The sequence below is a fragment of the Catenulispora pinistramenti genome (assembly GCF_018274385.1).
In the GTDB taxonomy this organism is placed as follows: Bacteria; Actinomycetota; Actinomycetes; order Streptomycetales; family Catenulisporaceae; genus Catenulispora; species Catenulispora pinistramenti.
The window spans coordinates 1-43,129 of record NZ_JAAFYZ010000070.1 but is presented as its reverse complement, the minus strand read 5'-3'; the positions used below and the strand labels follow the sequence as shown (position 1 = coordinate 43,129).

General features: G+C 70.0%; 37 protein-coding genes. 19 read left to right on the top strand and 18 right to left on the bottom strand.

Going from position 1 to position 43,129, the window contains the following annotated elements:
* The first annotated feature begins 342 nt into the window (after positions 1 to 342).
* Positions 343 to 1,209: a phosphotransferase gene (locus KGQ19_RS21190; protein ID WP_212010941.1), complete on the top strand. Its 867-nt coding sequence runs from the start codon at positions 343 to 345 to the stop codon at positions 1,207 to 1,209.
* Positions 1,210 to 1,317: 108 nt separating this feature from the next.
* Here KGQ19_RS21190 and KGQ19_RS21185 read toward each other — a convergent pair whose 3' ends face one another.
* Positions 1,318 to 1,875, bottom strand: a complete 558-nt coding sequence (locus tag KGQ19_RS21185) for a hypothetical protein (RefSeq protein WP_212010940.1) — start codon at positions 1,873 to 1,875, stop codon at positions 1,318 to 1,320.
* Between the two features lie 251 nt (positions 1,876 to 2,126).
* Between KGQ19_RS21185 and KGQ19_RS21180 the strand changes: the two genes are divergently transcribed.
* Together KGQ19_RS21180 and KGQ19_RS21175 are read left to right on the top strand one after the other, a co-directional pair.
* On the top strand, positions 2,127 to 2,846 hold the full coding sequence (locus tag KGQ19_RS21180) for a hypothetical protein (RefSeq protein ID WP_212010939.1): 720 nt from the start codon (positions 2,127 to 2,129) through the stop codon (positions 2,844 to 2,846).
* Positions 2,847 to 2,928: 82 nt separating this feature from the next.
* Entirely contained in the window at positions 2,929 to 3,609 is a 681-nt protein-coding gene (locus tag KGQ19_RS21175) for an aminoglycoside phosphotransferase family protein (protein ID WP_230419085.1), read from the top strand.
* A gap of 246 nt (positions 3,610 to 3,855) precedes the next feature.
* On the opposite strand, the gene ku is transcribed toward KGQ19_RS21175, so the two are convergent.
* A complete protein-coding gene (gene ku, locus KGQ19_RS21170) occupies positions 3,856 to 4,824 on the bottom strand; it encodes a non-homologous end joining protein Ku (protein WP_212010937.1) in 969 nt (322 codons plus the stop codon).
* Between the two features lie 64 nt (positions 4,825 to 4,888).
* Between ku and ligD (KGQ19_RS21165) the strand changes: the two genes are divergently transcribed.
* From ligD (KGQ19_RS21165) to KGQ19_RS21155, 3 genes are read left to right on the top strand one after another with little or no spacing between them, the layout of a single operon-like run.
* Positions 4,889 to 6,466 (top strand): non-homologous end-joining DNA ligase, encoded by a 1,578-nt coding sequence (gene ligD / locus KGQ19_RS21165; RefSeq protein ID WP_212010936.1) that lies wholly within the window; start codon positions 4,889 to 4,891, stop codon positions 6,464 to 6,466.
* Complete coding sequence (ligD, locus tag KGQ19_RS21160; protein ID WP_212010935.1) at positions 6,456 to 7,334, top strand: non-homologous end-joining DNA ligase; 879 nt, start codon at positions 6,456 to 6,458, stop codon at positions 7,332 to 7,334. Before ligD (KGQ19_RS21165) ends, ligD (KGQ19_RS21160) begins: the two co-directional genes overlap by 11 nt.
* 44 nt (positions 7,335 to 7,378) lie before the next feature.
* A complete protein-coding gene (locus KGQ19_RS21155; protein WP_230419079.1) occupies positions 7,379 to 8,005 on the top strand; it encodes an HAD family hydrolase in 627 nt (208 codons plus the stop codon).
* A gap of 163 nt (positions 8,006 to 8,168) precedes the next feature.
* Here KGQ19_RS21155 and KGQ19_RS21150 read toward each other — a convergent pair whose 3' ends face one another.
* Together KGQ19_RS21150 and KGQ19_RS21145 are read right to left on the bottom strand one after the other, a co-directional pair.
* Positions 8,169 to 8,630 (bottom strand): DUF2690 domain-containing protein, encoded by a 462-nt coding sequence (locus tag KGQ19_RS21150; RefSeq protein ID WP_212010933.1) that lies wholly within the window; start codon positions 8,628 to 8,630, stop codon positions 8,169 to 8,171.
* Between the two features lie 240 nt (positions 8,631 to 8,870).
* Positions 8,871 to 10,085 (bottom strand): NADH:flavin oxidoreductase, encoded by a 1,215-nt coding sequence (locus KGQ19_RS21145; RefSeq protein ID WP_230419076.1) that lies wholly within the window; start codon positions 10,083 to 10,085, stop codon positions 8,871 to 8,873.
* Positions 10,086 to 10,206: 121 nt separating this feature from the next.
* Here KGQ19_RS21145 and KGQ19_RS21140 point away from each other — a divergent pair, with 121 nt between their 5' ends.
* The 7 genes from KGQ19_RS21140 to KGQ19_RS21110 all read left to right on the top strand — a co-directional run bounded on the left by KGQ19_RS21140 (position 10,207) and on the right by KGQ19_RS21110 (position 17,289).
* Entirely contained in the window at positions 10,207 to 11,013 is an 807-nt protein-coding gene (locus tag KGQ19_RS21140) for an SDR family oxidoreductase (RefSeq protein WP_212010932.1), read from the top strand.
* 68 nt (positions 11,014 to 11,081) lie between these two features.
* The gene (locus KGQ19_RS21135) at positions 11,082 to 12,248 is read left to right on the top strand and encodes a hypothetical protein (protein ID WP_212010931.1); all 1,167 of its coding nucleotides are present in this window, start codon (positions 11,082 to 11,084) and stop codon (positions 12,246 to 12,248) included.
* A 9-nt stretch (positions 12,249 to 12,257) separates the two neighbouring features.
* Entirely contained in the window at positions 12,258 to 13,583 is a 1,326-nt protein-coding gene (locus KGQ19_RS21130; RefSeq protein WP_212010930.1) for a KamA family radical SAM protein, read from the top strand.
* Positions 13,584 to 13,639: 56 nt separating this feature from the next.
* Positions 13,640 to 14,836: an ROK family transcriptional regulator gene (locus KGQ19_RS21125; RefSeq protein WP_230419075.1), complete on the top strand. Its 1,197-nt coding sequence runs from the start codon at positions 13,640 to 13,642 to the stop codon at positions 14,834 to 14,836.
* Positions 14,837 to 14,850: 14 nt separating this feature from the next.
* Positions 14,851 to 15,549 carry a class I SAM-dependent methyltransferase gene (locus tag KGQ19_RS21120; RefSeq protein WP_212010928.1) on the top strand — a complete coding sequence of 233 codons (699 nt, stop codon included), beginning with the start codon at positions 14,851 to 14,853 and terminating at the stop codon, positions 15,547 to 15,549.
* A gap of 118 nt (positions 15,550 to 15,667) precedes the next feature.
* Positions 15,668 to 16,141: a hypothetical protein gene (locus tag KGQ19_RS21115; protein ID WP_212010927.1), complete on the top strand. Its 474-nt coding sequence runs from the start codon at positions 15,668 to 15,670 to the stop codon at positions 16,139 to 16,141.
* A gap of 26 nt (positions 16,142 to 16,167) precedes the next feature.
* Positions 16,168 to 17,289 (top strand): epoxide hydrolase family protein, encoded by a 1,122-nt coding sequence (locus KGQ19_RS21110; RefSeq protein WP_212010926.1) that lies wholly within the window; start codon positions 16,168 to 16,170, stop codon positions 17,287 to 17,289.
* 13 nt (positions 17,290 to 17,302) lie between these two features.
* Here KGQ19_RS21110 and KGQ19_RS21105 read toward each other — a convergent pair whose 3' ends face one another.
* From KGQ19_RS21105 to KGQ19_RS21045, 14 genes are all read right to left on the bottom strand, one after another.
* Positions 17,303 to 17,974 carry a DsbA family protein gene (locus KGQ19_RS21105; protein WP_212010925.1) on the bottom strand — a complete coding sequence of 224 codons (672 nt, stop codon included), beginning with the start codon at positions 17,972 to 17,974 and terminating at the stop codon, positions 17,303 to 17,305.
* A 226-nt stretch (positions 17,975 to 18,200) separates the two neighbouring features.
* Positions 18,201 to 20,354, bottom strand: coding sequence for a 3-hydroxyacyl-CoA dehydrogenase NAD-binding domain-containing protein (locus tag KGQ19_RS21100; protein WP_212010924.1), 2,154 nt, complete (start codon positions 20,352 to 20,354; stop codon positions 18,201 to 18,203).
* Between the two features lie 14 nt (positions 20,355 to 20,368).
* Positions 20,369 to 21,589: an acetyl-CoA C-acetyltransferase gene (locus KGQ19_RS21095; RefSeq protein ID WP_212010923.1), complete on the bottom strand. Its 1,221-nt coding sequence runs from the start codon at positions 21,587 to 21,589 to the stop codon at positions 20,369 to 20,371.
* 32 nt (positions 21,590 to 21,621) lie between these two features.
* On the bottom strand, positions 21,622 to 22,812 hold the full coding sequence (locus KGQ19_RS21090) for an acyl-CoA dehydrogenase family protein (RefSeq protein WP_212010922.1): 1,191 nt from the start codon (positions 22,810 to 22,812) through the stop codon (positions 21,622 to 21,624).
* 33 nt (positions 22,813 to 22,845) lie between these two features.
* Positions 22,846 to 24,480 (bottom strand): TetR family transcriptional regulator, encoded by a 1,635-nt coding sequence (locus KGQ19_RS49800; protein WP_230419074.1) that lies wholly within the window; start codon positions 24,478 to 24,480, stop codon positions 22,846 to 22,848.
* 82 nt (positions 24,481 to 24,562) lie between these two features.
* Positions 24,563 to 26,206: an APC family permease gene (locus KGQ19_RS21080; RefSeq protein WP_212010921.1), complete on the bottom strand. Its 1,644-nt coding sequence runs from the start codon at positions 26,204 to 26,206 to the stop codon at positions 24,563 to 24,565.
* Between the two features lie 102 nt (positions 26,207 to 26,308).
* A complete protein-coding gene (ptsP, locus tag KGQ19_RS21075) occupies positions 26,309 to 28,108 on the bottom strand; it encodes a phosphoenolpyruvate--protein phosphotransferase (protein WP_212010920.1) in 1,800 nt (599 codons plus the stop codon).
* Entirely contained in the window at positions 28,101 to 28,385 is a 285-nt protein-coding gene (locus tag KGQ19_RS21070) for an HPr family phosphocarrier protein (protein ID WP_212010919.1), read from the bottom strand. Before KGQ19_RS21070 ends, ptsP begins: the two co-directional genes overlap by 8 nt.
* A 45-nt stretch (positions 28,386 to 28,430) precedes the next feature.
* A complete protein-coding gene (locus KGQ19_RS21065) occupies positions 28,431 to 29,471 on the bottom strand; it encodes a zinc-dependent dehydrogenase (protein WP_212010918.1) in 1,041 nt (346 codons plus the stop codon).
* Positions 29,468 to 29,929 (bottom strand): PTS mannitol transporter subunit IIA, encoded by a 462-nt coding sequence (locus KGQ19_RS21060; protein ID WP_212010917.1) that lies wholly within the window; start codon positions 29,927 to 29,929, stop codon positions 29,468 to 29,470. The genes KGQ19_RS21065 and KGQ19_RS21060 overlap by 4 nt, the downstream gene beginning before the upstream one ends.
* Positions 29,922 to 30,230: a PTS sugar transporter subunit IIBC family protein gene (locus KGQ19_RS49795; RefSeq protein WP_230419073.1), complete on the bottom strand. Its 309-nt coding sequence runs from the start codon at positions 30,228 to 30,230 to the stop codon at positions 29,922 to 29,924. Before KGQ19_RS49795 ends, KGQ19_RS21060 begins: the two co-directional genes overlap by 8 nt.
* Positions 30,227 to 31,372, bottom strand: a complete 1,146-nt coding sequence (gene mtlA / locus KGQ19_RS21055; RefSeq protein ID WP_230419071.1) for a mannitol-specific PTS transporter subunit IIC — start codon at positions 31,370 to 31,372, stop codon at positions 30,227 to 30,229. The genes KGQ19_RS49795 and mtlA overlap by 4 nt, the downstream gene beginning before the upstream one ends.
* 94 nt (positions 31,373 to 31,466) lie before the next feature.
* The gene (locus KGQ19_RS21050; protein ID WP_212010916.1) at positions 31,467 to 32,453 is read right to left on the bottom strand and encodes a 1-phosphofructokinase family hexose kinase; all 987 of its coding nucleotides are present in this window, start codon (positions 32,451 to 32,453) and stop codon (positions 31,467 to 31,469) included.
* A complete protein-coding gene (locus KGQ19_RS21045; RefSeq protein WP_212010915.1) occupies positions 32,450 to 33,211 on the bottom strand; it encodes a DeoR/GlpR family DNA-binding transcription regulator in 762 nt (253 codons plus the stop codon). The genes KGQ19_RS21050 and KGQ19_RS21045 overlap by 4 nt, the downstream gene beginning before the upstream one ends.
* Positions 33,212 to 33,519: 308 nt before the next feature.
* Here KGQ19_RS21045 and KGQ19_RS21040 point away from each other — a divergent pair, with 308 nt between their 5' ends.
* From KGQ19_RS21040 to KGQ19_RS21015, 6 genes are all read left to right on the top strand, one after another.
* Entirely contained in the window at positions 33,520 to 36,246 is a 2,727-nt protein-coding gene (locus tag KGQ19_RS21040) for an alpha-L-rhamnosidase-related protein (RefSeq protein WP_212010914.1), read from the top strand.
* A 423-nt stretch (positions 36,247 to 36,669) separates the two neighbouring features.
* Positions 36,670 to 38,196 (top strand): sugar ABC transporter ATP-binding protein, encoded by a 1,527-nt coding sequence (locus tag KGQ19_RS21035; protein ID WP_212010913.1) that lies wholly within the window; start codon positions 36,670 to 36,672, stop codon positions 38,194 to 38,196.
* Entirely contained in the window at positions 38,193 to 39,263 is a 1,071-nt protein-coding gene (locus tag KGQ19_RS21030) for an ABC transporter permease (RefSeq protein WP_212010912.1), read from the top strand. Before KGQ19_RS21035 ends, KGQ19_RS21030 begins: the two co-directional genes overlap by 4 nt.
* A complete protein-coding gene (locus tag KGQ19_RS21025; protein ID WP_212010911.1) occupies positions 39,256 to 40,281 on the top strand; it encodes an ABC transporter permease in 1,026 nt (341 codons plus the stop codon). Before KGQ19_RS21030 ends, KGQ19_RS21025 begins: the two co-directional genes overlap by 8 nt.
* Entirely contained in the window at positions 40,278 to 41,363 is a 1,086-nt protein-coding gene (gene rhaS, locus KGQ19_RS21020; RefSeq protein ID WP_230419070.1) for a rhamnose ABC transporter substrate-binding protein, read from the top strand. The genes KGQ19_RS21025 and rhaS overlap by 4 nt, the downstream gene beginning before the upstream one ends.
* A gap of 22 nt (positions 41,364 to 41,385) precedes the next feature.
* Complete coding sequence (locus KGQ19_RS21015; RefSeq protein WP_212010910.1) at positions 41,386 to 42,465, top strand: LacI family DNA-binding transcriptional regulator; 1,080 nt, start codon at positions 41,386 to 41,388, stop codon at positions 42,463 to 42,465.
* The last annotated feature ends 664 nt before the right edge of the window (positions 42,466 to 43,129 follow it).

Below are 43,129 nucleotides of genomic sequence, written 5' to 3'. Positions count from 1 at the left end.
GGCCCCGGCCAAACCCCCGCCGACCAGCACCCGCAACCGCGCCACCACCGCCGCGCGGTCCCCGTCACCCGGCCCACCGGACGCCGCGTCCCCGTCGAACGTATGCGCGATCAGTGCCACCGGGCCATATTCGAAGTTTTGTTCGAGCGTGTCAACCGGTGAGCGCCTACACCCCGGATCGCAGTGGGTGTGACTACCAGCCGTAGCTGGCGAGTCCCAGTTTTTGGGTGGCGAGACGGTGCTGATGGTGCTGTCGCGACTGGTGTGCCGGACACGACAGTTGGTACCTGGCGGCCACAAATTCACTAGCCCGCCCTCGCTCATCGATGCCAAGGTCCGGGGATGGAGAAGTCCGACATCGCACGTGCGATCACGGCTGCGATTTCGGTCGCCGCATCGCTCGACCTGCCAACCGACGACGCAATCGTCCTGCAGAACTCGAACAAGCTGGCACTGCGGCTTACTCCATGCACCGTGTTCGCCCGGGTCGCCCCGGTAGGACAAGAGGTTGCACAGTTCGAAATCGAGCTCGCTCAGCGACTCACCGAGGCCGGCGGCCCGGTGTGTCCCTTGGAGCCTCGGGTGGACCCGCGCGTGTATACGCGCGATGGCTTCACAGTGACGCTGTGGACTTACTACGAGCCCGTGACGCCTCACGTCTCACCAGCCGACTACGCCAAGGCGCTGGAGCGGCTGCACGCCGGCATGCGCGAGGTCGACGTGCCGAGCCCGCGGTTCACGGACCGGATCGCGGAGGCGGAGCAAATCGTCGCCAACCCGGATCTCTCACCGGAGCTCGCCGACACGGACCGCGTGTTCCTCAGCGCCAGGCTGGGAAGCCTGCGCAAGGCGATCGAGGGTCGCGGCGCCGTGGAGCAACTACTTCACGGCGAGCCGTGGTCGGGCAATGTGCTCAGCACGAAGGACGGCCCGTTGTTCATCGACCTTGAGACATGCTGCCGCGGACCCGTCGAGTTCGACCTCGCCCATGCTCCCGAGGCGGTCGGCGAGCACTACCCGAACGTCGACCAAGGGCTGCTGGACGAGTGCCGACAGCTCGTCCTCGCGATGCTCGCAGCGTGGCGCTGGGAGCTTGGCGACCAGTTTCCGAACGGGAGACGATTCGGGGAGGGATTCCTGCGCTTGCTGCGCGAAGGTCCTCCTTGGCCGTCATTCGACGCGGTGACGAGACGACTGGATGGTCGGTAGAAATCGCCGAAGGTACGCCCCGACATGTTCGCCAGGTTCCCACCCTCAACCGCCGGGTCGTTGGAAGACCCGCTCCCTCCTCTTCGAGACGCGTTGTCGGGATTCGTACTATGCGACATCCGCCGAGGCGTCGTCCTCACGAGTCCCGGTCGTGATCCAGTTCACCGCCCACGTTTCGCCCCCGTCGAATGAGAACGCCTGCTCGAACCGTGTGGAGCCGGGTGCGAGGTCGAACCACTCGTAGCGGACGATCGCCGGCCGCCCGCCGATCTCCTCTTCGCAGAAGAACTGCCCGCGCCCGTTCTCGAACCGTCCCTCGACGGGAACGTCGATGCCGCCGGGGTGTCGCGAGGACATCCACCAGATCCGCCACAGCCTGGTCGCCGGATCGAACAGGCGCAGCGTCGCGCCCTCGAAACGGTCCTCTTCGGGCAGGCCGACGGGCACGAACGTGTCGAAATTGCCCAGTCCGCCCAGGATCGGCCGCATCTCGCCGACCACCTCGAACTCCACCCACTCGGTGCACTCGGGGTCGGTGGTGTCGACGAGCTTCCGGAGCTTGTTGCGCCACCGTCCGAAGGCGAAGTCGAAGTCGTGGCGACCGTCGGTGCCCGGGTCCGTCTGGGAGCCGGAGTCCGCCTGCGGTTCGGCCAGGGTGTCCGTCATGAGCGAGCCCTTCCGTGGGGAGTTGGGCCCAGCATGGTGGAGGTTCACTGACATCTAGTGTCAGGAGGCACGCGGCCAGGAGCAGGCTCGCGATCTCCGTGCCGAGCGGCGGAGTGACTATCAAGTCACGTCGCACTGCCGCTTAAGTTGGCGGCTACCAGAGTGTCCGATGGGGAAGGTTGACTGTCCCTCGATCGATCTACATACCCGGCGGCCTCGGCCGAATACCGGGGCCGCGATGGAGGTTCACGATGCAGGAAGACGTCATGGCTGCCGGGGCGGGGTTGCGGGTCTACCCCGAGCCCGCGGAGGTGTTCGTCGCCGACCAGGCCGGGCTGGCGAAGCACTTGCACCCGTTGGTCTCGATCGATCTCGCCGGGGTGGACCCGGCCTGGCGTGGGTGGATTCATCTGGTCAGTCCGTTGGAGCCGGCTGAGGGCTACCTCGGCGACCACACGGAAGCCTTCCACTCGCCGTTGCAGAAATCCAACTGGCTCGGGTTCTCGATGGAGGGCGACCGCTACCGGCTGCTCGGTGACTGGCGCTACTTCGCGCGGGCGACGACCCCCGAGGAACTGCCCGATCCCTGGCCTGAGTTCCGTGCGCAGCTCCACGAGCACTGCGAGTCCGAGGGGCGCAGTTACCTGGCGCACCGGGACGCCTTCCGGCGTGAGGGCATTCTTCTTATGCGCAGCGAGGACGGCTCTCCGCTGTTCGACGGGGCTGATGCCGTGGCCTTCCTGGAGCAGCTCGGCGGCGAGGCGGATGCGCACGGCAATTGGGTTCAGCCCGATCTGTTCGACATCGGGCACGACGACCAGATCGCGTGGCCCGTGAGCCCCGCCGGGAATCCGTTCCGATTCGTGGCCTCGGTGCCGGGCTGGCACTACCGGCGTAGCGGCGCCGACTCGATTCTGCTGTTCTTCGAGCCTGTCGAGCGGCTCGCGCTGCTGACTTTCGACTGGAGCTGAGGCCGGCCTCGGTCGCCGGCGGTCTCGTCGCCGCGCCGGCGGGGAGCCTCAGCCCCCGCCCGGCCGCTACCGTTGGTCCGTGATGATCGGCGAACTCATCGGTTCCGGACGCGACGCGGACGTCTACGCGCTCGACGGTTCCTGGGTCCTGCGCCGCAACCGCGACGGCCGCTCCCAGTCGCGGGAAGCCGCGGTCATGGCCCACCTGCACCCCCACGGCTACCCGGTGCCCGAGATCCGCCCCGCCGGCGACGAGGCGTCCACCGACCTGGTGATGCGGCGGGTGACCGGGCCGACGTTGATGGACGCGGCACAGGCCGGGGAGGTCGGCACCGCCGAGGTCGGGATGATCCTGGCCGACCTTCTCGCCAGGCTGCACGCCGTTCCGCTCCCCGATGGCGCGGCGGGGGAACCCGGGACGGCCATCCTGCACCTCGACCTGCATCCCCTGAACGTGATCCATACGTCCGAAGGCCCGGTCGTCATCGACTGGGTGAACACCCGCCAGGGTCCGCCGGGCCTGGACTGGACCATGTCGGCCCTGATCCTCGCCGAGCTCGCGCTGGGCGGCTCCGAGCTGGCACCGCCGGCCCAGGAGGTGCTGTCGGCGCTGCTCGCCCACCGGCCGGCCGCGGTCGTCCTGGACGGCGGTGTCGTGGCGGCGGCCCGCGCCGCGCGCGCCGCCGACTCCAACGCCGGCTCCAACGCCGTCCCCGGCGGCCTCGACGCCGCGGTCGCGCTGGTGATCGCCCACGCCGGATGAGAGCATCGGGCGGCTGATGGTCGTGCCCTAATGCGGTTCACACCTTTCGACCCGACCCGAGTACCGCCCCCGAAGCGGATGACGAAGCCATCACCGAGATGCGGCCCGGCTCGCGCTCTGAAGCAGACTCTGAAGCAAAGAGGCCGCCTGCGCTCTGAAGCAAGAGCCCGCCTCGCACTCTGAAGCAAGAGCCCGCCTCGCACTCTGAGGCAAGAGCTCCGCTCACGCTCTGAGACCAAGAGCGGCTCAGGCGCTGCGGCGGGTAGACGTCGACTTGGTAGCGGGCTTCTTACGCGCGGGCTTGTGCAGATCCGTGGTCTTCGTCTCGCCTCGCGCCCCCTTCGCCGCGCGCGCGGGTGTCGCGGCCTTCTTCGCAGCTGTCTTCTTCGCAGTGCTCTTCTTCGCCGCCGGCTTCTCAGCCTTCTCCTCCCCCGCCCCGCGCGTCTTCTTCGCCGCCTCCACACTCGCCTTCAGCGCCGCCATCAGATCGATCACCTGCGCCCCGCCCTCGGCCGGCGCCGGCGGGGTCACCACCTCGCGGCCGGCGACCTTCGCCTCGATGATCTCCTCCAGCGCCTCGCGGTAGTTGTCGTGGTAGTCCTCGGGGTTGAAGTCGGCGCTGAGCGAGTCGATCAGCAGTTCGGCCATCTTCAGCTCGGCGGTCTTCGGCTCGACCTTGGAGTCCAGGAAGTCGAAGTCGGGCTTGCGGATCTCGTCGGCCCACAGCATGGTCTCCAGCGTGAGCACGTCGTCGCGCACCCGCAGCGCGGCCAGGCTCTCCCGCTCCCGCATCGCGAACCGCACCACCGCCACCCGCCCGGAGGCGGCCATCGCGTCGCGCAGCAGCGCGTAGGGGCGCACGCCCAGTTTGTCCGGCGCCAGGTAGTACGACTTCGAATACATGATCGGGTCGATCTGCTCCTCCGGCACGAACGCCTCGACCGAGATGGTCTTCGCGATCGCCTCCGGCAGCCCTTCGAAGTCCGTGGCGGTGAGCACCACCACGTCCCCGTCCGGCAGCTGGTACCCCTTGGCGATGTCGGCCGTCGGCACCTCGGCGCCGTCCAGTTCGCAGACCCGCTTCTGCCGCACCCGGCCGCCGTCGGCGGCGTGCACCTGGTGGAACGCGACCCGCTTCTCCTCGGTCGCGCCGAACATCTTCACCGGCACCGTCACCATGCCGAAGGAGATGACGCCGCTCCAGATCGCCCGCATGCCCCGACGCTAATTCGGATCATCCGGACTCGCACCCCGGCCGGGCCCGGGATGTCATGGAACGGTGCCCCCCGCCGCGCCTCCTCCCCCGGTGCCGGGAGACCGGCTGCGCGAGTACCGCGCCAAGCGCGACGCGGCACGCACCCCCGAGCCGGTTCCCCGGGCGGCGCCGGGCAAGCGCGCGCGAAGCGGAAAGAACCGCCAGCCGATCTTCGTGGTCCAGGAACACCGCGCCACCGCCCTGCACTGGGACTTCCGCCTGGAACACGACGGCGTCCTGGTCTCCTGGGCGCTGCCCAAAGGCGTCCCCACCGATCCCAGGCGCAATCACCGCGCCGTGCGCACCGAGGACCATCCGGTCGAATACGCCGACTTCACCGGACGCATCCCGGCCGGCGAATACGGCGCGGGAACCGTCGCCACCTATGACCGCGGCACCTACACCCCGGAGAAATGGACCGACGACGAGGTCAAAGTCGAACTGGCGGGCGAACGCCTTTCCGGTCGCTACACCCTGTTCCGCACCGGCGGCGCGGACTGGATGATCCACCGCGAGAAGGGTCAGGACTCTGACTTCGCAGCCGTCCCTGACGACCTGCGGCCGATGCTCGCGATCCCCGGCACCGCCCCGACCGGCACCGGCACCGGCACCGGCATCGGTGGCCCAGCCGGTATCGGTGCCGGCACCGGCTGGGCCACCGAGTTCAAGTGGGACGGGATCAGGGCCCTGTGCCGCATCGAGGGCGGCCGGGCCAGGCTGCGCTCCCGCAACGGCAACGACCTCACCGACACCTACCCCGAGATCAAGGCCCTGGCCAAGACGGTCAGCAGCGCACACCTCCTGCTCGACGGCGAGATCATCGCCCTGGACGACGCCGGCAAGGTCAGCTTCGGCGCGCTCCAGACCCGTTTCGGCACCCGCGGATCGGAAGCGGTCCGGCTGTCCCGGACGAATCCGGCCTCTTACTTGATCTTCGACCTGCTCCATCTGGACGGCCGCTCCACCCTGGACCTCCCCTACAAAGACCGCCGCGAGCTCCTGGAGTCCCTGGAACTGTCCGGACCGCACTGGCAGACCCCGCCGACGTTCCCCGACACCCCGGTCGCCGACGTGCTCGCCGCGGCGCGCGCCGCCGGGCTGGAAGGCGTGGTGGCCAAGCGCCTGGACTCCTCCTACCAGCCCGGGACGCGCTCGCCGGCGTGGCGCAAGATCAAGCTGACCGACTCGCAGTCCGCGGTCATCGGCGGCTTCACCCCGCTGAAGAGTCAGGACGCCGCCGGTCGCCGCACCCGGGGATACCAACAACAAACACAGATCGGTCGACAAACACAGATCGGCGCGCTGCTGCTAGGAGTGCCGGACGACGCCGGCCGGCTGCGCTACGTCGGCAAGGTGGGCAGCGGCTTCACCGAACACGATCGCCGGGTCCTGCTGGAGGCGTTGGCGGAACTGGCGGTGCCGGACAGCCCGTTCGCGACGGCCGTGGACGTCGTCGACGCGCGGGTGGCCACCTGGGTCGAGCCGGTGGTGGTGGCCGAGGTGACGTTCGGCGAGTGGACGTCGAAGGGCCGGCTGCGACACCCCGTCTTCAAGGGGATCCGGCCCGACAAGGACGCCGCGGAGGTGGTCCGTGAGTCCTGAGGGGCAGGCGTCGCAGACCATTGAGATCGAGGGCCGGGCGGTGAAGCTGAGCAACCTCGACAAGGTCCTCTATCCCGAAGCCGGCTTCACCAAGGGCGAGATCCTCGACTACTACGCCCGGATCGCGCCGGTGATGCTGCCGCACCTGACCGACCGGCCGGTGACGTTCATCCGCTACCCGGACGGCGTGGACGCCTCAGGGTTCTTCGCCAAGCACGCGCCCGCGCACCGGCCGTCCTGGGTCCGCACCGCGGACATCGCGGCCAGCAGCTCCGGCAAGAAGGTCCAGTACGTCCTGATCGACGGCCTGGCCTCGCTGATGTGGGCGGCGAACCTGGCGGCGATCGAGTTCCACGTCCCGCAGTGGCGGGTGTCCGACCAGGCGCACCACGATCTGCTGGTGCTGGACCTGGATCCGGGGGCGCCGGCCACGGTCGTGGACTGCGTCCGGGTCGCGCTGGCCGCCCGCGATCTGTTGTCCGCGCACGGTTTGGAGCTGTCCGCGAAGACCTCCGGCGCCAAGGGGCTGCACCTGTACGCGCCGCTGACCGACGTCCCGGGCGAGCAGGCCCGCGAACTCGCGCACACCATCGCCCGGGCGTTGGAGGGCACGCACCGCGATCTGGTGGTGTCGAGCATGGCCAAGGCCGAGCGGCCCGGGAAGGTGTTCGTGGACTGGTCGCAGAACACCCACGCCAAGACCACGATCGCGCCGTACTCGCTGCGCGCCACACCGCAGCCGGCGGTGTCGGCCCCGGTGACGTGGGAGCAGTTGGCGGCGGCGAAGCAGCCTGAGGATCTGCGGTTCCCGCCGGCGCGGGCTTTGGAGCAGGTCGCGCGGTACGGCGATCTACTATCAGGGCTGTGACTCAGACTCCCAAAGCGCTTCTGCTCGACTCCGGCGGCGTCCTGATGCGGCCCATCGGCGGCCGCTGGAATCCCCGTGCCGACTTCGAGGCGACGGTGAAAGCACACGTTCGGCACGTGACCGACGAGGATCTGGCCGAGGCGGTCCGCGAAGGCGACCGCGTCATGGCCGCCGCGACCACCACCCCGGAACTCAACGGTTACCACCGCGCGATGCTGGAGCACATCGGCGTCGAGGCGTCGCCGGAACTGCTGGCCGCGCTGGTTCGCGACATCCCGCCGACCGCCGTCCTGGAAACGTTCCCCGACGTGATCCCGACGCTGACGGCGCTGCGTGCCCGCGGCGTGCCGATGGCCGTCGTCTCCGACGCCTGGCCGACCCTGCCCGATCTGCACGACGCCCTGGGCCTGGGCGGCTTCTTCGACGCCTACGCGATCTCGGCGGTGCTGGGCTGTCAGAAGCCGGACCCGAGGATGTACCACCACGCCAGCGAAGCCCTCGGCCTGGCCCCGGGCGACTGCCTGTTCGTGGACGACTCCCCGGAACTGGTCGCGGCCGCCGTCGCGCTGGGATATCAGGGGCGCGCGATGCTGCGGGACGGCGATGCGGCGCCGAACGAGGCCGGCGTGCCGGCGATCAGTTCCCTGACGGAGCTGCTCGACCTGGTTTGACACTCTGCCGCTCTGCCGCTCTGCCGCCAGAAGAGTGCGGGCGGGCCGCCAATGTCGTGCGGCCCGCCCCGCTTCTGGGAGGGGACAGGTCCTGCTGCCGGCTACGCGCAGTGACACCGCTTGGCCGGTACCGTCTCCATCATCTGCCCGGTCGGCCGCGCCGTCATCCGCAGGAGGTGGTCGCGGTGGCCCCGTTGATGGTCCCGGTCGCCGAGACGCACAGGTCGCGGCCGAAGATCATCGGGGTCCAGACCACGGTGCCCTTGCCGGACGCCGACATCTTGGCGCCGTCGGAGCGGGTGGCGGTCGCGGCCACGTTGGCCGAGCCGGCGGTGGAGACCACCCGGGCCCAATTGTTGCCGCAGTACGGCGACCAGCGCAGCTCGACCCAGCCGACCTGCTTGCCGTTGCTCATGATCGACGCGGTCCGGATGTTGCGGGCCTGGTAGGTCTGCGAGCAGCCGGTGGCCTGCGGATCCTTGCCGTTGCAGCCCTGGTTGCTACAGGAGGCGGCGGCCTTGGCCGGCATCTGCGTGTCGGCCGCGTAGGCGGCCAGCGGGGCGCTCGCCAGCGCGAGGGCACCGAATCCGACGCCGATCCGGGAAGCGATTCGACGAGAGAACATGACTCCCCCTCCGGGGGATCAGAAAGCGCCGTCGCGGCGGGAGAACCCGCCGACCCGAGGCGACGCCTGGTGTTCGAACACCTCCGCCATCCTGGCTCCCGGGCGGCCGGGGGTGGCGAGCCGCCATGCGCCGTTCGGGGGAAGCTGAGCGTGCCTGCCGGCCGGGATCGTGCGGCTCTTCCGCCGCACGTTGAAAGATCAATCGGATGACGCGCCCGGGACGGCCGGGCCGGGAAGCCGTCAAGGTATCTCAGGGCACCGAGTCCCGGTGTATATCGTCGGCATGCAACGGTTGCAGTGAATACACAGCGACGGCGTGGCAGCGTCCGCCGCGATGCGGTTTATCAGGTCCGGCTCGCGCAGCAGCGCACGGCCCATCGCGACGTACTGGAAACCGGCGGCCATGGCCCGGTCCATCGTGGCCCGCGTGGTGATGCCGCCGAGCAGGATGAGCGGCATCGTGAGTTCGGCCCGGAACCGCTGCGCACGCTCCATCAGATATGTGTCCTGATACGGGTAGGAACGCAGAAACTTCTTACCGAACAGGCGGATCCCGAGCCGTTGCAAGGGCGGGAACTGCGCCGCGAACTCCCGCACCGGCGCATCGCCGGTGAACAGATACATCGGGTTCATCAGGGAACTGCCGGCGGTCAGTTCCAGGGCGTCCAATGTGCCGTCCTCCTGCAGCCACTGAGCGACCTGAAGACTGTCCTCGATGCGCAGCCCGCCGCGATAGCCGTCCTCCATGTTCAGCTTCGCGGTGACCGCGATCCGGTCGCCGACCTCGGCCCGCACCGCGCGGGCCAGGCCGAGCGCGACCTTGGCGCGGTTGGCGAGCGAGCCGCCGTACTCGTCGTCGCGTTTGTTCAGCCGGGGCGACAGGAAGGCGCTGGCGAAGTAGTTGTGGCCGAGGTGGATCTCGACGCTGTCGAACCCTGATTCGATCGCCAGGCGAGCGGCCCGGGCGTGGTCGGCGGTGATCCGCCCGATGTCGGCGGCGGTCGCGGCGCGGGTACGCCGGAAGCTGAGCGGGCTCAGCATCGGCGAGCAGGACAAGGCCGTGGCCCGGTTCGAGCGCGCGTCGGCCACGGGTCCGGCGTGGCCGATCTGCGCCGCGACCGCCGCGCCCTCGGCGTGGACGGCGTCGGTCAGCGTGCGCAGTCCCGGCACGGCTTCGGGACGCCAGTGGATCTGGCGGCGTTCGGTGCGGCCCTCCGGGGACACCGCGAGGTAGGCGACCGTGGTCATGCCCACGCCGCCGGCGGCCGGGCGGCGATGGTAGGCGATGAGCCGGTCGGTCACCAGGGCCTCGGGAGTGGCGCCTTCGAACGTCGCGGACTTGATCACGCGGTTGCGGAGCCGGACCGGGCCGAGGGCCGCCGGAGCCAGGACATCAGGCACCCCGGTGCCCGATTCGTTCGGAATCGCCGCTGACGTCGTCACGGCGCGGACCATAGAACGGCGCCCGCCAAGATGCCAGAGGCGCTGAGCTCTCAACCAATGAGTGCTCTCATAACCGATGAGCACTCAATGAGCACTCTTACATTCCGCACCGCTTCGGCCTACGCTGCACGCCATGGCCACCATAGCCGTCACCGGCGCCGCCTCCGGCATCGGCGCGACCCTGGCCACCTGGCTGGTCGACGAGGGCCACCGGGTGATCGGCGTGGATCTGGCCGGGGCCGACGTCGACGCCGATCTGGGCACGGCCGAAGGCCGGGCCGACGCGGTCGCCGCCGTCACAGAACTCTGTCACGGCCGCCTGGACGGCCTGCTCCCCTTCGCGGGCCTGGGCCCGGCCACCGGCCGCCCCGGCTCGCTGCTGGTCTCGGTCAACTACTTCGGCGCGATCACGCTCCTGGAGGGTCTGCGCCCGGCGTTGAAGGCGGCCGGAAGCAGCGCGGTCGTCCTGCCGTCCTCGAACTCCATCACCTGCCAGCCCGACTGGTCGACCGACGTCGCCGAAGCCTGTCTGGCCGGCGACGAACCGCGGGCCCGCGCCCTGGCCGACGCCCTCGGCGGCCCCAGCGCGATCCCGACCTACCCGGCCACCAAAGCCGCACTGGCCTGGTACACCCGCACCCGCGCCGCCGACTGGATCGGCGACGGCGTCCGGCTGAACGCCGTCGCCCCCGGCATGATCGACACCCCGATGACCCAGGCCGCCCGCACCGACGGGCTCACCGCCGAGGCCATGGCCGCCTTCGAGAAGACCATCCCGGCCGGCCGACCGGGGCGCCCGGAGGAAGTCGCGGCCACCGCCGCGTTCCTGTTGTCGGACCAGGCCTCCTTCCTCGTCGGCTCGGTCGTGTTCTGTGACGGTGGGACCGATGCCGCATTGCGAGGAAAAGACTGGCCGCTGCCCTGGCGACCGGGGCGGTAGCCCCGCGAGCTCATGGGTGACCTGCGAGCCCTGGCAGAACTCGATCATCACCAGTAGCCTTCGGCACCATGGATTTCGGGGAGCGGGGACGCTCTGATCAGGAGGACCGACGCGGCCGGCGCGGCCCGCGCGCATACCCGCGCCTTGAGTCGTCCCGGTCGCGTCGCATATCTCTGATCCGCCGGCTGCGGCCGCTGCCCCGGCTGCGCCGCCGCGCCCCGGACCCGCGCTGGATCACCGGGCTGGTCGTGGGTCTGGCCGCGATCCTCACCCTGGGCTGGATCGGCCGCACCGTCGCGCCGTACTGGCCGAACTTCGCGCTGAACACCGCCGCGGACCTGATCGGCGCGGTCTTCACCATCTACGTCATCACCCCGATCATCGAGCGCGCCGGGCAGGGCGGCGTCCGGGAACACGCCGAACTGGACTACTCGCAGTTCCTGGCCAACGCCGGGCGGGCGAACAGCGTGATCCGGATCCTGGACACCTACTCCAACCTGCTGGCCGAGCCGCACGCGGCGCGGTTCCAGGCAGTGGTCCGCGAGGCCGTGGCGCGCGGGGTGTCCATCAGGGTCCTGCTGATCAACCCGACCACCCTGGCCGCCGAGCAGCGCGACCTGGAGCTGGGCCGGGCCGACGAACTCGGCCCGATGCTGGAGCGGAACCTGGAGACGATCACCCGGCTGCACCGCTCCTTCGAGCAGGAGGGCGGCCCGCGCGCGCTCGGCTCGGCCGCCGACTTCCAGGTGCGGCTGTACTCCTCCGGTCCGGACGTCACGATGTACCGCTGGGACGACCGCGCGCTGGTGTCGTTCTACCCGGTGGGCAAGCTGTCCGGCCGCGCCGAACAGCTGGAGGTGATGGTCGACAGCCCGCTGGGATCCTTCGTCAACAACCGGTTCCAGGCCGTCTGGCACGCCGCCGCGCCGCACCAGGCGCTGACCCCGGTCACGGTGACCGACGACAACATCGAGCGCACCTACCTGGTCCGCTTCGTCGACCTGGAAGACGGCCGCCGCTACGTCGCCTCCCGCCGCGTCGAGCGCTTCCTGCGGCGCTCGGTCGGCGAGGTGCTGGCGGCGAACGACGGCCGCTCGTGCCGGCTGGAGACCGCCGACCGGGACCAGGTCGGGGCCGTGCTGGACTCCGCCTTCCGCCGGGTCTACGGGGAGATCCCCGACACGGCCTATCTCCTGCTTCGAACCTCGGATCCATCCGTCCCCGGCGTCAGGTAGCGTCAGGGCGTGCAGCACACCACCGGTGGCCGTCCCGTCGCCGACCGGTTCCAGGCCCTGGGCCCGAACCGGCTCGACGAGATCGCCACGAAGTACGGACTCCGATCCCGGCTCCGCGAGAGCGTCCGCTTGTTCTCGCTGGTCCTGCCGTTCCGGGTCAACGAATATGTTCTCAACGAACTGATCGACTGGTCGGAACCACATTCCGACCCGATCTTCCACTTGTTCTTCCCGCAGCCGGGCATGTTGTCCCCGGCCGACGAACAGCTACTCACCACGGCCCGCGACGGCGGCGACCCGGGCGAGCTGGCCCGGGCGATCGCGAGCATCCGGGCCGGTCTGAACCCGCATCCGGAGCACCAGCAGGACTTGAACGTCCCGCAGGACGCCTCCGGCCCGGTGCCCGGCACACAACACAAGTACGACCAGACCCTGCTGTACTTCCCCGCGGCGGGCCAGACCTGCCACGCCTACTGCACCTACTGTTTCCGCTGGGCCCAGTTCGTCGGCGAGCCGGAACTGCGGTTCGCCGCCCCCGAACCCTCACGCGCCGTCGAATACCTGCGACGGCACCCGGAGATCACCGACGTGCTGGTCACCGGCGGCGACCCGATGGTGATGACCGCCGAGCGGCTCCGGCAGCACCTGGAGCCGTTCCTGGCCGTGGAATCGCTGCAGACCGTACGGATCGGCACCAAGTCGGTGGCCAGCTGGCCGCACCGCTATGTCACCGACCACGACGCCGACGCCACCTTGCGGCTGTTCGAGCAGATCGCCGAGGCCGGCAAGACCCCGGCGCTGATGGCGCACCTGAGCCACCCGGTCGAGCTGGAGCCGGCCATCGCCCGCACCGCGCTGGCCCGGATCCGCGACACCGGCGCGGTCGTCTACTGCCAGGCCCCGGTCATCGGCCGGGTCAACGACGACGCCGCGGCGTGGGCCCGGCTGTGGCGCGCCGAACAGCGCGCGGGCGCCGTCCCGTACTACATGTTCGTGGCCCGCGACACCGGCCCGCGCGACTACTTCAAGATCCCGCTGGCCCGCGCCGCCGCCATCTTCCGCGACGCCTACAGCACCCTGCCGGGCCTGGCCCGCACCGTCCGCGGCCCGGTGATGTCCACCACCAACGGCAAGATCGTGGTGGACGGCGTCACCGAGGAAGCGGGCGCGGGCCGCTACTTCGAACTGCGCTACCTGCAAGCGCGTGACCCCCGTCTGGTCGGCAGGCCGTTCCGTGCTGTTTACTCAGCAGATGCCGCCTGGATCGACGACCTCGAACTCGTCCCCGGAACCCCGGCGGACATCCGGGCGGCGGCATCGGCCGGCGAGGACTGAGAACGCAAGAGCGAGGCATGAGCGACCAGCCTGAGACCCGTCCCTATCCTGGGGCGATGAACCCACCCGGCGCCCGGCCCACCCCGGCCACCTCCGCCACGGTCCGCGAGCTGAACCTGCGCACAGTGTGGCGCGTGATCGAGCAGCACGCCCCGATCTCCCGTGCCGAGATCTCCCGCGCCACCGGCATCTCCAAGCCCACGGTCTCCGCCGTGCTGGAGGACCTGCTGCAGATCGGCCTGGTCGTCGAAACGGCCGACGCCTCCCGCGGCTTCACCTACGGCGCGGTGTTCTTCAAGCCGCGCCCCGAGGCGGCCTACGCGGTCGCCTTCGACGTCGGCGCCCGCCACCTGCGCGCCGCCCTGGTCGGCCTGGACGGCGCCGAGGTGGTACGCCGCGACGCCGAGGTCGACGGCCTGGACGCCGACAGCATGATCGGCGCCGCGGTGGTGCTGGCCCGCGAGCTGGCCGCCGCCGCCGAGATCGCCCCGGAGGCGGTGAAGCACGCGGTGGTCGGCGTCCCCGGTGTGGTGGACCGGCACGACGGCAGCGTCTGGGAGGCGGCCAACGTCCCCGGCATGCAGGGCTGGGCCGCGCGCGAGAAGTTCAGCGCCGCCCTTCAGATCCCGGTGACGGTCGAGAACGACATCAACCTGGCCGCCCACGGCGAATACGCCCGCGGCAGCGGCGGCACCGCCGACAGCTTCCTGTTCCTGTCCATCGGCACCGGTGTCGGCGCCGGCCTGGTCCTCGGCGGCAACCTGGTCCGCGGCTTCAAGGGCGCCGCCGGCGAGCTGGACAGCGCCTTCGAACCCGAGTACGTCGACACCCCCCACGGCCCCGAACCCGACGTGCCGACCGCGATCGACCCCTGCGCCGTGGCGATCCTGCAGTACGCGGCGGCCAAGCTCCCGGGCGAGCAGGACCTGACGATGGAGCGTGTCTTCGAGCTGGCCCGCGCCGACGACACCGCGGCGCTGGACGTGGTGGACGAAGAGGCCCGCCGGATCACCAACTACGTGGCCGTGGCCTCGGCGGTGGTGGACGTGGAGCTGGTCGTGCTCGGCGGCGGGATCGGCCTGAACGGCGACCTGCTCCTGACCCCGGTGGCCGAACGCCTCGCGATGCGCCTGCCGTACCCGCCTCGGCTGGAAACCTCGGCCCTGGGGAGCGGCGCGGTGCTGGCCGGCGCGGCGGCGCTGGGGGCCTCGCTGACGGTGGAGCAGTTGATTCGGGACTATTTTCGGGGTTAGGGCAAGATCACCTCATGCCGTTCAACGACTACGACAGCTTCGCCGAGGCCTACGCCGCCGAGACCGAGTCCAACCTCATCAACGGCCACTACACCCGTCCGGCGATGCTGGACCTCGCCGGGGATGTGGCGGGCAGGCGGGTGCTGGACGTCGGGTGCGGGGCCGGGCCGCTGTCCGCGGCGTTGCGGGAGCGCGGCGCCGTCGTGACGGGCATGGATTCCAGCGTCCAGATGCTCGAACTGGCCCGCACGCGGCTCGGCGCGGATGCGGACCTGCGGCTGGCCGACCTGAGCGAGCCACTGCCCTTCGCTGACGACTCGTTCGACGACGCGGTCGCGTGCCTGGTCCTGCACTACCTGCGGGACTGGTCGGCCCCGCTGGCGGAGCTGCGGCGGGTGCTGCGGCCCGGCGGGCGGCTGATCGTGGCGGTGGACCACCCACTCGTGACGACCCTGATGGACCCGGAGGCCGACTACTTCGCGACGCGCGAGCGGTCCGAGCAGTGGGGCTTCGGCGGTCACAATGCCCTGATGAAATTCTGGCACCGTCCCCTGCACGCCATGACCGACGCCTTCACCGCCGCGGGCTTCGGCATCTCCGTCATCAGCGAGCCGCCGCCGGGACCGCGGGCCCGCGAGCTGTTCCCGGACGAGATCAGGGCGGACCGCTCGGCGTTCTTGTGCTTCCTGTTCTTCGTCCTGCACGCCGAATGACGTGGCACCGGACCCCGTCTCTCGCCCGAATCGCCACGGGAACAGTCGGCGACGTCGCGCTAGTGTGGAAAAGGGCCGGTAAGTACATCAGGCCTTTACGTACAACAGTGGGGGAATCATGGCCGACCACACGAATGTCCGAGGCCGTACGGGCCTGGCGCTGATCCTGACGCTGCTGATGCTCTTCGCCGCAGCGTGCAAGTCCACAGCCGACTCGGGCTCCTCCTCTTCGTCCAGTTCCGGCGGCACATCCGCAGTCGCCTCAGCCACGCCCTCCCACGACGCGACCAAGGTCTGCGGCACGCCCCCTTGCGAACGCTTCGTCTCCCGCGGCGACACCAAGACCCTGGCCAGCACCCTCACCGACCACCCGATCCTGAGCACCGTCGCCCTGCACGCGGCCGTGGTCGTACTGTGCGGCGGGATCCTGTGCCTGCTCGGGGAGGGCGTGAGTATGGAGTACGTCAACCGCGCGGCCAAGGACGCCGTCGCCCAGCACGCGTGCCTGATGGTGAGCATCCTGCCGGACAGCAGCAAGTGGAAGCTGGTCAGCCTCAGCGCCTCGAACCAGAGCCCTTACTGCACTGATTAGCAACCACCGCCTGACACCATAGGCAGATGCGCGTAACCCCTTTCACCGTGTCCGTGCCGGACGCCGTCCTGAACGACCTACGGGAGCGCATCGGCCGGACCCGGTGGCCGGACCCGGCGCCCGGCAAGGCCTGGAGCCAGGGCGTCGATGTGGAGTACCTGCGGGAGCTGCTGGCGTACTGGGCCGACGGGTACGACTGGCGCACCGCGGAGCGCGAGCTCAACAGGTACCGCCACTTCACCGCCGAGATCGACGGCGCGCGAATCCACTTCGTGCACCACCGCGGCACCGGCGACCGGATCCCGCTGATCCTGACCCACGGCTGGCCGAGCACCTTCACCGAGCTGCTGGGCCTGGTGGACCGCCTCGGCGACCGCTTCGACCTGGTAGTGCCCTCACTCCCCGGCTACGCCTTCTCCCAACGGCCGCCCCACGCCGGGGTCGACCGACGGCACGTCGCCGGCATGTGGCACCAACTCATGCAGGGCCTCGGCTACGAACGATACGGCGCGGGCGGCAGCGACTTCGGCTCGGGCATCGCCACGCACATGGCACTGCTGGAACCCGCGCGCGTGATCGGGATCCACCTGAGCACACCGGAACTGACCCCCTACACCGGCCCCGACACACCACCACTCACGCCCGAGGAACAGGCGTACCTCGCGCAGGTGGAGCGCTGGGACTCAACCGAACGCGGCTACAGCGCCGTGCAATCGACCCGCCCCCAAACCCTCGGCTACGCACTGAACGACTCCCCCGCCGGCCTGGCCGCATGGGTGCTCGACAAGTGGCGCTCGTGGTCCGCCAGCAACGGCGACCTGGACGCCGCCTTCCACCGCGACGCCCTGCTGACCATGCTCACCATCTGGTGGGTGACGGAGTCGATCACCACATCGATGCGCGACTACTACGACAACCGCTGGCACGGCTCGCCGATCGGCCCGCAGGACCGGGTACGCGTGCCGACGGCGATGGCGGTGTTCGCGAACGAGTTCGTGTCCGAAGGCCAGGTGCCGCGCTCGTGGTACGAGCGGCTGTATCAGGTGCAGCGCTGGACGACGTTCCCGCGCGGCGGACACTTCGCGGCGATGGAGGTGCCGGACGTGCTCGCCGCGGATATCGGGGAGTTCTTCGAGGGGCTGCGCTGAGGCACAACCCGCGTCAAGCCCCCGCGGCAGCCAACGCCTGCGTGAACGCGGTCGCCAGGTCCCCGGAGCTGGGAACGCTCCACTGCGCGCCGTTGATGAACACCGCCGGCACGCCAGTGATCTTGTTCGAGGCGAACTGCGCGGCGTAGGTGCTCTCGATCGAGCCCGCGAACGGCTTGGAGATGACGCAGCTCTCGAACGCCGGGCTGTCCAGCCCCGGGATGGTCTTGGCGATGCTGATCAGCTTGTCCGGCTGGGCGAAGGCATCGGTGACCTCGTCCGGCTGCGCGGCGAACAGTGCCTCGCGGTAGGGCTGGAACTTGGCGGCCTGGAAGGCGCAGCTGACAGCGTTGGCGGCGGCCAGCGAGCCGGTGCCGCCAGCGGTGTGGTCGACCACGTCGACCGCGTGGTACTCGACCTGGATGCCGCCGGACCCGAGCTTGGCGCTGATCACCGGTTGCAGCTGGTCGTGGACGGCCTTGCACGGCGGGCAGCGGTAGTCCTCGTAGATGGTGACCTTGACCTTGCCGACGCCCACCACCACCGTCGCGTCCTCGCCCGGCAGCTGGCCGCCGCCACTCGGCGGGGCCGAACCCGAGCCCGAACCGGAACCCGAGGAAGGCGACGTGGCCGGCGCCGAACCAGTGGCAGCGGAGTGCGCACCGGCGCTACCGGTCGCGGTCAAGCCGGAACCCGTACCCACCCCAGAACCCACCGTGCCCTGCGACGAACAACCCGCCGCCAACACACCGGTCACCGCACCGGTAACCATCAACACAGCCAGTCTCCCCCTCATGCCAATCATGCTAATGGGCGGCAACCCACACCTCATAGCAGGGGGATCGGCAACAGGCCGCCCTTCACGAAAGCTTTAGGCGGCCTGTCACCACTAGAAGAGCTCTACGCCACCCCTACTCGACCCGCTCCCCCCGCTCAGCCTTCTCCACCAGCGACTGCGGCACCGCAAACCGCTCCCCATACTTCCCGTGCAGTTCCTTAGCCCGCGCCACAAACCCAGTGACACCGCCCTCGTAACCATTGATGTACTGGATCACCCCACCGGTCCAAGCCGGGAACCCGATCCCGAGAATCGACCCGACATTCGCCTCCGCCACCGACCGCAGCACGCCCTCATCGAGGCAGCGAACGCTGTCCAGTGCCTCGGCGAACAGCATCCGCTCCTGCATGTCCTGGAACGGGATCCCGACGTGCGGCGGGAACGCCTCCCGCAGGCCCGGCCACAGCCCGGCGCGCTTGCCGTCCACGTACTCGTAGAAGCCAGCCCCCGCCGAACGCCCGCCCCGGCCGTACTCATCGATCATGCGGTTGAGGACGATCCCCGAGCCGTGCTCGACCCAGTCCGGGCCGGCCGCGGCGCGCGCCTCGTTACGGATCTTCTGCGGCAGGGTCAGCGTCAGCTCGTCCATCAGCTGCAGCGGCGGCGCCGGGTAGCCGGCCTGGGACCCGGCCTGCTCGATGGAGTTCGGGCGCAGGCCCTCGTCGAGCATGGCCATCGCCTCGTCCAGGAAGCGGCCGATGACCCGGGAGGTGAAGAAGCCGCGGCTGTCGTTGACGATGATCGGCGTCTTCTTGATCTGCTTGGCCAGATCGAAGGCCTTGGCGATGGCGGCGTCCGAGGTCTGCTCGCCGACGATGATCTCCAGCAGCGGCATCTTGTCCACCGGGGAGAAGAAGTGCAGGCCGATGAAGTCCGCGGGCCGCTTGACCGCGCGGGCCAGGCCGGTGATCGGCAGCGTGGAGGTGTTGGAGCCGAGCAGCGCGTCCGGGGCGATGACGTCCTGGATCTCGCCGAACACCTTCGCCTTCAACTCCGGCGACTCGAAGACGGCCTCGATGACCAGGTCGGCGCCGGCCGTATCGGCGGCGTCGGCGGTCGGGTGGATCCGCGCCAGCACCGAGTCGGCGGCCTCGCGGGTCATCTTGCCGCGCGCCACCGCCTTGTCCAGCAGCTCGGCCGAGTACGCCTTGCCCTTCTGGGCCGCCTCGACGCTGACGTCCTTCAGCACGACCTCGATCCCGCCGCGCGCACAGACGTAGGCGATCCCGGCGCCCATCATGCCCGCGCCCAGGACCGCGACCTTCGTGGCCGTCCAGGGCTCGTAGCCGGCCGGACGCGAAGCGCCGTTGGTCACCTTCTGCATGTCGAAGAAGAACGCCTGCGTCATGTTCTTCGCCACCTGGCCGGTGACCAGCTCGACGAAGTAGCGGGCCTCGACGGTCATCGCGTTGTCGAAGTCCAGGCGCGCGCCCTCGACAGCGGCGGCCAGGATGTTCCGCGGCGCCGGGTAGTCCGCGCCCTTGAGCTGCTTGCGCAGGTTCGCCGGGAACGCCGGCAGGTTCGCGGCGAACTTCGGGTTCTTCGGGTCGCCGCCGGGGATCCGGTAGCCGGGCACGTCCCAGGGCTGCTTGGCCTCCGGGTTGGCCAGCACCCAGGCCTTGGCGGCGGCCAGCAGTTCCGTAGGCGTGGCAACGACTTCGTGGACGAGTCCTATTTCCAGTGCCGCGGCCGGCTTGTAGCGCTGGCCCTGAAGCAGGACCTTGAGAAGGGCGTCGGTGATCCCCAACAACCGCACCGAACGCACGACGCCGCCGGCGCCCGGCAGCAGCCCGAGGGTGACCTCCGGGAAGCCGATCTCCGTGCCCTTGACGTCCAGCGCCACCCGGTGGTGGGTCGACAGCGCGATCTCCAGGCCGCCGCCGAGCGCCGCGCCGTTGATCGCGGCGGCGACCGGCCTGCCGAAGGTCTCCAGCCGCCGAAGCAGGGCCTTGATCTGCAGGTTGCGCGCCATGACGTCGGCGGCGTCCTCGGGCCGGGCCTGGATCAGCTCATTGAGATCGCCGCCGGCGAAGAAGGTCTTCTTGGCCGAGGTCACGACAACCCCGGCGATCTCGTCCTTCTCGGCCTCCAGCCGGTCCAGGACCGGTCCCAGGGCCTCGATGAAGGCCCGGTTCATGGTGTTGGCGGACTGGCCGGGCGCGTCCATGGTCAACGTGACCACGCCGTCGGCGTCCCGATCCCAACCGATGTGGTTCTGCTCGCTCATCCTCGCACCCGCCCTCAGACCCGCTCGACAATGGTGGCAATGCCCATACCGCCGCCCACGCACAACGTGACCAGACCGCGTCGCAGGTCCCTGCGTTCCAGCTCGTCCACGATCGTGCCGATCAGCATCGCGCCGGTGGCGCCCAGCGGGTGGCCCATGGCGATCGCGCCGCCGTTGACGTTGACCTTCTCCAACGGCAGACCCTCGCCCATCTCCCGCACGAACCGCAGCACCACGGCGGCGAACGCCTCGTTGATCTCGACCAGGTCGATGTCCTCGATCTCCAGCCCGGCCTTGGCCAGCGCCTTCTTCGACGCCGGCGCCGGGCCGGTCAGCATGATCGTCGAATCGGCACCGGAAACGGCGGTCGCCAGGACGCGGGCCCGCGGCGTAAGACCCGCGGCCTGCCCGGCCTGCTCGTTGCCGACCAACACCAGCGCGGCGCCGTCAACGATGCCCGAGGAGTTCCCGGCGTGGTGGACGTGGTCGATCTTCTCCACCCAGTGGTACTTCTGCAGCGCCACCGCGTCGAACCCGCCGAGGTCGCCGATCGCCGCGAACGACGGCTTGAGCCCGGCCAGCGTGTCCACGGTGGTGCCGGGGCGGATGAACTCGTCCTCGGCCAGGATCGTCAGACCATTGCGATCCCGGACCGGGACCACCGAACGCTTGAAATGGCCGGCGGCGCGCGCCGCGCCGGCCAGCTCCTGGGACCGGACCGCGAACTCGTCGACCTCGGTGCGGGAGAAGCCCTCGATGGTGGCGATCAGGTCGGCGCCGATGCCCTGCGGGATGAAGGAGATGTCGTAGGCGGTCTCCGGATCCTCGAACCAGGCGCCGCCGTCGGAGGCCATCGGCACCCGGGACATCGACTCCACGCCGCCGGCCAGGATCAGGTCCTCGCCCAGGCCCGAGGCGACCTTCTGCGCGGCGGTGTTCACCGCCTCCAGGCCCGAGGCGCAGAACCGGTTGAGCTGCACACCGGCGGTCGTGTCCGGGAGCCCGGCGCGCAACGCCGCGACCTTGGCTATGTCCGAGCCCTGCTCACCGATCGGGGACACCACGCCGAGGATGACGTCCTCGATCAGCGCCGGGTCCAGGTTCGGGTGCCGGGCCTGCGTCTCCTCCATCAGGCCCACCATCAGCGAGATGGGCTTCACGGTGTGCAGCGAGCCGTTCTGCTTGCCCCGGCCGCGCGGTGTCCGGATCGCGTCGTAGATGTACGCGTTCGACATCGCTGTTCCTTTCTCTCTTTATCCCGCGTCCGCTACAGCGAGCGGGCGATGAGTTCCTTCATGATTTCGTTGGCGCCGCCGTAGATGCGCTGCACCCGGCCGTCGACGAACAGCCGCGCGATCGGGTACTCGAGCATGTAGCCGTAGCCGCCGTGCAGCTGGACACAGCGGTCGATGACCTCGGTCTGACGGTCGGTGATCCAGTACTTGGCCATCGAGGCGGTGGTGGCGTCCAGACCGCCGTCGAGGTGTTTCAGGACGCAGTCGTCGAAGAAGACCCGGGCCACCCGCGCGATGGTGGCGCACTCGGCCAGCTCGAAGCGGGTGTTCTGGAGCTTGAACAGCGGCTTGCCGAAGGCCTCGCGCTGCTTGGTGTAGGCCACGGTGTGGTCGACGGCGGCCTCCAGCATCGCCATCCCGGCCGCCGCGACCAGCAGACGTTCCTGCGGCAGCTGCACCATGAGCTGGACGAAGCCCTGGCCCTCGACGCCGCCGAGCAGGTTCTCGGCCGGGACCCGCAGGCCGTCGAAGAAGAGCTCGGCGGTGTCGGTGCTGTGCTGGCCGACCTTGTTCAGGACCCGGCCGCGCTGGAAGCCGGGGGTGTCGCCGGCGCCGTTGCTGTCGCCATCTCCGTCACCGCCGCTGTCGCCGCCGGCGACCTCGGCGACCAGCAGGGAGACACCGTGCGCACCCTGGGTGGCGTCGGTCTTGGCAGCGATGACGATCAGTCCGGCGGTGTGGCCGTTGGTGATGAAGGTCTTCGCACCGCTGATGACGTACTCGTCGCCGTCGCGGACCGCCTTGGTTTTGATGCTCTGCAAGTCCGACCCGGTCCCGGGCTCAGTCATCGCGATCGCGCCGACCAGGTCCCCGGAAGCCATGCGCGGCAGCCAGCGCCGCTTCTGCTCCTCGGTCGCGTAGGCGTTGATGTAGTGCGCGACGATGCCGGCGTGCACGATGATCGCCATCGCACCCGCGCCGACCCGGATCTGCGCCTCGATGACGGCGACCTCGTGCGCGAACGACCCGCCCCCGCCGCCGTACTCCTCCGGAATCGACTCACACAACAACCCGACCTTGCCAGCGGCCTGCCACATGTCCTTACTGGGGAAGCCCTGCGCCGCGAACTCCTCCTCCCGGGGCAGCGCCTCATGGGTGAAGAACGACGTCGCAAGCTCGCGCAACGCCTCCACATCATCGCTCGCCCAGGGCGACCTACTCATCTACGACTCCCTGCATCCGCCGAGGCCCACAGCCTAACGGCGATTAACATCGCGCGACGGCGAGCCCGGTGTCAAGAGCACCGCCAGCATCAACGCCCGCAACCGCCCGGCCACTCCCGGCCGCTCAAGCAGCCGCCGAGTCCGCACCGCGTCATTGACGACGGCGAAGGCCGCCAGCACCCGGATCCGCACCTCCTCGGCCGACGCACCCGGCCGCACCAAGGTCAGCAGCGCGGCCCAGTGCTCGGTATAGGCGCGCTGGAACCGGCGGGTCTCGGCGCGATCGCGATCGGGAAGGTTGTGGCCTTCGGTGAAGTAGGCGGCGACAAGGTCCCGGGAGGTAAGGACGGTGGTGACGTAACGGGTGGCCAGGTCGGTGAGGGTGGCGAGGGCGGCGGACTGCGAACTGAGTGAGATGGGCACGCTCGCCTCGGCGGCAGCATCACCAGCGGCAAGGCGCTCGACTCCGACAGCCCGCGGGTCGGCTACCGCATCGCTCACAACCCGGCGATCACCAGCAAGATGCTCGGCATTGGCACCATCCGAACCGCGCCCACCACCGGCTGCGGCTTCGCCCTCAGCAAAGCCCTCAGCTCCACCAGCCCGCGCGCCAGCTGCCACATCACCCACAGCGCGGCGATCACCAGCAAGATGCCCACCATCGGCAGCCGCTTCGTTCCCAGCAAGATGCTTGGCACCCGAACCGCCTGAGCCGCCCGCACTCGCCGCAGCCGCACTCGCCGCAGCCGCAGCCTCCGCAGCCCCACTCTCCGCGACATCCCGCCGCAGCCGCTCCCCGATCCGCTCCGTAATCGTCCGCAGCAGCTCCGCCTTGCCCGCGAAGTGGCTGTAAACGCTCGGCCCCGCGATCCCCGCCGCCGCGCCGATCTCGTCCAGCGTGACCTCGTGGTACCCGCGGTCCCGGAAAAGCCGTGCGGCGGCTGCGAGGATCCGTTCCTTCCTGTCCTCACCGATCGGCTCGTGGGGCCAGTTATCTGTCGCTCCGGCCCCGAGCTCGGTCCCCACCACATCCATCGCGATTCCGGCCAGCAGTTCCTCGAAGGCCGCGCGTGGGAGTCGTACCCGATGGTCCGAGATGCTGCCCAGGACGCTCAGTGCCGCCCACGCCATCGACTCGGCGTCCGCCGCTTCCAGCTGCGGGCGCAGGAGGCGCAGCTCGGCGACCGCCGCTTCGCAGGCTCGGGCCATGCGCTGGGCCAGTTCGGCGGCGTCGTGGGGGGTCAGGTGGCGGTATTCGCGGCGCCACATCACGCCGAACTCCGGGTGGCGGATCACGAAGGACGCCAGGTCGCGGTAGGTCATCCGCAGCCGTTGGGCCGGGTCCGTGGTGCCGGCCAGGTCGGCGGCGACCACGCGGTCCATTTCGTCGAAGCCCGCGCGCACCACCTCGGCCAGGATCGCTTGCTTGCCCGGGAAGTGGCGGTAGATCGCCGGGCCCGACAGGCCGGCGGCCGCGGCGATGTCGCCGACAGTCACGTTGTGGTAGCCGTCGCGGGCGAACAGGGCGGCGGCGATAGCCGTCAGCTGCTCGCGGCGGGCGGCGCCGGAGCGCGCGGGCCCGGAACGCGCAGCACCAGGGCGCGCGGCGCCGGTTCGCGGCGCGCCGGCCCGCGGGTTCGGGGTCCCAGTCCCACTCCGGGTCGTCATGCCGACAGCTTGATCCGACGTCGGCCCTGCTGACAAGGCCGAGTGAGCGAGCGCCGAGCCACGGCGGAGCGACCCGTGGCGCTCAGTGGCCGCCGGCGTCGAGTACCGCGACGCCCGCGACGTGCGCCTCGATCCGCTCCACCGGCAGCGCCACCGCCTTGGCCCAGTAGTAGACGACCAGGCTCACCACCGCCACCGCGGCCAGCGAGGTCCACTCCGTGAACCACGGATCCTTCATCGGCCCGAACGCGCTGGTCCGCACGATGATCCCCATCACCACCAGATACGGCAGCAGCCACTGCGCCGAGCGCAGCTCCAGCGGCGGGTGATTGGGGTTCAGATGGAAGATCCGCGAGATCGCCAGCAGCACGTAGCCGATCACGATCGCGATCCCGAGCCGCCAGTCGGTGTCCCAGCCGGCCCACAGGATGATCAGGTTCGCGACGATGAACGCGAACGGCGCCAGCACCGCCCCGGCGGCCAGCCGGTAGGGACGCTCGACGTCCGGCAGCTTCTCGCGGAACACCCCGAAGGCCAGCGGCGCCCCGGCGTACATCAGCACGCTGGCGGAGGTGATGAACGACACCAGCTGCTGCCAGCTCGGGAACGGCAGGAAGCAGATACACGCGGCCACGAACGCGGTGATCATGCCCAGCCACGGCACGCCCCGCTTGGTGAGGTACTCGTACTGCACCGGGATGTAGCCGTTCTTGCTCAGGCCGTAGGTGATGCGCGAGGTGGAGGTGGTGTAGATCAGCCCCGTGCCGCCGGGGGAGATGATCGCGTCGATGTACAGGATGGTCGCCAGCCAGGCCAGCCCGACCAGCGTCGCCAGCCCCGCGAACGGGCCGCTGATGTTCTTGTAGTCCAGGTGCGCCCACCCCGCGGCGAACGTCGCGGCCGGCAGCGCGGCGATGTAGACCACCTGCAGCATGATGTAGATCGCGGCGCCGATCAGGATCGAGAGGATGGTCGCGCGCGGGATGTCCCGCTTGGGGTTGCGCGACTCCCCGGCCAGCTGGATCGCCTGCTCGAAGCCGAGCAGGGCGAAGATGATGCCGGAGGTCGACACCGCGGACATGATGCCGTGGGCGCCGAAGGGCATGAAGCCGCCGCCGGATTCGGCGGTGAAGTTCGAGCCGTGGAAGTTCGTGAACGCCAGCACGAAGATCGTGAACAGCGGCACGCCGATCTTCCACCAGGTCGCGGCGTTGTTGACGGCCGCCAGCTTCTGGATCCCGAGGAAGTTCACGGCGGTGAACACCGCCATCAGCAGGATCGCGACCAGCTCGCCGTAGCCGGTGAGCGTGCCGTCCTTGTGCTGCCAGCTGTCGGCCCAGGTGTAGTGCTGGGCGTAGCCGATCATCGCCTGGACCTCGATCGGCGGCACGGTCACCGCCTGCAGCCAGGTGAACCAGCCGAACGAGGCGCCGGCCGCGCCGCCGAAGGCGTAGTGCGGGTAGCGCGCGGTGCCGCCGGCGACCGGGAACATGCCGCCGAGTTCGGCGTGCACGAACGCCAGCGCGATGATCGCCACCGCCGCGATGCCCCAGCTGATCAGGGCCGCGGGACCGGCGGCGACCAACGCCTTCTGCGCGCTGTAGAGCCAGCCCGAGCCGATGATCGAGCCCTCGGAGGCCCACAGCAGGCCGATCAGGCCGACTTCGCGGCGCAGGTTGGTGGAGTGCGAGTCGGGGGCCCCGGGTGTCGCGTCTAGTACCGCCATAGTGGAGGGTTTGAGCCGAAAGGGTGCTTTTGTAACCTTCCTGCACCCGAACGGGTCCTCCCGGCGGACAGAACCAGCGCGAACAGCCGGAGCCGGATCAGATCAGGACCGCGATGCCAAGGCCCTGGCTTGGGCCGGGTCGAGGGCGTCGCGCGCCTGCTCCGCGAGCTCCCGACACTCCCGCAGCGTCCGCGCGCTCAGCTCGGCGTGCACGGCGGGCACCGCGGCGGCGGCCATCGACAGCGACGTCACCCCCAGCCCGACGAGCACCGCCGCCAGCCGCGGATCGGCCGCCGCCTCGCCGCAGACCCCCACCGGCTTGCCCGCCGCGCGCCCGGCCTCGGCGGCCAGCGCGATCAGCTCCAGCAGCGCCGGCTGCCAGGGGTCGAGCAGATCGGGCAGCCGGCCGTCCTGGCGGTCGGCGGCCATCGTGTACTGGCCGAGGTCGTTGGTGCCGATGGACAGGAAGTCGAGGTGTTCCAGCAGCCGGGCCGCACGCAGCGCCGCCGCCGGGATCTCGACCATGGCGCCGACGTGCTGAAGGCCGTGGGCCCGGGCCCGGGCGGCGAAGTCCGCGGCCTCGGCCGGGGTGGCGACCATCGGCGCCATGACCCAGACCTCGCAGGCCGCGGCCTCGGCCGCCGAGGCGATCGCGGCCAGTTGGTCGTCCAGGACCTCCGGACGCAGCCGGGCGGTCCGCAGGCCTCTGACGCCGAGCGCCGGGTTCTCCTCGTCGGGCAGCGCCAGGAACGGCAGCGGTTTGTCGGCGCCGGCGTCCAGGGTGCGGATGACGACGCGGGCGCCGGGGAAGGCGTTGAAGAGTTCGAGGTAGGCCGCGTGCTGCTCGGCTCGCGAAGGTGAGTCTTTGCGGCCGAGGAACAGGAACTCGGTGCGCAGCAGGCCGGCGCCTTGGGCGCCGGTTCGGACGTCCTTCATGGAGCCGATGTTCAGATAGAGGGATACCGGGTGGCCGTCTTTGGTGTGGCCGGGGCCGAGGTCGGCGAGGTCCACCTGGGTGCGGGCGGCGCGGGTGGCGCGGGCGTGCGGCACGTCGGCGCTGTTCGCGGCGGGCTCGACGCCGACGGTGACGGTCCCGGAGGTGCCGTCGACGGCGACGTTCGTGCCGTCGGCGATCCCGGTCGCGCCGGCGGCGGCCACGATCGCCGGGATGCCGAGGCCGCGCGCCAGGATCGCGGTGTGGCTGGTCGGGCCGCCGCGCTCGGTGACGATGGCGAGGACCTGATCGGGGTTCAGGTTCGCGGTGTCGGCCGGGGCGAGGTCGGCGGCGACCAGGACGAAGGGATGGCCGGGGTCGGGGATTCCGGGGATGGGGCGGCCCAGGACGGCGGCCACGGCGCGGTCGCGGAGGTCCTCGAGGTCCGCGGCCCGTTCGGCGAGGTAACCGCCGCCTTCGCGGAGCAGGTCGGCTTGGGCGTCGAAGGCCTCGGTGAGGGCGTGCGGCGCGTCGGTGCCGGCGGCGACGCGCCGCCGGACGTCGTCGCCGAGCGTCGGGTCCTCGGCGATCATCGCCAGGGCTTCGAGGATCTCCTTCGCCTCGCCGGACAGGCGCTCGGCGCGGGCGGCGAGGTCGGCGGCGAGCTCCGCCACGGCACGTTCGGCTGCGGACCGCTCGGCGGCGGCATCGGCCACCGGCCGGGGCGGCGGGAGGGGCTCCGGGGAGGTCATGCGCACGACCGGACCGATCGCGGTGCCCGCGCTCACGCCGACGCCGCTGAGCACCGAGGTGGCGGCAGTCTGCGGCCCGGCGCCGGGCGCCGCACGGACCTCACCGACCTGACCGACCTCGTCGGCCGTGCCGACCTCACCGACCTGGCCGGCAGGCGCCACGGCCAGCGCCGCCGACTCACCAAGCGCACCGCCCCCGAGCACCCGCTCACTCATCCTCGTCCCCCTCCTCGTCCAGATTCCGAGCGATCAGGTCCGCGAGCGCCGCGACCGCCGCCTCGGCGCCGTCGCCCTCGGCCTCCAGCGTGACCTCCGTGCCCTGTTTCACCCGCGCCGTGAGCACCGCGAGGATGCTGCGGGTATCGATCGCCGGGCGGTCGCCCACGCGGAGCCGCACCGCCGCCGGCTGCTCCTTGGCTGCGTTCACCAGCAGCTTCGCCGGGCGGGCGTGCAGCCCGCTGGTGGATCCGACGACGACGGTGCGCTCAACCATGTCTGTCTCCTCGGTTCAGGGTTCGATGGTGACCTCGACGGCCTCTCAGGGTTCGATGGTGACCTTGATGGCCTCGCCCTTGGCCACGATGTCCAGGCCGTCCAGCACCCGCTCCAGCGGCAGCCGCACGGAGATCAGGTCCTTGACCGGGACTTCGCCGCTGGCGATGAGCTCCAGCGCGCGGGCGTTGTGGGCGGGGCTGGAGCCGTTGGCGCCGACGATCGTCAGCTCGCGGTAGTGGACCAGGTTGGAGTCCAGGGTGATGGTCGGCTTGTCCTTGGGCAGGCCGCCGAAGAAGCTGATGCGGGCACGCGGGGCGGCGATCTGCAGTCCTTGCTCCTGGGCCGGTCCGGCAGCGGTGGCGGTGATCACCACGTCCACGCCGCGGCCGTCGGTGAGCTTGCGGACCTGCTCGATGATGTCGCCGTCCTCGGCGCACACCGTGTCGTCCGGGTGGACCAGGTCGGCGGCCAGCTGGAGCCGGTCGCGGTTGACCTCGATCATGATGATGCGGGCCGCGCCGCGGGAGCGGGCCAGCCGGACGTGCAGGCAGCCGATCGGGCCCGCGCCGAAGACCGCCACCACGTCGCCGGGGCCGACCCCGGCCAGCTCCTGGCCGTTGAGCACGCAGGCCAGCGGTTCGGTGACGGAGGCCTCGTCGGCGCCCACGCCCTCGGGGATGCGGTTCATCCCGTCCACGGCCAGCACGCTCGGCGGCACCACCATGAACTCGGCGAAGCCGCCCTCGTACTGGTAGCCCATCGACTCCTGGTTCAGGCACACGGTCTGGTGCCCGCGCGTGCACTCCTCGCAGGTGCCGTCCGGGATCGCGGCGATCACCTGCACCCGGTCCCCCAGCGCCCACCCCTGGACACCGGCGCCGATCTCGACGATCTCACCGGCGATCTCGTGCCCCATCACCCGGGGCGGGGCGATGCGGAAGTGCCCGGAGCGGAAGATCTTCAGATCGGTCCCGCACATCGAGCAAGCCAGCACCCTGAGTTTCACCTCGCCGGCGGCGGGGGTGGGTTCGGGCACCTCCTCGATCCGGACGTCCCCGGGTCCATGGAACACAGCGGCCTTCATACGTTCTCTGCCTTTCCTTCCGGCTGGAGCAGCCGGATCACTTCGCCAGCGGTCGTTGCCAGGTGGAGCTGTTCGGCCCGGTCGGGGTCCATCAGGACCTCGGCGAGCTCGGCGAGGATGTCCAGGTGCCGGTCGCCGAGGGCGGCGATCGCGACACACAAGGACACTTGCTCGCCCTCGCCCCAGTCGACGGGTTCGGCCAGGACCAGAACGGCCAGCGCGTCGCGCCGGACGTACTTCTTTCCGGCGGCGGTGGAGTGCGGGATCGCCACTCCGGCGCCGATGTGGGTGGAGATCTCGTCCTCGCGCTCGCGCATCGCCGGGACGTAGTCCTCGGTCACGGCGCCGACCGCGACCAGGAGTTCGCCGCACTGCCGGACCGCGTCGTAGCGGTCGGCGGCGTGGACCCCGAACCGGACGGCCTGCTCGGTCAGCAGGCCGTCAGCGGTGTCAGACATCGATGGTGCCGCCTTCCTTCACGGCCTTGACCACCTTGTTCACGGCCGGGTCGCCCAGGAAGATCTGGAACGTCACCACCGGCTTGCCGGGAGCCGCGGCCCGGGCCCGCTCGGCCAGGCTCTGCTGGGTCAGGATCAGGTCGGCGTCGGCCGGGATGGCCGAGACCTGCGCGTGCTCGACGATCACTCCGGTGTTCTTCAGCTGCCGCTTCAAGGTCCCGGCGAGCATCACCGAGGACCCCATGCCCGCGTCGCAGGCCACGATGATCTTCTTGATGTCGGAGACGGGGATGCCGGTCATGCTGTGGCTCCTTCAGGTGAGGACTGGGCCGGGACGGCCGCGCCGTCGCCGGCGTCATCGACGTCGTCGCTTTCCTCGACCTCTTCGGCTTTCTCACCGCGTCCGAACCCGAGCAGGACCGAGGCGACGACGAACGACACGGCCGCGGCCACCACGACTCCGGCCAACACCCCGAAGTAGCTCCCGCGCGGCGTCTCGGTGAGGTAGGCGAAGATCGAGCCCGGCGAGGGCGAGGCCACCAGACCGGCACCGGTGATGGAGAACACCGAGACCCCGGCGAACCCGCCGGCGATCGCGGCCAGGATCAGGCGCGGCTTCATCAGGATGTACGGGAAGTAGATCTCGTGGATGCCGCCGAGGAACTCGATGACGATGGCACCGGGGACCGTGGGCCGCAGCGAGCGCGGGCCGAACAGCAGGTACGCGCACAGGATGCCCAGGCCCGGACCGGGGTTGGACTCCAGCATGAACAGGATCGACTTGTGGTGCGCGGCGCTCTGCGCGACCGCCAGCGGGTCCAGCACACCGTGGTTGATGGCGTTGTTCAGGAACAGCACCTTGGCCGGCTCGATCAGGATGCTGACGAAGGGCAGCAGGTGGTGGTTCAGCACCCAGTTCACGCCGGTGCCGGCCCAGTTGGTGACGTGGTTCACCGCCGGGCCGATCGCCCACTTGCCCAGCACCGCGAACGCGCCGCCGATGATGCCCAGGGAGAAGTTGTCGACCAGCATCTCGAACCCGGCGCGCAGCCGGTCCGCGGTGAGCTTGTCGAACTGCTTGAGCACCCACGCCGCCAACGGGCCGACGATCATCGCGCCCAGGAACATCGGCACCGAGGCCCCGACCACCACACCCATCGTGGCGATCGCGCCGATCACCGCGCCGCGCTGGCCGTGCACGATCCGGCCGCCGGTGTAGCCGATGAGCATCGGCAACAGGTAGGTGATCATCGGCGTGACCAGCTGGCCCAGCGAGTTGGACGGGATCCAGCCGGTGGGGATGAACAAGGCCGTGATCAGGCCCCAGGCGATGAACGCGCCGATGTTCGGCATCACCATCGAGGCCAGGAACGAGCCGAACTTCTGGACTGTGGCTTTCAGTCCGGTGCCGGTGGGAGCCGGCGTATAAGCCATCGAAGACATGTCGTCCTCCTAGGGACGTCAAGGGAGATCGTTGGGTGTGTTCCTCATTTGCTGTGCGTGGCGTGCGGTGGCGATGAAAGCGATGAAAGCGATGTCAGCCGTTGTCTGCGAGGTGGACCGCGCCCACCGGTTTACCTCCCGGGTCGCGGACGACCCGGATTCCTTCCCGGCTCACGTCCGAGGGATCCGGCATCTGACTGCCGGGCAGGCCCACGGCGGCCCGGGCCCAGGCCATGCCCTCGACCAGGGCATCGGGACCGTCGGCGCCGGCGGCCAGGAATCCGGCCAGCAGCGCGTCGCCGGCGCCGACGGTGCTCAGCGGCTCGATCGGGTCGGCGGTGCCGAGCACCGCGCCCGAGGAGTCGACCAGGACCGCGCCGTCGGCGCCGAGACTGGCCAGCACCGCTTTGACGCCGCGGGACAGCAGCTTGTCGGCCGCCTCGACGACGTCGGCGATGCTGTTCAACGGGGTCCCGACGGCCGTGGCCAGCTCCTGCCGGTTCGGCTTGATCAGGTCCGGGCCGGCGTCGAGCGCGGCCAGCAGCGCCGCGCCGCTGGTGTCGACCGCGACCCGGACGCCGTGCTCGGCGAACAGCGCGGTCAGCTCGGCGTAGACGGTGTCCGGGACGCCCGGCGGCAGGCTGCCGGAGAGCACGGCCCAGGCGGCGCGGGTGTGGCCGTGCAGATCAGTACCCTGTGACAGGCACCGGTCCAGCACGGTCTCGGCGAGCAGCGCCACCTCCTGCCCGGTCAGCGCCCCGCCGGGGGCGTTGACCTTCGTGGACCGGCCGTCGGCCTCGACCAGCGTGATGTTCGACCGGGTCCACCCGCCGACCGGGACCTCGGTCACCGGCACCCCGGCCTTGCTCAGCAGCCGCACCAGTTCCTCGCCGTCCGGCCCGGCACACGGGATCACCGCGTGCGAGCCGACATCGAAGGCGCGCAGCACCCGGGTCACGTTCACGCCCTTGCCGCCGGGGTCGATCCGGGCGCCGGTCGCGCGCAGCACTTCGCCCCGGCGCAGCGTCTGGAGCGTGAGCGTGCGGTCCAGGCTCGGGTTGAGGGTCAGGGTGACGATCATGCCCGGACCACCCGCACCCCGGCGCCGCCGAAGTCGGCGGCGGTCTCCTCGTCCAGACCGGTGTCGGTGATGAACAGATCGACGTCGTCCAGCCGGCCGAAGCGGGCCATGCAGTCGTTGCCGACCTTGGTGTGGTCGGCGAGCAGCACGGTGCGCCGGGCCGCGCCGATCATCGCCCGCTTCACCGCCGACTCGGCCAGATCCGGTGTGGTCAGGCCGCGCGCCACCGAGACGCCGTTGGCGGCGATGAAGGCGACGTCCACACACAGCTGGGACAACGGGGCCAGCGCCCATTCGTCCACCGCGGCCAGCGTGCGGCCCCGGATCCGGCCGCCGAGCATCAGGACCGTGAGATTCGGCCGGGCGACCAGCTGCGCGGCCAGCGCCGGGGCGTTCACCACGACGGTCAGTTCCCGGTCGGCCGGCAGGATCGAGGCCAGCCGCCCGGTGGTCGTCCCGGCGTCGATGATGACCGATCCCTCCTCGGGGAGTTCGGCCAGCGCCGCCTTGGCTATCCGTTCCTTCTCCGAGGTCATGCTCTGGTCCCGGACGGCCAGCGCCGGCTCGAAACCGAGCCGTTCGACGGGGATCGCCCCGCCGTGGACCCGGCGCACCAGACCGGCGCGTTCCAGGGCCGTCAGGTCTCTGCGGATGGTCTCCGTGGTCACGGTCAGGTGCTCGGCCAGGACCACGACGTCCACCCGGCCGTCCACGCGTGCCTTGTGCAGGATCGCCTGCTGTCGTTCCTCTGCGTACATGGGCCACCCCAGTGTGCTCGCCGTCGTGCGGTGCGACGGCGATTTGGTTTCCACGCCGTTTCCCTTTGTTCGTGTTGGTTTTACGCCTCACTCTGGGGGCTGTCAAGGCTCCGACCTCGCCGATCACAGGTCCCTGATTCTTTGCCCGCGGACTCTGGCCGCCGGTCGCGGGCGGGAGTAGCATCCCCGGTGAATTCGAGGATTGAATCGATTTAATCTCCAGCAGGACCATCGCACACAGCACACATCGGCGGCTTCCGGCTGCCCCGCTCCCCCTTGCCCAAAAACGTTTCAGGAAAGGGAGAACCGTGAAACACCTACCGATCGCCGTGCTCTCGCTCGGTCTGACCTTCGGTGGTGTCGGTACCGCCGTCGGCGATCCGGCACCGCCCACGCCCACCGCTCACCCGACGTCCGCCAGACACGCCTCATCGAGTAAGCCCTCTGCGTCGGGCAGCCACACCGCGGCGACCAAGCACGCCGCGTCGACGAACCCGTGCGCCGCGGACAACCTGTCCCCCACCTCGCGCACGGTGCGCCCGGTCGCGGTGTACGCGACGAACGGCAACGTCAGCAACGCCTCAGCGCTGTTGACCGGTCAGGACACCCGGCTCACCGGAAACGGTTCCGCCGTGACGCTCGACTTCGGCAAGGACGTCGCCGGCCTGGTCACTGTGGACTTCGCGGACGCCGGCGATTCCTCGCAAAGCATCGGGCTGGCGTTCTCCGAGTCCAGCCTGTTCGTCGGCAACACCAGCGACGCCTCCAGCGGCGGCGGTGCGGACGGCTTCCTGTCCGCGTCCGTTCCGGCCGGCGGCGGTAGCTACACCATGCCGAAGGACAAACTGCGCGGCGGATTCAGGTACCTGACACTCTTCCTGAACTCCGGCGGCTACGCCGATCTCGACGGCGTCTCCCTGGGGTTCTCGGCCGCCCCCGACGCCTCGGACCCGGCCGCGTACCCCGACTACTTCTGCTCCAACGACGACACGCTGAACCGTGTCTGGTACGCCGGCGCCTACACCACCCAGCTGGACACCATCGATCCCACCGAGGGCCGGGTGTGGCCGCCGCCGTCGTCGGGATGGGAGAACAACGGCGTCATCGGCACCGGCACCGAGGTGCTCACCGACGGCGCGAAGCGGGACCGCACCGTGTGGCCCGGCGACATGGGCGTCTCGACGACCACCGCGTACGTGAGCACCGACGACCTGCTCGCCATCCGCAACTCGCTGACCACGATGTACCAGAACCAGAAGTCGACCGGCGAGCTGCCGTACAGCGGGCCCGAGTTCAGTTTCTACGGCTCGGACACGTACCACATGTGGACGCTGATCGGGACGTACTCGTACTATCTCGACACCTCCGACAAGGCCTGGCTGGACGGCATCTGGAGCAAGTACCAGCTCGGGATGAGCTTCATCACCGCCAAGATCGGCGGCGACAACCTGCTGAACGTCACCAACACCAGCGACTGGGCCCGCGGCGACCAGGGCGGGGAGAACATCGAAGCCAATGCCCTGCTTTACCAGGCGCTGATCACCGGCGCGTCGTTGGCGACGGCCGAGGGCGACAGCTCGCTGGCCGCGGCCTACGCGGGCAAGGCCGCGAGCCTGAAGACAGCCGTCAACGCCACGCTGTGGGACTCGGGCACCGGCGCGTACAAGGACAACCCGAGCAGCACGCTCTATCCGCAGGACGGGAACTCACTGGCGGTCTGGTACGGGCTGGCGTCGAGTTCGCAGGCTTCCGCGATCATGGCCCACCTGCGCGGCGACTGGAACAGCCTGGGCGCTCAGGCCCCTGAGTTCAACGACAACATCTCGCCGTTCTCCGGCTCCATGGAGCTCTACGCGCACTTCGCCGCCGGGGACGACGTCAACGCGCTCAACCTGATCCGCGACGAGTGGGGCTACATGCTGGAGTCGCCGATCGGCACCGGAAGCACGTTCTGGGAGGGTTACGGGAACAACGGAACACTCAGCGCGTACTCAAGCAACTTCACCAGCCTGGCCCACGGTTGGTCGACCGGGCCCACCGGCGCGCTGACCACCGACGTGCTGGGCATCTCCCCCACCGCGCCGTCCGGGACCGGGTACCAGGTGGTTCCGCACCCCGGCGACCTGACGCACGTCGAGGGAACCCTGACGGTGGCCGCCGGCAAGCAGATCCACGCCGGCTACGACCACGACACCGCGGGCGACTTCAGCCTGCAGGTGGACTCCTCGACGAACAGCGGCTCCAGCGGCGTCATCGCGGTGCCGACCTGGGGACAGAGCCGGACGGTCACGGTGAACGGACAGACCGCCTGGAACGGGAGCGCGTTCGTCGGGGCGTCCGGCATCACGAGCGCGGACACCGATGGTCAGTACATTTACTTCCGCGGAGTCGCTCCGGGCGCGTACACCGTCGCCTACAGCGCCTCGGCGACCGCCCCGCCGATCGCCTACCGCGGGCTGCCCGGCACGTGGACCCGCTGCGCCGCCGAGAACGGCAGCTGCGCGGTCACCGGGAGCTCGGTGATCGCGTTCGGCGCCGGCGGCCAGTACAACTACCTGGAGACGAGCAACGCCACGGCCTGCTCGGACACGGTGTTCGGCGACCCGGACAGCGGCGTGGCGAAGTGGTGCTACGAGCAGACAGCGCAACCGGCGTCGCCGGGCTGGCAGCAATGCGCGACCGAAAACCAGAACTGCGCCTACAGCGACCTGATGACGGTCGCCTACGGCGCCAACGGCACCTACAAGTTCGCCACCCTGGGCAGCGGCGGCACCGCCTGCGACGACGCGGTCTTCGGCGACCCGACGCCCAACGTCACCAAGGCCTGCTACCTACTCGGACCACCGCCGACCTTCGCGACATGGACGGCATGCGCCGCCGAGAACGGGAACTGCACGTTCTCCGGCACGCACGAGGTCGCCTTCGGCGTGGACGGCAAGTACCACTTCGGGAGCTTCAGCGGCAGCACGCCCTGCACGGACACGGTATTCGGCGACCCGGCGTTCGACTCGGCGAAGGGTTGCTATGTGGAGTAGCGCGAAGTGATGGGGCCCCGCCGGCCGGCCTGGTGCGCCAGGCCGGCCGGCGACTCACGCCGCACGAGATGAATCGATTCATTCCGAGTGACGCTACCGAGGCATTCGAACCCCGTCAAGGCCTCGAAAATCGCCATTCCCGGCGGTCTTCTAAAATCGATTCACATTCGATCATCGCAGGATCCTGCAAGATCTTCCCAGCGATCTCAAGACCCTCCTATTCGCCGAGTTCGGCACAGAATCGCTGATCAGGGGCGAGTTTCGGCGCGTGCCCGACACCGGAATCCGTTCCCTGACCCTCGCACGGCGCTCCGCGACCCTTGACGCACCCCACCCCCGGAGCTAACCTCGCGGCAATTTCATTGAAACAATTCACTCGTCGCCTCCGCTGGTGCGGACCGGCCGACCTTGGAGTGGCGTCTCATGAATGAGCCCGGTCCGGACCTCGCTGTTCCGGTTCTCGCGTTGGAGGGGGTGAGTAAGTCCTTCGGCGCTGTTCGTGCCCTGCGTTCGGTGTCGCTGTCGCTGTACGCCGGCGAGGCGCACGCCCTGGCCGGGGAGAACGGGGCCGGGAAGTCGACCTTGATCAAGGTGTTGGCCGGGGTGCACCGGCCGGATGAGGGTGCCGTCCTGCTGGACGGCTCGGTGGTGGAGTTCGGGGGGCCGGCCGCGGCCAGGGACGCCGGGGTGGCGGTCATCTATCAGGAGCCGACGTTGTTCCCCGATTTGAGCGTGGCGGAGAACATCTTCATGGGGCGCCAGCCCCGGCGGTCGTTCGGGCGGGTCGATCATCGGGCGGTGCGCGAGGCCGTGGCCGCTCTGTTCAGGCGGCTCGGCGTGGCGATGGATCCGGAGCGGCCGGCGCGGGGGTTGTCGATCGCCGACCAACAGTTGGTGGAGATCGCCAAGGCGCTGTCATTCGACGCGCGAGTGCTGATCATGGACGAGCCGACCGCGGCGCTGACCGGGAGCGAGGTGGCGCGGCTGTTCGCCGTGGTGCGGGCCTTGCGGGAGCAGGGCGCCGCGGTGCTGTTCATCTCGCACCGGCTCTCGGAGGTGTTCGAGCTCTGTCAGCGGGTCACCACCCTGCGGGACGGCGCGCTGGTCGCCGCCGAGCCGCTGGCCGGGCTGACTGAGGCCGATCTGGTGCGGCGGATGGTCGGGCGGACGTTGGACTCGCTCTACCCCAAGCAGGAGACCGAGGTCGGAGCAGTCGCGCTGGATGTCAGCAGGCTGACCCGCGAAGGGGTCTTCACCGACGTCTCGTTCCAGGTGCGCTCCGGGGAGATCGTGGGTCTGGCCGGGCTGGTCGGCGCCGGGCGCAGCGAGGTGGCCCGCGCCGTGTTCGGCATCGACCGCTTCGACGCCGGGCAGGTCGCGGTCGGCGGGCGCCGGCTGCGGCCGGGCTCGCCGAGCCTGGCGATGGCCGCCGGGCTGGCGCTGGTCCCGGAGGACCGGCGGGCGCAGGGGCTGATCATGCAGATGAGCGTCGAGCGCAATATCGGCCTGGCGGATCTGAAGGCGGCCACCACCGCCGGGTTCGTGAGCCGGCGCACCGAGCGGGATCGGGCGGTGGATTGGGCGGCCAAGCTCCAGGTGAAGTACGCGCGCCTGTCCGATCTGGTCGGCACCCTGTCCGGCGGCAACCAGCAGAAGGTGGTGCTGGCCAAGTGGCTGGCCACCGGGCCGCGGGTGCTGATCGTGGACGAGCCGACCCGGGGTATCGACGTCGGCACCAAGGCCGAGGTGCACCGGCTGCTCTCGCAGCTGGCGGCGGACGGTGTCGCGGTGCTGATGATCTCCTCGGATCTGCCGGAGATCCTGGGCATGGCCGACCGGGTGCTGGTGATGCGTGAGGGCCGGATCGCCGCGGAGATCAGCCGGGCGGACGCCACCGAGCAGACCGTGGTGGCCGCGGCGACCGGGGCCACCGCCGGGAGCGCCAGATGACGGCCCCGACCACTGCTGCCGCCGGGCAGCAGCCGCAGCCTCAGCCGCCGCTCGCCGCCGGGTCGGCGCGCGGCCTGCTGGACCGGGTGCTGCGCATGCGCGAGCTGGCGATCCTGGTGGTGCTGGCCGTGATGCTGGTCGCCACCCAGATCGACAACACCTCGTTCCTGTCCGAGCAGGGCATCAAGGACCTGCTGCTGAACGCGACGATCCTGGTGCTGGTCGCGGTCGGCGAGGCGGTCGTGGTGATCACCGGCAATGTCGACCTGTCGGTCGGCTCCGTGCTGGGTGTCACAGCCTTCGCCGCGGGCGATCTCCTTAAGCACGGCGGGAATCCGGTCTTGTCTGTAGCTCTGGCCGTAGTGCTGGGCGCGGCCCTGGGAGCCTTCAACGGCGTGCTGGTCGGCGTCGGTCAGGTGCCCTCGCTGGTGGTCACGCTCGGCACGCTCTACATCATCCGGGCCCTGGACTCGATCTGGGTCGGCTCCCGCGAGATCACCGCGAGCCTGCTGCCGAGCGGTTACAAGACCTTCGGCCACGACGGCGTGTCGGCGGTCCCGTATCTGGCGTTGGTGGCGGCCGTGGTGCTGATCGCGGTCGGCTACTTCCTGCGCGACTACCGCAGCGGCCGGGAGTGCTACGCCCTCGGCTCGCACGCGCAGGCCGCGGCACTGGCCGGGGTGCCGGTGCGACGGCGGGTGCTGGCGGCGTTCGTGCTGTGCGGCGCGCTCGCCGGGCTGGCCGGGGCGCTGTATCTGGCCCGGTTCAGCTACGCCGACGCCGGGACCGGCAACGGTTACGAGCTCACGGTGGTCTCGGCCGTGGTGGTCGGCGGCGTGGGCTTCACCGGGGGTTCGGGCAGCGTCCACGGCGCGGCGCTGGGCGCGCTGCTGCTGACCTCCATCAACAGCGTCCTGCCCGCGATCGGCGTCAGCTCGGTGTGGGTCGAGGCGATCGACGGGATCCTGCTGCTCCTGGCCATCTCGGTGGACCGGGTGATGGCGCTGCGGATCGCCGGGCTGCTACGCAGCCGGGCCCGACAGGCGAGGACCGGCACGAATGGCTGACATCGCGGAAACCGCGGACCAGAGCAGGGACCTGCGCCGCCGACCCCTGAACGGCGCCCTGCGCTGGGACACCGTCGTCGGCGCTTTGCTGGTCGTCCTGCTCCTCATCTCCTTCAGCACGGTCAACGGCTTCGGCAACGCCCTGAACCTCAGCTTCCTGATCGGCAACACCCTGCCGGTCGCGGCGATCGCGCTGCCGATGACGATGCTGGTCGCGGGCGGCGAGATCGACCTGTCGGTGGGTTCGACGGTCGGGCTGTCCGGGGCCGTGATGGGCGCGCTGTGGAACCACGGCATGAACATCAACGAGATCATCGTGATCTGCGCCGTGCTCGGGGTGGCCTGCGGCCTGGTCAACGCGCTGCTGGTGACCAAGCTCGGGCTGCCCTCGCTGGCGGTGACGATCGGCACGATGGCGCTGTACCGGGGCCTGGCGCAGGTCGTGCTCGGGTCGAACTCGGTCACCGACTTCCCGCAGAACTACCTGGACTTCGGCTCGGGCCGGCTGGGCGGCTCGTTCCTGCCGACCGCCGCGCTGCCGTGGCTGGTCCTGGCCGCGGCGGCGGTCGTGGTGCTGCACGCCACCGGCTTCGGCCGCTCGGTGTTCGCCGTCGGTGCCTCGGCCGAGGCGGCGTGGTTCGCCGGGGTGCGGGTCAAGCGGGTCAAGCTGTCGCTGTTCGTGGCGACCGGGCTGGTCTCGGCGCTGACCGGCGTGTTCTGGGTGCTGCACTACGCCAGCGCCACCTACAACAACGCCACCGGGCTGGAGCTGTCGGTCGTGGCCGCGGTACTGCTCGGCGGCGTGGACTTCGACGGCGGGCGGGGCACGCTCGGCGGCGCGATCGCCGGGGTGTTCCTGCTCGGCACGCTGCAGAACGTGATGAGCCTGGCCAACGTCTCGGCACAGTCCCAGACGGTGGTGACCGGCGTGTTGCTGACCGTCTCCGTACTCGGGCCGCGGGTGGCCCGGCAGGTTTTCGCCGCCTCGATCTATCAACCGACAAGGGGAAAGCTATGAGCAGAACATCCGGCGCCGTCGCCGCCCTGGCCGCCACCGGCCTGCTGGCGCTGAGCCTGAGCGCGTGCGGCGGCGCCACGAAGAGCTCCACCGACAAGGCGGCCTCCAGCGCCCCGGCCGCGGTGCAGAGCGGGTCGGCGAACCCGAACGCCGCGACGAAGAAGGGGTTGGCGGTCGCGTTCCTGCCCAAGCAGGTCAACAACCCGTACTTCAACATCTCCGACGCCGGCGGCAACACCGCGCTGAGCGCGCTCGGCGAGAGCTACAAGGAGGTCGGGACCACCAGTGCCACCGACACCGCCGGGCAGGTGTCCTACGTCAACACCCTGACGCAGCAGCACGTGTCCGCGATCGCCGTCTCCGCGCAGGATCCCGGGGCGCTGTGTACCGCGCTGAAGCAGGCGATGAGCGCGGGGATCAAGGTGGTCACGTACGACTCGGACACCGACCCCGGCTGCCGGCAGGTGTTCGTGTCCCAGGCCAGCGCCGAGGATCTGGGCCGCAGTGAGGTGGATCTGCTGGGCAAGGAGCTGAACTACACCGGTCAGATCGCGGTGCTGTCGGCGGCACAGACCGCGACCAACCAGAACGCGTGGATCGGCTACATGCAGGACGAGCTGAAGAAGCCGCAGTTCGCGAACATGAAGCTGGTCAAGATCGCGTACGGCAACGACGATCCGCAAATGTCGTTCCAGCAGACGCAGGGACTGTTGCAGCAGTACCCGGACCTGAAGGGGATCATCTCCCCCACCACGGTCGGCATCAAGGCGGCCGCGCAGTACCTGGACGGCTCGCAGTACAAGGGCAAGGTGCTGCTGACCGGTCTGGGAACGCCGAACGACATGCGGTCCTATGTGCAGGACGGCACGGTGAAGGCCTTCGAGCTGTGGGACCCGGGCAAACTGGGCCAGCTGGCCGCCTACACCGCGGTCGCCTTGGCCTCCGGCCAGATCACCGGCGCTCAGGGGCAGGCGTTCACCGCCGGGTCGATGGGCAGCTTCACGATCGGGGCGCAGGGGGTGGTCACGCTCGGCGCGCCGACCGTGTTCGACTCCTCGAACATCAGCCAGTACAACTTCTAGCCGGTCCGCCGGGCCGGACAGCATGATCGTCATCAAGGACGTGGCACGGCGCGCCGGCGTGTCCGTGGGCACCGTCTCCAACGTCATCAACAGCCCCGAACGGGTCGGCGAGGACACCCGGCGGCGGGTCGAGGCGGCCATCGCCGAGCTGGGGTACGTCCGCAACGTGCACGCCCGGCAGCTACGGGTCGGCCACAGCCGCATCCTGGGGCTGCTGGTGCTGGACATGGGCAACCCGTTCTTCGTGGACGTGGCCCGCGCCGCCGAGCGGACCGCGCACCGGGCCGGGCTCGGGGTGATGGTGTGCACGAGCAACCAGAGCGCGAGCGAGGAGGAGGAGTACCTCGCCCTGTTCGCCGAGCAGCGGGTACGCGGCGTGCTGCTGACACCGGCCGACGGCAGCGGCCGCACCGTCGAGGCCTTCCGCCGCCACGGAATCCCCTTCGTACTCGTCGACCGGGTCGGCGCCGGCGGCGCAGGCTGCTCGGTGTCGGTCGACGACGTAGCCGGCGGCACCCTGGCGGTCCGGCACCTGACCGCAGCCGGGCACCGACGGATCGCCTACGTGAGCGGCCCACCCCACCTGCAACAGATCCGCGACCGCCGCGCCGGTGCACTGGCGGCGCTGGCCGAGGCCGGAATCGGCGACGAGGCACTGATCGAGCTACCGACCGAGACCCTGGACGTGGCAGCCGGGCGCGACGCAGCCAGCCGACTGCTGGGGCTGCCGCAACGCCCGACCGCGGTGTTCTGCGCGAACGACCTGATCGCGCTGGGCGTACTGCAGACACTGTTCGCAGCCGGAGTCGGCGTGCCACGGGACATGGCGATCGTCGGCTACGACGACATCGAGTTCGCCGCCGCGGCCGCAGTCCCGCTGACCTCGGTGCGGCAGCCGGCGGCCGCGATGGGGCGGCTCGCGGCCGAGCTGTTGCTGGCGGAGCTGGAGATGGAGGAGCTGGAATTGGAGGAGCTGGAATTGGAGTCGGCTGGCGAGGGCGGCGGCGGGGCCCACGAGCACCGGCAGGTGGTGTTGCAGCCGGAGTTGGTGGTGCGGCGGTCTTCGCTGGTGCGGCGCGGCGTTAGCGGCGGTCTGTTGTGATCAGTGCCGTGCCGTGCCATGCCGTATCAGGCAACGTTTACTCTGGTGATGATTTGGCGTAGAGCTGGCGTAGATATGGCGTCGGCGGAAGTCGTCGGCGTGGCGGTTTCGCCAGATGATGTAGTGGCGGGTCATGCTGCCCTGCCCTGCTCCCGGGGCTGGGGTTTGCGGGGGCGGTTGCGGTTAGTCTGTGGCTTTCAAAGCTTTTTACGGCCTTCGGTCATAGTTGTGCCGGTTCGGGGTTCGAGTCGGTGGGTGTGTTTGTCGGCTGCCGGTTCGCGTGTTCACAACCCCGGCGCACCTCAGGCCTCTTCAACTCCAGCAAGTCGAAGCAAGGGCACAGGCCAGATCAAGAGCAAGATCAACAGCAAGATCAACGGCACAGGCAAGATCAAGAGCTGAAGGTCAAGGTCAAGGGCTGTGGTGAAGGCCCGGGCCTCCGGCGGGCCTCGGCAACCTCAGGGAAACTAGCGCGGTTCCCTCGGGTGGCTGGGTGAGTCTCAGCGGCGGCGGTTTGTGGGGTGGTTGCGGTCCGTTCCCCTCGGTCGCGTCGTCAGCCCGGGGGGTACAGCACCGGTGTCCGGGGGTCAAGTCCGCGCACCTGCGGTCGGGCGGGCAGGCGGCGGCCGTGTACAGCGCGAACTGGACCCCCGGCCACCGGCAC

Bases quoted from the DNA above. Each gene is read 5' to 3' on its own strand.
- KGQ19_RS21190 (WP_212010941.1), top strand. From the start codon at position 343: ATGGAGAAGTCCGACATCGCACGTGCGATCACGGCTGCGATTTCGGTC.
- KGQ19_RS21185 (WP_212010940.1), bottom strand. From the start codon at position 1,875: ATGACGGACACCCTGGCCGAACCGCAGGCGGACTCCGGCTCCCAGACG.
- KGQ19_RS21180 (WP_212010939.1), top strand. From the start codon at position 2,127: ATGCAGGAAGACGTCATGGCTGCCGGGGCGGGGTTGCGGGTCTACCCC.
- KGQ19_RS21175 (WP_230419085.1), top strand. From the start codon at position 2,929: ATGATCGGCGAACTCATCGGTTCCGGACGCGACGCGGACGTCTACGCG.
- ku (WP_212010937.1), bottom strand. From the start codon at position 4,824: ATGCGGGCGATCTGGAGCGGCGTCATCTCCTTCGGCATGGTGACGGTG.
- KGQ19_RS21155 (WP_230419079.1), top strand. From the start codon at position 7,379: ATGCGGCCCATCGGCGGCCGCTGGAATCCCCGTGCCGACTTCGAGGCG.
- KGQ19_RS21150 (WP_212010933.1), bottom strand. From the start codon at position 8,630: ATGTTCTCTCGTCGAATCGCTTCCCGGATCGGCGTCGGATTCGGTGCC.
- KGQ19_RS21145 (WP_230419076.1), bottom strand. From the start codon at position 10,085: ATGGTCCGCGCCGTGACGACGTCAGCGGCGATTCCGAACGAATCGGGC.
- KGQ19_RS21140 (WP_212010932.1), top strand. From the start codon at position 10,207: ATGGCCACCATAGCCGTCACCGGCGCCGCCTCCGGCATCGGCGCGACC.
- KGQ19_RS21135 (WP_212010931.1), top strand. From the start codon at position 11,082: ATGGATTTCGGGGAGCGGGGACGCTCTGATCAGGAGGACCGACGCGGC.
- KGQ19_RS21125 (WP_230419075.1), top strand. From the start codon at position 13,640: ATGAACCCACCCGGCGCCCGGCCCACCCCGGCCACCTCCGCCACGGTC.
- KGQ19_RS21120 (WP_212010928.1), top strand. From the start codon at position 14,851: ATGCCGTTCAACGACTACGACAGCTTCGCCGAGGCCTACGCCGCCGAG.
- KGQ19_RS21115 (WP_212010927.1), top strand. From the start codon at position 15,668: ATGGCCGACCACACGAATGTCCGAGGCCGTACGGGCCTGGCGCTGATC.
- KGQ19_RS21110 (WP_212010926.1), top strand. From the start codon at position 16,168: ATGCGCGTAACCCCTTTCACCGTGTCCGTGCCGGACGCCGTCCTGAAC.
- KGQ19_RS21100 (WP_212010924.1), bottom strand. From the start codon at position 20,354: ATGAGCGAGCAGAACCACATCGGTTGGGATCGGGACGCCGACGGCGTG.
- KGQ19_RS21095 (WP_212010923.1), bottom strand. From the start codon at position 21,589: ATGTCGAACGCGTACATCTACGACGCGATCCGGACACCGCGCGGCCGG.
- KGQ19_RS21090 (WP_212010922.1), bottom strand. From the start codon at position 22,812: ATGAGTAGGTCGCCCTGGGCGAGCGATGATGTGGAGGCGTTGCGCGAG.
- KGQ19_RS49800 (WP_230419074.1), bottom strand. From the start codon at position 24,480: ATGACGACCCGGAGTGGGACTGGGACCCCGAACCCGCGGGCCGGCGCG.
- KGQ19_RS21080 (WP_212010921.1), bottom strand. From the start codon at position 26,206: ATGGCGGTACTAGACGCGACACCCGGGGCCCCCGACTCGCACTCCACC.
- ptsP (WP_212010920.1), bottom strand. From the start codon at position 28,108: ATGAGTGAGCGGGTGCTCGGGGGCGGTGCGCTTGGTGAGTCGGCGGCG.
- KGQ19_RS21070 (WP_212010919.1), bottom strand. From the start codon at position 28,385: ATGGTTGAGCGCACCGTCGTCGTCGGATCCACCAGCGGGCTGCACGCC.
- KGQ19_RS21065 (WP_212010918.1), bottom strand. From the start codon at position 29,471: ATGAAGGCCGCTGTGTTCCATGGACCCGGGGACGTCCGGATCGAGGAG.
- KGQ19_RS21060 (WP_212010917.1), bottom strand. From the start codon at position 29,929: ATGTCTGACACCGCTGACGGCCTGCTGACCGAGCAGGCCGTCCGGTTC.
- KGQ19_RS49795 (WP_230419073.1), bottom strand. From the start codon at position 30,230: ATGACCGGCATCCCCGTCTCCGACATCAAGAAGATCATCGTGGCCTGC.
- mtlA (WP_230419071.1), bottom strand. From the start codon at position 31,372: ATGTCTTCGATGGCTTATACGCCGGCTCCCACCGGCACCGGACTGAAA.
- KGQ19_RS21050 (WP_212010916.1), bottom strand. From the start codon at position 32,453: ATGATCGTCACCCTGACCCTCAACCCGAGCCTGGACCGCACGCTCACG.
- KGQ19_RS21045 (WP_212010915.1), bottom strand. From the start codon at position 33,211: ATGTACGCAGAGGAACGACAGCAGGCGATCCTGCACAAGGCACGCGTG.
- KGQ19_RS21035 (WP_212010913.1), top strand. From the start codon at position 36,670: ATGAATGAGCCCGGTCCGGACCTCGCTGTTCCGGTTCTCGCGTTGGAG.
- KGQ19_RS21030 (WP_212010912.1), top strand. From the start codon at position 38,193: ATGACGGCCCCGACCACTGCTGCCGCCGGGCAGCAGCCGCAGCCTCAG.
- KGQ19_RS21025 (WP_212010911.1), top strand. From the start codon at position 39,256: ATGGCTGACATCGCGGAAACCGCGGACCAGAGCAGGGACCTGCGCCGC.
- rhaS (WP_230419070.1), top strand. From the start codon at position 40,278: ATGAGCAGAACATCCGGCGCCGTCGCCGCCCTGGCCGCCACCGGCCTG.
- KGQ19_RS21015 (WP_212010910.1), top strand. From the start codon at position 41,386: ATGATCGTCATCAAGGACGTGGCACGGCGCGCCGGCGTGTCCGTGGGC.